Origin of the sequence: Pseudoalteromonas sp. EB27, assembly GCF_001974875.1 — a bacterium.
Classification (GTDB): domain Bacteria; phylum Pseudomonadota; class Gammaproteobacteria; order Enterobacterales; family Alteromonadaceae; genus Pseudoalteromonas.
The window spans coordinates 1-57,671 of record NZ_MTQD01000022.1 but is presented as its reverse complement, the minus strand read 5'-3'; the positions used below and the strand labels follow the sequence as shown (position 1 = coordinate 57,671).

The window sequence follows — 57,671 nt, the reverse complement described above, 5'->3', positions numbered from 1 at the left end:
CAAAAACCACCAGCCCATTGCTATCCCAAATAGTAAAAGAACGTGCGCCATAGCCGTAAAGCGATTCGTATTGTCCGTCGTTATTGGTATCGCCTTTTATTGTTGTTACTTTTAAGCGACCAATATCATCATCGTCGTTATTTAAGTAATCAAAATTAGCAGCAAGAGTTAAGTCTTCAACGCGGCTTTCATCTATATAAGCTAAGCAGCCATCGTCTTCATCGTAATCAAGTCCGCCCTTTGCTATACAGTCTGCTTCATCCGTTGTATCAAAAAAGTATTCTCTTGCGTCACCTTCGTTGGCAGTGACTATAAAGTTAGCGCCTTTCCAACTAAAGCTTGAGATAGTATCGGGCTGGTACATACCATAGAGCCCTGGGTACGATTTAAAATTAACGCCGCCATCTTTATCTGAGGCATCAAGTTGTAAGCTTGACCAATCTTTAAAGCCTAAACCCTTTAGCTCAAGACTGTTGTCTTGTAGGTTAACTATTGCAAGTGCATTGTTTTCTTGAATAGATACATAAGCATATTTGTTATCTTTAGAAATGCTAACGTACTCGGGCTCTAAATCCATAGCTACTGTGGTATTTATTAGATTACCGTTAATAGTACGACCATTTGGGTTTGCAAAAACTACCCCTTGCGCTTCTAGTTCGGTTTGTTTGTTGTTATAGGCTTTAAAATCAATATTTATTGCTGTATCGGCTATTACATTATTTGTTATATCGATAATACTAATAGAACCTTCAGGATCTACGCTGTAGTCGCCACTTGGTTCACCTTCGTTAGCAACCACTGCCTTTGCGCCATCGTGGGTGAACGTCACCATGTCTGGTAAAAATCCGACTGTAACATTTTTAATAAATACAGGTGAGTCGCCGCTTATATCGTAAAAAGCAATTTGCCCTTCATCACCCGTGCTTTCAGCAGCCATTGCAACCGCTAGTAAATTATTGTTTTCATCAATAGCAATGCTGTTTGCATCGCCTTGGGTGTGCTCGTTCAAAGGCAACGTAATGACCGAGGTTAAGTTTGTGGCGCTTATAACCCCTTCGTTATCTTTAACAAGTGCGGCAGTATCAAAGGTGTCGGCGGGTAAAATATTAACAACAGCATTATCACCTGAACTGTTAATAGCGTAAATCCATTTTTTAGATGCTTGATATGCAACTATTTCAGCCGCACCTTCTGGGCTTTGTGCATTTAATACACCTCTACCCACAAGGTTAATATTTAATGCTGAATTGGCATTTATACCATTTAACCCATTAGTTCCACCTGCGCCTTGTTCTCCCTGTAATCCTTGAGAACCGTTTTGACCATCGTCACCATCAAGTGAGCAACCAGTAAGAACAGATATAAGTGACAGCGCGATAATTGATTTTTTAAACATGTGATTTTCCTTAGTATTGTATTTGCTAAATATCAACACACCGGCATGACAAGATTATGGCAATTTTAATACAGCCTCTTAGCCTAAGTGATTAGCTTATACGCTAGCGGAGTTGTTAAAATTAAAGCGGCCGTATAGCCAATCGTTTTTACAGTCGAGGAATACTCTCGTTTAATTGCAACCCCTAGCAAAGGTCTAAATACATCAATACGTGTAATACTCCATGTTATGACACCGCAAAAAGACCAAGTCCCTGTAATAATAATGAATGGTTCAGCAACAGGCCCTAAACTTAAAGGTTGCAGTAAAAAACACAAAATAATCAATATGCTTTGATGCAATAAATAAAAGGGAAACACCCATGCATTGAGTTGCTTTAAATAGTAGGTATTAAAATTTAAAAATCGGTGAGCGAGCGCTAGTACAAAAAACACACCTACTATACGTTGAATATTGTAGCTACCGATTAAAATAAAATGAGGGAAAGTAAACGCCTTTTGATAGCTTAATATTATAAGTACTAACAAAACAGAAAAACTCAAAGCCAGTAATACCAAATTTTTATTCAAGCAGTTCCAAAAATAAGTGTTTTTAGCAAGTATGTATCCAGCGAGTAGTAGCATAAAGCCATTAGTTTCTCTGATTGAATCGCCAGTTAAGTAATGGCTTGTAAATAGTATGGTAATAGTGAGCAAGATAATTAAAAGCCCAAATGACACCCCCCCTTTAACAAAGGCTTTTAAAGGCGCAATAAAAGGCAAGCGTGCAAAAAGAGTTAAAACAATAATGATCAGCATAAATTGCCACAACGAGCGCAAATACCATAAGTGATTTACATCCACATTCGGCCACACACCAGACTGATAATTAATAAAAAGCGTATTGTTAGTCTCTATAAAAGCTAAATAAAATTGCCAATAGCTAATATCAATAACACCTTGCTGTGACATTTCTGCAAACAGCTGTAAAGGCACGATTAACCATAACCCCACCAGCAAGGGTAATAGTAAAAAAATAGAGCGGTATAAGGTGAAATGTAACCAAGACTTAAAGCTGCGTACTTTATCAATCATAAAACGCAGTGCTACGCCCGATATAAACCAAATGAGCAACATGCGCCAAGGTGAAAACACCAACATTAAATATTCAACATACTGTGATGTATAATTACTTTTAAAATGAAATCCCCAGTTTTCGCTATACAACATGCCAATGTGATAAAAAATTAGCGACGCAAATGCGATTACCCTAAGCCAGTCAAGATAATATTTACGCGAATTAATTAATGAAGGTTGTTGTACTTGAGTGCTCATGCTTTTACTACTTTATGTATGTTATGCGTTATTGATACCTAAAGATCTCGCTAAAACTATCTATAAGTGCTTATATTACAAGCAATAGTGATAAAAGGTGGTATACAGGGATAAGCGTGCCACATCAGCAATAAGCATACATTTATGAACCTACAGCACTTTCAACGTTTTCAAAGCATTTACGCATCAGTATTACTGTGTGCTTACGTATTAATTAATAATACAGTAAACGCTACAACCCAAATAATGGAAGCCCAAAGAGAAGGCGCTTTAACTTTTTTAATGTGGGAGCCATTTGTTTGGGAGTATTCAAGTGCCTTGAGTACTTTGCTTATATTTCCTATTTTAATTTGGTTTTTAAGACACTTACCTTTTAATTGGCAAAACATTACGGCCTCTTTAGGTATGTACTTTGGTGCCTCTATTATATTTAGCGTGTTACACGTTGGTATTATGGTGGGGGTTCGTAAATTCATATATTTGTTGAATGATGGGTCTTACAACTTTGGACTTAGCTGGTTTGAGCTTATTTATGAATACCAGAAAGACGCTATAAGCTTTGTGTTTTTCATCGTACTTATCAAAGTATATCAATACGTGGTGCAGCAGTTACTAGGTGAAGCCTCTTCAATTGAAGAAAGTGAGCTGCAAACAACATCGACCATAAACCGCTTATTAGTTAAAAAGCTCGGTAAGGAATTTATTATAAAAATAGAGGATGTTGATTGGCTTGAATCGTCAGGTAATTATGTAAACCTACATATAGGCTCACGCATATATCCGTTAAGGGCAACGCTTACAGCATTGAGCAAACAACTTGAAGTACAGGGGTTTTGTAGAATTCACCGCAGCCATGGCGTAAAACTAGATAAAGTGGAGTCCATTACACCACTCCCCAGTGGCGACAGTGAAATAAAACTAACAACAGGTAAAGTACTTAACTTGTCTAGACGCTATAAAGAGCAATTTAAACTTCAGCTAAAATAAAAAGGCTACCTAAGTAGCCTCTATTGTTATTTTTTAACAGGTCGTTTCCAGCCAGTTAAATTACGCTGCTTAGAGCGTGCGATTGCTAGTTGATCATCTTCAACAGTACTGGTGATCACAGAGCCTGCACCAATTGTTGCAGTTGCACCTATATTTACAGGGGCAACGAGTGATGAATTAGAGCCAATAAAGGCATTATCGCCAATAATAGTTTTTGCTTTATTAACACCATCGTAGTTACAGGTAATAGTGCCAGCGCCAATATTCACTTTTTCGCCAATTTCAGCATCACCTAAATAACTTAAGTGGTTGGCTTTAGAGCCTTTACCTAATCGGGTTTTTTTCATCTCTACAAAGTTACCAATGTGCGAGTCTTCTTCCATTACAGCGCCAGGGCGAAGGCGAGCATAAGGACCCAGCGTACATTTATCAGCAACTGTGGCATCTTCAATCAGTGTATTAGCTTTAATGACAACGTTATCGCCAATACTACAATTTTTAAGTACGCAGTTTGGACCTATTTGTACATTGTTACCAAGCGTGACCGTGCCTTCAAAAATAACGTTTATATCAATTAATACGTCTTCGCCTGTTTTAACATCGCCACGTACATCAATACGCGCCGGGTCGGCTAGGGTGGCACCATTTAACATTAACTCTTCTGCTTGCCATGCTTGATAAGCACGCTCTAAGCCTGCAAGTTGTACGCGGTTGTTTGCGCCTTCAACTTCCATTGCATGATCTGGCTGCGCTGAAGTAATCTCTACACCTTCACTGTGAGCCATAGCAACAATATCTGTAAGGTAGTATTCGCCTTGTGCATTGTTGTTAGATAGATTGCCTAACCATGTTTTTAAAAGCTTACCGTTAACCGCCATAATGCCGGTGTTTACTTCGCTAATAAGTAACTGCTCTGCACTTGCATCTTTTTGCTCAACAATACCAACAAGCTTGCCATTTTCACGCAGCATACGTCCGTAACCATTTGGGTTAACCAAATTAACTGTTAATACCGCTAAACCATTTTTAGGTGTTGTAGCTAATAAGCGCTCAAGCGTTGATTGCTTTGTAAGTGGTACATCGCCGTATAAAACAAGTACGGTGTCGTCGTCATTAATGTGTGGGTTAGCTTGAGCTACTGCGTGGCCAGTACCAAGTTGTTCTGCTTGGAGTACCCAATTTACATCGTTATCGGCAAGTTGTTTTTGTAATAGTTCGCCGCCGTGTCCGTAAACTAAGTTTGTAGTTGTTGCACCTAATGCCATCGCATTATCAATGACATGCTGCACCATTGGTTTACCTGCAACGTTGTGCAGAACTTTAGGTAGAGCAGAGCGCATACGAGTACCTTTACCCGCAGCAAGAATAACTGTTGTTAGAGCCATTAAAACAATTTCCTTTTTTCGTTGTTTTAGCTAAATAAGTTTTATGTTTGATCAGAAGATTACGTAAATCACTTCTTGTGCAAATACTCAGTAGGTTAGTTTATTAGTACTGAATCTTGACTGAAAAACACACTTAATTGAATGGCGTTATTGTAGCGAGGATTGGTTAAGGATATAAGTGTAAATGTGTAGATAACAATCTGATAAACCCATTATTTAGCATTTATAAAAAACGGCTATTAAATATCTAAATTATAGGCACAAAAAAGCCCACTCAAAGTGGGCTTTTAAAAACCGGATAGGCTTACTTGTGACGTAATTGCTGAATTACGCGTAACTGAGCAACTGCTTCTGCCAGTCGCGTAGCCGCTTGCTGATAATCAAACTCAACAGCTGACGAATTCGCCATATGTTCTTCAGCTTCACGTTTAGCTTTTTGTACAGAATCTTCATCTAAATCTTCACCACGAACCGCAGTATCTGCAAGAATCGTGATGTGATTTGGTTGAACTTCTAATGTACCGCCAGCAACATATATCACATCTTCGTGACCAAATTGCTTAACTAAACGTACCATACCAGGTTTAAGGGCAGTTAGTAGTGGAGCATGGCCTAGGTTTACACCCAGCTCGCCTTCACTACCAGATACTTGAATCGATTCAACAAGACCAGAGAACAAACTCTGCTCAGCGCTTACTACGTCAAGATGTACAGTCATAGCTGTCATACTACCCTCCTAGTTACATGCCTTTGGCTTTTTCTTGAGCTTCTTCGATAGAGCCAACCATGTAGAACGCTTGCTCTGGAAGGTCATCAAACTCGCCGTTTAAAATGCCTTTAAAGCCAGCAATTGTATCTTTTAGTGATACGTATTTACCAGACGCGCCTGTAAACACCTCTGCCACGAAGAATGGCTGAGATAGGAAACGTTGGATTTTACGTGCACGAGATACAAGTTGCTTATCTTCGTCAGAAAGCTCGTCCATACCTAGGATTGCAATGATGTCTTTAAGTTCTTTATAACGCTGAAGAACTGTTTGAACGCCACGTGCAATACCATAGTGCTCTTCACCAATTACTTGTGGATCAAGCTGACGTGAAGATGAATCAAGTGGGTCTACCGCTGGGTAGATACCAAGCGATGCGATATCACGTGAAAGTACTACTGTTGCGTCTAAGTGAGCAAAGGTAGTTGCTGGAGATGGATCTGTTAAATCATCCGCAGGTACGTATACCGCTTGGATTGAAGTAATTGAACCCGTTTTAGTAGAAGCGATACGCTCTTGAAGCACACCCATTTCTTCAGCAAGTGTAGGCTGGTAACCTACCGCTGATGGCATACGACCAAGTAGTGCAGATACTTCTGTACCAGCAAGTGTATAACGGTAGATGTTATCTACGAAGAAAAGTACATCGCGACCTTCGTCACGGAACTTTTCAGCCATAGTAAGACCAGTTAACGCTACGCGTAAACGGTTACCTGGAGGCTCGTTCATCTGACCGTATACAAGCGATACTTTATCAAGTACGTTTGAATCGTTCATCTCATGGTAGAAATCGTTACCCTCACGTGTACGCTCACCAACACCTGCGAATACTGAGTAGCCGCTGTGCTCGATTGCGATGTTACGGATAAGTTCCATCATGTTTACGGTTTTACCAACACCGGCACCACCGAATAAACCAACTTTACCACCTTTAGCAAACGGACATACAAGGTCGATAACCTTGATACCTGTTTCTAAAAGTTCAACTGAACTTGATTGCTCTTCGTAAGAAGGCGCTGCACGGTGAATAGACATACGGTCTTCTTCGCCGATTGGACCCGCTTCATCGATTGGCTCACCAAGTACGTTCATGATACGACCAAGTGTTGCAGTACCAACTGGAACTTGAATCGATTCACCTGTATTCATAACTAAAGCACTACGACGTAAACCATCAGTAGTACCCATAGCGATAGTACGCACTACACCGCCACCTAGCTGTTGTTGGACTTCTAAAGTCAAACCAGCTAAATCGCCATCTGTAACTCTTAGTGCGTGGTATACCGCTGGCACGCTATCTTGTGGAAATTCAATATCCACAACGGCGCCGATAATTTGGACGACCTTACCTAAACTCATGTCTATTCCTCTCGTTAATCTTTACCCGAAGCATTAAACTGCTGCTGAGCCAGAACAAATCTCACTAATTTCTTGTGTGATTGCTGCTTGGCGAGCCTTGTTATAAACAAGCTGTAGCTCATCCATAAGGTCACCTGCGTTATCAGTTGCAGCTTTCATTGCAACCATACGAGCAGCTTGTTCAGAGGCAGCATTTTCTACTACACCTTGGTATGCTTGAGACTCAATAAAGCGTACTAACAAAGACTCTAAAATAGCCTCTGGGTTTGGCTCGTATAAGTAATCCCATGTGTGAGCAGATACTTCTTCTTCAGCTTTTGGCAAAGGGAGTAACTGATCTATAATTGGCTCTTGCTTCATGGTATTAACGAACTTGTTATATACCAAGAATAAACGGTCTATTTTGCCTTCAGAAAATGCATCAAGCATTATTTTTACAGGACCAATAACATCTTGTACTGAAGGTTTATCTCCTAGGCCCGCTTTTTTAGCGAGTAGTTGACCACCAAAACGTTGGAAGAAACCAGCTGCTTTACTACCTAAAGTAGCAAATTCAGCATCAACACCTTTTTCTTTCCACGCTTTAACATCAAGTGCAACTTTCTTAAACTCGTTTGAGTTTAGACCGCCACACAGACCACGGTCTGTAGAGATAACAATATAACCAACTCGTTTTACTTCACGATCTTTTAAGAACGGGTGAGTAAAATCAAGATTTGCTTGAGCAACACGACCAATTACTTCACGTAATTTGTCAGCGTATGGACGGCTTGAAGCAACGCGTTCTTGCGCCCTTTTCATTTTAGACGCAGCAACCATTTCCATTGCGCTAGTGATCTTTTGAGTATTTTTAATACTCCCGATCTTGCTTTTAATCTCTTTTCCGCTGGCCATGACTCTCTCTCCGAATCAAGGTGTGCTTTAGTTTCCTAAAGCGCACCATTAATAACTAAATTACCAAGTTTGCGTAGACTTGAACTTCGTTAGAAGTTCTTTAAGCTGCGCTTCGATCTCGGCATTTAAGTTACCAGTTTCATTGATTTGAGCCACAAGCTCTGCGTATGTGCTACTTGCATAAGAAAGTAAAGCAGCTTCAAAGTCACCGATTTTCGAGATTTCGATGTCTTGAAGGAAGCCTTTTTCAGCAGCAAATAACGACAAAGACATATCAGCAACAGACATTGGCGCGTACTGTTTCTGCTTCATTAGCTCTGTTACACGCTCACCATGCTCAAGTTGAGCACGAGTTGCATCATCAAGGTCAGACGCGAACTGCGAGAACGCAGCTAATTCACGGTACTGAGCTAGGGCTAGACGGATACCGCCACCTAGTTTCTTAACGATTTTAGTTTGTGCAGCACCACCAACACGCGATACCGAGATACCAGCATTTACTGCCGGACGGATACCTGAGTTGAATAAGTCAGTTTCTAAGAAGATCTGACCATCGGTGATAGAGATAACGTTAGTCGGTACGAACGCAGAAACGTCGCCGCCTTGAGTTTCAATGATTGGCAATGCCGTCAATGAACCAGTTTTACCTTTTACTTCACCATTGGTGAACTTTTCAACGTAATCTGCGTTTACACGCGATGCACGCTCTAAAAGACGAGAGTGAAGGTAGAATACGTCACCTGGGTATGCTTCACGGCCTGGTGGACGCTTAAGTAGTAATGAAATTTGACGGTAAGCAACTGCTTGCTTAGACAAATCATCATATACGATTAATGCGTTTTCACCACGGTCACGGAAGTATTCACCCATAGTACAGCCCGCGAACGGTGCTAAGTACTGAAGTGCCGCAGATTCAGAAGCAGATGCAACAACTACGATAGTATTTGCTAGTGCACCATGCTCTTCTAATTTACGAACTACGTTTGCAATAGTAGACGCTTTTTGACCAATCGCAACGTACACACACTTAACGCCTGTGTCTTTTTGATTGATGATTGCATCGATTGCTAGTGCAGTTTTACCTGTTTGGCGGTCACCAATGATAAGCTCACGTTGACCACGACCAACTGGAATCATCGCATCAATAGATTTATAACCAGTTTGAACTGGCTCATCTACAGATTTACGCTCGATTACACCTGGTGCAATTTTTTCTACAGGTTCAAACCCGTCGTTATCTAGAGCGCCTTTACCATCGATTGGAGCACCTAGTGTGTTTACAACACGACCAAGTAGACCAGGACCAACAGGAACTTCTAAAATACGACCAGTTGTATATACTTTTACGCCTTCAGTAAGGTCAGCGTAAGGACCCATTACTACTGCACCAATTGAGTCGCGCTCAAGGTTTAGTGCGATAGCATAACGGCTGCCAGGAAGCTCAATCATTTCACCTTGCATACAGTCAGCAAGACCGTGGATGCGGATGATACCGTCAGTAACAGATACAATAGTACCTTCGTTACGAGCTTCACTTACAACTTCGAACTTCTCAATACGTTGTTTGATCAGATCTGAAATTTCAGTGGAATTAAGTTGCATGCTCTTTTTCCCAATTACGATTGTAGTGTTGTAGCTAAGCGGCTTAATTTACCGCGAATAGTACCGTCGATTACAGTGTCGCCAGACCTAATAATAAGTCCGCCAACCACTGACGCGTCTTCACTACAATTCAGCTTAACTTTGCGTGCGAAACGTTTTTCAAGTGCCGCTACCAATGACTCTTGCTGCGCAGCAACAAGAGGAGTTGCAGAAATCACATCTACTTCGATTTCTTTATCGTATTCTGCTTTAAAATCAGCAAATAACTGTGCAACTTCAGGTAGAGCTATCAAACGTCCATTTTCAGCCATCACCTTAACTAGGTTCTGACCTTGTTCGTTGAGCTGCTCAGCACAAAGTTGAATAAATAATTCAGCTTGTGCAGTAGCTGTAGGCATACTCGCTAAAACAGATGATGCTTGCTCATTGCTGGCTACGTGGCCAGCAAAGAACAACATATCGTTCCAGCTTTCAAGAGTGCCTTTCTCAACGGCAAGTTCAAAAGCCGCTTTAGCGTATGGGCGAGCGATAGTAGTCAAATTAGACATGCTCATACCCTCCTAATTACAGCTCAGCGACAAGTTTTTCAACGATGTCACTATGTGCGGCTTGATTAATTTCACGCTCTAAAATACGTTCTGCACCAATCACTGCCAGCGTTGCTACTTGCTTACGTAGCTCTTCTGTTATGCGATTACGTTCAGACTCAACTTCAGAGTGCCCTTGAGCAATGATACTTTCACGCTCTTGCTGACCACGAAGTGTTTCTTCGTCAACAATTAGCACTGCACGTTTTTTAGCTTGATCAATGATATCAGCCGCTTGAGCTTTTGCATCTTTAAGCTGTTCAGCAGCTTTCTTTTGCGCAAGTTCTAAGTCTTTTTCGGCTCTATCAGAGGCAGCTAAACCATCTTCGATTTTTTTCTGGCGAGCTTCAATTGCACCGTTTAGTGGTGGCCATACGTATTTCATACAAAATAATACGAACACCGTAAACGCAATCAATTCACCGATAAGAGTGGCGTTTAAATTCACAACCGCTCCTCCTTAAATAGTAAGCTGTTCAAAGAATAAAATTAAAGTACGAACAACAATACCATAGCGATACCAACACCAATCATTGCTACAGCATCGATTAGACCAGCAAGGATAAACATTTTAACTTGTAGCGAAGGTGCAAGCTCAGGTTGACGCGCACATGCTTCAAGGAATTTACCGCCCATGTTACCAAAACCGATTGCAGTGCCGATTGCACCAAAACCGATTAGTAAAGCTACTGCGATGTATTTTAAGCCGTTTAATAATTCTAAAGCTTCCATTTATTTCTCCAAAGTTTCAATTGTAAAGTTAAAAGTAAAAGTAAAATTGTAAATCTAAAAATTAGTGATTATCTGAACTTGCCATGCTTAGGTATACAATAGTTAGCATCATAAATAAGAATGCTTGTAATGTAATAACTAGAATATGGAATACAGCCCAAACAAAGTGCAACGGTAGTTGCATAAAACCGATAGCGCCGATCAAGATGAAAATCAACTCACCAGCATATAAGTTACCAAACAAACGTAGTGCTAATGAAAACGGTTTAGAAACGAGTGCAATCAGTTCAAGTAATAAGTTAAATGGTATCAAAATAATTTGAACAAACATGTTATTTGAGCTGAACGGATGAAGCGTTAACTCTTTAATAAACCCGCCAATACCTTTTATTTTGATTGAAAAGCCAACCATTAGTATAAATACACCCAGCGCTAGCGCTGAAGTCATATTAATATCGGTAGTAGGTACAATTTTCATGTACACATCGTGTGAATCCATACCAAATGCAGTCTCACCAACGAAACCTGCAAGTGCTGGAATGAAATCAACTGGTATTAAATCCATTAAGTTCATTAAGAACACCCAAACGAAAATCGTTAAGGCTAATGGTGCAATAAGCTTGCTTTTACCATGGAAAGTATCGCGTACGTTGTCGCCAACAAATTCTACGATTATTTCAATAAAACACTGAAATTTCCCAGGTACACCTAGTGTTGATTTTTTAGCGGCACTACGAAAGATCCATAAAAATATAAGACCTAAACCGATAGACCATGCAAGGGTATCTATATGCCATGTCCAGAATCCACTGTCCGTACATGCTTTATTGAAGGCGAGACCTGTATCGGTCGAACACATCTTAGCATTGGTCAAATGGTGCTGGATATGGCCAGATAGAGTAACTTCTTCTGCTGCCATGTTATATCCCAAAAGTTAATGTTTAAAAAAAACGGGTGCGAACAATCCAGTAAAGAGCGCCAGTATATAAGTACTAAAAAAGGGTAATAAAATTACCGGAAAATGCTTCAGTACTAGCGCAAACAATACAATTGTTAGCATAAACTTTAATCCGTTGCCGCGTTTCAACGAGGCATACGCTTGATTTGCTCGACTTGCACCCATATATCTGAATGCATAAAGTGCAAATACAAAGTGCGGAAGTACTGCTACAGCTCCACCAGCGAGTGATGAAAGCGAGGCATTGACTCCCGAACTAAAAAAAATAATTACAGCAGCAACTAATGCTACAACACCCTGAAGGCAAATTAACTTTAATACGGCAAGTCGATATGGACTCGCTAACTTATCAGTCACGTTTAGTTAACCTTTATTGCGTTCTAATTGTTAGGGTGTGAAAACTGGCGAAATTATACTTAATCCTGCCAGTTTTGCAACTTGAGTAGATGCTTTGTAACACGAAATAGCTACAAATGTCCCTTTTTAGACATGTAGAAAACTAATGGTGGGTATTGTCGTGATTGATACGATTTAAAATGCCGTCAAGTTCATCTAGGTTAGTATATGAAATAACCAGTTTACCTTTGCCTTTTTTATTATAGTTAATCTCTACTTTAGCACCTAGATTTTCAGCGAGTTGTTGTTCTAACTGCTTAACATCTGGATCTTTTTCGGTTATTTCTTTGGCAGGTAAAGGTTCTAAAATTGAACGTACGAGCTTTTCAGTTTCTCGAACTGTTAATGCTTTAGCTACAGCTAAACGAGCAGCATCTGACTGCGCTTCACCTTCAAGGGCTAACAGGCAACGAGCATGGCCCATTTCAATATCGCCATGTTCTAACAGAATTTTTACATCACTATTTAAGTTATTTAAACGCAGTAAATTAGTTACAGTCGTACGTGATTTACCCACCGCATCTGCTACTTGCTGATGTGTTAATTCAAATTCTATTAGTAAACGATTAAGTGCAACTGCTTCTTCCATGGCATTTAAATCTTCACGCTGAATATTTTCTATCAGTGCAATCGCAACGGCAGCTTCATCAGGTACATCTTTAATAATACAAGGCACTGTTTCAAGCTTAGCTATTTGCGCTGCGCGCCAGCGACGTTCACCAGCAATAATTTCAAAGCTATTATGTGCAATAGGGCGCACAACAATAGGTTGAATAATACCTTGTGAGCGAATAGAACTAGCAAGCTCTTCTAGCGCCTCTTCAGACATGTCTTTACGAGGTTGGTATTTACCAGAGTGTAAAAACTCTATTGGAAGTTTTTGTAATTCACTGTTATTTGGCCCAGCTGCATTTTTTACAGCTTCAGTCACGTTTGATGTGTCTTGTTCCTTGCTTGCGCTCGGTGCAGGCTTTGACGAACTTAAAAGTGCATCGAGTCCTCGGCCTAAACCTCGTTTTTTAGCAGACATGTTATTTTTTTACCTCAAAGTTAGGCGACAACGGACGCTGTTTTTTCTTTTCTGCGTAACATTTCACCAGCGAGTGCTAAATATGCTTTAGCGCCACTTGATGCCCGGTCATAGTACATAGCAGGAGTACCAAAACTAGGTGCTTCAGCTAAACGAACATTACGCGGGATCACCGTACGGTATACTTTATCGCCAAAATGTTGTTTTAATTGTTCTGATACATCATTTGCCAAACGGTTACGCGGGTCGTACATAGTACGAAGTATGCCTTCAATTTGTAAACTAGGATTCACTAACTTAGCAAGCTGCGTAATCGTATCCATTAATGCGGTTAACCCTTCAAGTGCATAATACTCACACTGCATTGGCACTAAAATAGAATCAGCTGCGGCCATTGCATTAACAGTTAACATATTTAGAGAGGGTGGACAGTCGATAAAAATAAATTCGTACTGGTCCTGAATTTTTTCAAGTGCGTTACGTAAACGCACTTCACGGGCAAATAATTCCATCAATTTAACTTCTGCAGCGGTTACATCACCGTTTGCAGCAATCATATGGTATTCACCAGACGTTTCTTTGATGATAACGTCTTCTATAGGTTTATCTTCAATAAGTAAGTCGTAAATAGTTGGCACGTCGCCATACTTATCTACGCCACTACCCATAGTCGCATTACCTTGCGGATCGAGATCAATTAACAGCACTTTACGTTTCGTTGCAGCCATAGACGCAGCGAGGTTAACAGCGGTTGTAGTTTTACCCACTCCACCTTTTTGATTTGCTAATGCGATGACTTTTGCCACGGTGTCTCTGATCCCTAGTCTTTAGAAAGAATAATTAAATGTCGTTGTGCATCTAACTTAGGTACTTCTAATGCAATTTTTTGCTCAAACTTAACGCCTGCAGGTAGTGACTCTAGCTCTTCGCTAGGGAACACGCCTTTAAGTGCTATAAATTTACCCGAATGATCGATTAAGTGCGAACACCAGTCAACCATATCTTGTAATGAAGCAAAAGCACGACTTAGTACGCCGTCTAATTTAACACTTGGTTGATATTCTTCAACTCTTGACTGAACCGGGGTTACATTATCAAGACCAAGCTCATGTTTAACATGCATTAAAAATCGTACACGTTTACCTAAGCTATCTAATAACACAAAATGTGTATTAGGTAATGCAATTGCTAATACGATACCCGGTAATCCAGGACCCGTTCCAACATCAATATAATGATGACCGGGTAAGTGAGGCGCAACAACTAAGCTATCCATAATATGCTTAATCATCATTTCTTCAGGTAAGCGTACTGAGGTTAAGTTATAAGCCTTATTCCACTTATTCAATAACTCGACGTAACGAACTAGCTGTTGCTGTTGTTTTTCTGTTAGCGCAATATCAGTTTGCGCTAACAATGTAGTTAATTGTTGCTGTAACACTATGTACCCTTACCGTTACGCGGATTTGCGTAATAAGCCTTGCTTCTTCAGATACACTAATAATAGCGAAATCGCCGCTGGGGTGATACCAGAAATACGCGATGCTTGACCAATAGTGTCAGGACGCGACTCAATAAGCTTGGCAACTACCTCATTTGACAAACCAGATACGGTTTTATAATCAAACTCTTTTGGTAAAATTGTTTGCTCATGACGAAGCTGTTTGTTGATCTCATCTTGTTGACGCGCAATGTAACCTGCGTACTTAGTATGGATCTCAACTTGTTCAAGTGCCGCTTTGTTTGTAAATTCAGATCCTAATCCTTCTATAGCCATAAGATCGTTATAACGAATCTCTGGGCGACGAAGTAATTCTTCTAAACTTGCTTCACGTGTAAGCGGTGTTTTCAGTAATGCATTTACTTGATCTACAACGGCGTGATCTTTATGAATCCACGTATCTTTAATGCGTTGCTTCTCTTTTTCGATTACTTCCATTTTTTCGTTAAATGCCTGCCAGCGTTCGTCATTAACTAAACCTAGTTCACGGCCTTTTTCAGTTAAACGAATATCAGCATTATCTTCACGAAGTAATAAACGGTATTCGGCACGACTGGTAAACATGCGGTATGGTTCTTTTGTACCCAATGTTGCTAAGTCGTCGATTAATACACCCACGTAAGCTTCATCACGACGTGGTGTCCAAGAATCTTTGCCTTGTACTTTTAGTGCAGCATTCATACCTGCAATTAAGCCTTGTGCACCCGCTTCTTCATAGCCGGTAGTACCGTTAATTTGACCCGCAAAAAATAAACCTTCAATAAATTTAGTTTCTAAAGATTGTTTTAAATCACGTGGATCAAAGTAATCATATTCAATTGCGTAACCAGGTCGACAAATATGTGCATTTTCAAAACCTGTAATCGATTGCACAATTTCAAGTTGTACATCAAACGGTAAACTAGTCGAAATACCATTTGGGTATAATTCGTATGATGTTAAACCTTCAGGCTCAACAAATATTTGATGTTTATCTTTATCTGCAAAACGAACAATTTTATCTTCAATTGAAGGGCAGTATCGTGGACCAATACCTTCAATAACACCTGAGTACATAGGTGAGCGATGTAAGTTTTTACGAATAACATCATGTGTTTTTTCGTTTGTGTAAGTTATGTAACACGGTATCTGTTGTGGGTGATCTGATTGTTTACCCATAAACGAAAACACAGGAGTTGGTGTATCACCTGGCTGTGCTTCCATTTTTGTAAAATCAACAGTACGTGCATCAATACGTGGAGGTGTACCTGTTTTTAAACGATCAACTCTAAATGGATGTTCACGTAAGCGATCAGCTAAAGCGATTGAAGGAGGATCGCCTGCACGACCGCCTTTATAATTTTCTAAACCAATATGAATTAAGCCGCCTAAAAAAGTACCCACGGTTAAAACAACACTTGGTGCACTAAAACGTAAACCCATTTGAGTTACTACGCCAGTAACACGATCGTTTTCAACAATAAGATCGTCGCATGATTGTTGAAAAATCTTAAGGTTATCTTGGTTTTGTAATGTTGTTTGAATAGCCGCTTTGTACAAAGCGCGATCTGCTTGTGCTCGAGTAGCACGAACAGCAGGTCCTTTTGAAGAATTTAGTGTACGAAATTGGATCCCGCCTTTATCAATGGCCTGTGCCATTGCACCACCAAGTGCGTCGATCTCTTTTACCAAATGACCTTTGCCAATCCCACCAATTGCTGGGTTGCAAGACATTTGACCAAGGGTATCCATATTGTGAGTCAGTAGCAGGGTATTCATCCCCATACGGGCAGCTGCTAATGCGGCTTCAGTGCCAGCATGTCCACCACCTACTACGATAACGTCAAAATTTTCGTGAAAAATCATTAATGGGATCCTACTTAAATCAAACCGGTAAACTTCAAAAGGGAGCGTATTCTACCTAGAAATTGGCAGAAGATAAATGATTAAACAAAGGGCAAGATCTAAGTATGTGATCTCTAATAATATAAAGGATCTTTTAAAGAGATCTTTTATTACTATTACTACTACTGATCGACTTTTCTGTTGATAAGGTTTAGATCTTCATTTAAAACATGAAATTAGATCAGATCTAAAGGTGTTAATATGATCGGATCATCCAGCAAATAAGCTCTGATCAAAAAGGCACTTTATGCACAGGGTTGAATCAGTTGGATCTTATCCAATGGATAAGCATGCTTTAAAACGCAGTTTATTCAATCTTTATCCACAAAATCTATTAAATTATTAGTAAATTGTGGGTAACTTTATATATAACTTTTTACTTGATCTATCTATTTTATGCCTGTTTGAGCTATCCAAGAGTCTAACCATGTTAATGCAGTGTCTTCTGGTAGTGCTTCATCGAGAATATTAAGCTCTAAACGTTCTGCTACTTTTATAGCGCCTTTTTGAGTTAATAAGGCATCTATATTACGTCCTGCTAGGTTGTAAGTATCATAACTAGTGTCGCCTAAAGCGATTACTGAATATTTTAATTCAGATAAATCATCTGCTTGAGTTACATCTTCAACAAAACTAATAAGATTTTCAGGGTAATCACCTGCACCATAAGTTGATGTGCAGATTAACCAAATGGTATTTTGCTGATCAATATCGCTAAATTCAGGTTGATCATGTAGTTGTGTAGTAATACCAAGGTTATTAAGCGCGTCGCTTAATTGCTCTGCAACATACTCGGCCGATCCCATTTGGCTGCCGACAATAAGATTTACTGAACTCATGAATATTATTGATCACATTGGTTTTAATTACCGCCTATGATAACTGAGTGAGGATAACAGTAAAGTTAAGAGTGCTTTTTTGTATAACTATTTTTGCGGTAATTTTACACTCAATCAAAATTGTGCCTTTAAGTTATTGATAATGCGATGTTTAACAAATTATCTTTAAATGTAATCTTCTGATCAAGTTGTTGATAACAGTGGGGAAAGCTCTGCTTAAAGTGTTTTTTTAGGTTGTTTTATATTCGCTAAGTTATTGATATTACTTATCAGTAAAAATTAAATTGTAAATATCCCAATTAAAAATACTTGTTGATCATAATGTGGATATAAAGCCTGTTGATAACCTTTAATTTAGATCGAAAATAATTTTTAAAAATGATCTAATAAAGCAGATCTAATGAAATTAATTAAAAATAAGTTCATAAATAGATAAATTTCAATTGAACATGAGGTTTTTGCGGCTGATTTACCTAATTTTGGTATTTATCTGAGTTGAAAATTAGATATTGTGGATAAGTGATCTCGGTATTTTTAATTTTATGCGAATTTAGAGCTGCTATTTTTATTAATTTTGCTAGTGGAGTTAGCAGGTCAAAAGTTTTGAATACTTAACAGTTGAGTTATTTTATTTAAAAATCACAGTGATTATCAAATTACATGTTGTCAAAAGTAAGCTTTTTAGAGTACTAATCAGTATTTTTTAGCTATTTAATTGAGCGAATAACATCATTTTTTGCGTGTATGAGATGTGTTTTAGTGCATTTTTGTGAGCTAAAGTAAGTATAAGAAAGTCATTAATAACTACTTTTTGTATCAAGTATAACGCTATTAAAGCGTACGCTTATTTGAAAATGCATCGGTTTTAGCCTTAATAATAGGTATAATTTGTGCTATTAATTCCCTCAATAAGCATTCTTATTATTGTCTAATCTATATAATCAGGCCTCTCTTAGCACGTAATAAAGGTAGCTTTTGATATGATTTTATTGACAGTAACTCGCAGTTATTAGGTGTATAAATACATATTTTAAAATGAAATATTTTACATAAAAAAAGAGCACCTAAGTGCTCTTATAATAAAAATATATCTGTAATAGTGTGTTTATTTACCAATACAAAACGAGCTAAATATTTTGCCAAGTAAGTCGTCTGAGGTAAATTCACCGGTTATTTCGTTTAAATACTGCTGTGTTAAACGCAGTTCTTCAGCGAGTATTTCACCAGCAATGTGCATTTCTAACTGTGTTTTACCCGTTTCTAAATGATACGCAGCACTTTCTAGTGCATCTAAATGACGGCGACGGGCCATAAAGCCACCTTCTGTTGCGCCTTGGAAGCCTATACAAGTTTTTAAATGCTCGCGAACGAGTTCAATGCCGTCAGCATTTTTAGCACTTAAGCTAATGACTGGGTATTGTTGCTCTTGCTCCATTCCTACTATGTCGCCAGATAAATCAGCTTTATTTCTGATGACCGTAACCCCCATACCTTCTGGTAATTTTGCCATAAATTCAGGCCAAATTTTGTGCGGGTCAGTATCTATAGTATCAGTGCCATCAAGCATAAATAAAACGCGATCGGCTTGGTTTATTTCATCCCACGCACGCTCAATACCTATTTGCTCTACTCTGTCTGGGCTTTCGCGTAGGCCTGCTGTATCTATAATATGCAGTGGCATACCATCTATATGTATATGCTCTCGTAGTACGTCCCGAGTGGTACCGGCTATTTCTGTTACGATTGCGGCTTCACGACCGGCTAGAGCGTTAAGCAGGCTTGATTTACCCGCATTAGGGCGGCCTGCAATAACAACACGCATACCTTCGCGCATTATGCTGCCTTGCTTGGCTTGATTGGTTACAGTGTTAAGCTGAGTAATAATAGCGTCTAAGTCGCCTGACACTTTACCATCTGATAAAAAATCAATTTCTTCATCAGGAAAATCTATTGCCGCTTCTACATACATACGTAAGTGAATTACTTTTTCTACGAGTGTTTCTATGTGCTTAGAAAATTCACCTTGGAGAGACTGTAGGGCGCTTTTAGCGGCTTGCTCGCTAGTGGCATTAATTAAGTCGGCGATGGCTTCTGCTTGTGTTAAATCAAGCTTATCATTCATAAATGCACGTTCAGAAAACTCACCAGGCTTTGCTAAACGAACGCCCTCTATTTTACTAATTTCTTTAAGTAACATATCCAGCACTACAGGGCCGCCATGGCCTTGTAATTCAAGTACGTCTTCACCAGTGAATGAGTTTGGGCCTGCAAAGTAAATGGCAATACCTTGATCAAGTTGCTCGCCAGCAAGGCTTTTAAATGGCACATAATCGGCGTAGCGGACTTTAGGTATTTTACCTACTACTTTTTCGGCGACACTTTTAGCAAGGCTACCTGAAACGCGAATAATACCAACACCACCACGTCCAGGTGCTGTTGCTTGTGCTGCAATTGTATCTTGATTGATCATGCTATTAATTTACCAACGGTGAGTAACTTTATGCCCGTATTGTAACCTATCGATTTATTGGTAGCGAATAGCTGTGGTGAAAAACAGGCAATAAAAAAGGCGACCGAAGTCGCCTTTATATAAGTAATATACTCAAACCATCTTGATGTGGCTTGGGTATAGGCAATTAGCCTCTTACTTTAATTCCTTTCTTTTCCATGCCACGGTAGATGATTAACATCTGGACAATAGAAATAAGGTTAGACACTAACCAGTAAAGAACTAAACCAGATGGGAACCATAAGAAGAATACAGAGAAGATAACCGGCATAAAGGTCATCATTTTTTGCTGCATTGGATCAGTAACCGTCATAGGTTGTAGCTTTTGCGTCACAAACATACTCGCACCAAATAATATCGGTAATACGTAGTACGGGTCTTGTGCAGAAAGGTCAGTTAACCAAAAAATAAATTCAGCATGGCGAAGTTCAGTAGACTCTAAGAATACGTAGAACAAGGCTAAGAAAATTGGCATTTGTAGCAAAATAGGGAAACAGCCACCCATAGGGTTAACTTTTTCTTTCTTGTACATTTCCATAGTTGCTTGGCCGAACTTTTGACGGTCATCACCAAACTTTTCTTTAAGAGCTGCCATTTTAGGCTGTAGGGCACGCATTTTTGCCATTGAAGTGTATTGCGCTTTAGTTAGCGGGTACATTAACGATTTTACGATAATAGTGATTGCAATAATTGCTACACCCCAGTTACCTAAAATGCTGTGTAACCATTTTAGCAATACAAATAAAGGTTGCGAAATAAACCATAACCAACCGTAATCTACAGTTAAGTCTAGGTCTGGGTGAATCGCTTCAAGAATATCTGATTCTTTCGGGCCCATATAATAAGTAGCAGTTAGTGTTTGCTCACTACCTGCTTGAATATTAACAGCAGGGTCTTTAGCACCAATAATAGCGGCATTACTTTTCGTAATTAAGCTATAAATAGTATTTGATTGATCCTGCATTGGAACCCAAGCACTTACAAAGTAATGCTGTATAAATGCAACGTAGCCACCTTGTGTGCTTTTATTTAGGTTTTTATCAGCCATATCAGAAAAACTATACTTTTCGTAAGGTTCTTCATCAGTACCGTATGCAGCACCTAAATAGTTTTGATCAACCATGCTGCCTTTTTCTTGTACAGTACGCTTAATTTGCGTGTATAGCTGAACTTGAAGAGGTGTGCTGGTGGTGTTGTTAATTTTGTATTCTAAGCCTACGTCATACTGACCTTTTTTGAATACATACGTTTTAGTAAAACTAACACCATTACTATCAGTAAACTGAAGTGGAACGCGAAGCACATCACCCGTTAAGGTATATGACTTTTGTTCGGTACTATAAGTAGGGCGACCATTCGCTGATCCGTCAGGGCCATTTAAACCAATTAAGCCACTTTGTGAAAAGTATTGTCTACCTTCAATAAGCTCACCAAGGAGCATATAAGGCGTTTCACTGCCTTTTGTCTCTTCGTATTGAAGAAGGTCTGTTTCAACAATGTCACCGCCTTTGGTGTCAATTTTAACTTTAAAAACGTCAGTTGTAATTTCAATAACTGAACGCTTAGCTAAAGTTGCTGAAGCAGGTAACTCTGAATCTGATGATGAAGGAATATAATCATCCGACTCTGGTGAATTTGCTTGTAGTGTTTGTGTTGTGGCACTTGGATCGACTTTAGGCTTGTTGTAATCATTATCCCATTCTTGGAACAATAAAAACGACACTAGCATTAGGCCAATTAATAAAAACGTGCGTTGCGATTCCATAACAGCTCTTATTTCTCGTGTTGGTGGTTAATATGGGTTAATTTTTCAGGAACGGGGTCGTCTCCGCCTGAATGTAAAGGATGGCATTTTAGTATGCGTTTTAAAGCTAACCAACTACCTTTTATAAACCCATGCAAATTAATTGCTTGAATTGCATAACTAGAGCAGGTTGGATTAAAACGACAATGCGGACCTAACAGCGGGCTAATCCACTTTTGATAACCGCGGATAAATAACACTAAACAAAACTTCGGTAAAGCAACAAGTGGTTTAAGTAACCTCATGATGTTTATGCCCCTACTTAAGTTTAGTGAGATAGATATCATGTGTTTAAAGACTCAATTAGAAAATTTAAATGCATGATTAAAAGGTGAGCTAAAGATACATTAATTAACCCTGCAATTCTATTGCAATTAGGTTTGTTTATTAGATTTAGCTGATTTGTTTGGGCGTTTCTTAAAAGGTGGCGGTTTAGGTGCACCTGGTTTACAGCGTTCGTTAATTTTTCGCCATAATTTAGTAAGTTGTTTGGTTATTTCTTCATTAGACTGCTCATCAATACCATTTTTGACCATAAGCACAATATCAATATTATCGATGCTGTGTTGATTTAAACGAAAACTTTCGCGAGCGAGACGTTTAATACGGTTTCGTTGGCATGCCTTTTTTACACGTTTTTTAGCAACAGTAAGACCTAACCGAGGTTTTTCTTGGTCATTTGGTTTAGCTAATAGAGTAAAGAAAGGAGTTGCAGCCCGAGCGGGTTCATTAAATATGCGAGAGTAATGCGAGGGAGTTAACAGACGTAACTCCCTGCCAAAGCTAAAGTCTTCCACTTATAAATTAAGCAGAAAGAACTTTGCGGCCTTTAGCGCGGCGACGTGCTAATACTTTACGGCCATTTACAGTTGCCATGCGAGCACGGAAGCCGTGTGCACGTTTGCGTTTTAAAACGCTAGGTTGAAAAGTTCTTTTCATAACAATCTCATCCGATCGGTTAAAGTTAAAACATCCTATACAGGTCGCGATCCTGGCATAGGTGCCATTGCGAGCGCGAGATATTATAGAGTAAGTAATGTAAAGTCAATCATAATTACGTTAAGGGTATATAACCCACCTACTACTATATGAGAGATCATGTAAGGCGATCTGTTAGGATCATCATAAATAAGAAGTTTTCCACAGCCCTTGTATAAAAAGTGAATAAAAGCAGGGGAAAAGTAAATTGGATCGTAAATTTGGTTCGCGATCTTGGTGTTATTTTGTTATGATCTCCTCTCAGGATCTAAAATAAAAACTGTTTTAAATCAGCTTGTTAATGATTTTATACATCGATATCAACAATTTTATAAAAATCAATCTTTTACTTGTGGATAAAGTGTCTTCATAATACGCGGTCTTGGGTCGCTTATTGGACCATTTGAACGTAATAAATGTATGATTTATAATCATTAATGATGTGCGGGAATAAAAATTATATCTCTGGGAGTTTAACTGTGTATCTGTCGGTTTGGCAAAGTTGTTTATATGTATTGCAAGATGAGTTGCCTTCGCAGCAATTCAGTATGTGGGTAAGACCGCTACAAGCAGAAAGTACCGAAGATACCTTGACGATTTATGCACCTAATCGCTTTGTGCTTGATTGGGTGAGAGAAAAGTACCTAAATAGAATTAACGAATTACTAGTAGAAATTTGTGGTGTTGAAGCACCAAAACTACGTTTTGATGTAGGTAGTAAACCTTTATTAAATGCACAAGCTGCACCGGTTATAGAAACTCAATCAGCACCAAGTGCACACGCTTCAGCAAAACAACAGCCTCGCGAGCAAAAGCCAGTTGTTGAACCTGCACCTAAGTCAGGTTACAAATCTAACATTAAAGAAAACTATACTTTTGATAGCTTTGTTGAAGGTAAATCAAACCAATTAGCAAAAGCTGCGGCCACACAGGTTGCCGACAATCCTGGCTCTGCTTTTAACCCTGTATTTATATATGGTGGCACTGGTTTAGGTAAAACTCACTTATTACATGCAGTAGGTAACGGCATTATGGCAAATAAGCCAGATGCTAAAATTGTTTACATGCATTCAGAACGCTTTGTTCAAGACATGGTAAAGGCACTTCAAAATAATGCGATAGAAGAATTTAAGCGTTATTACCGTAGTGTTGATGCATTGATGATTGATGATATTCAATTTTTTGCTAACAAAGAGCGTTCACAAGAAGAGTTTTTTCATACCTTTAATGCATTGCTTGAAGGTAACCAACAAATTATTTTAACTTCTGACCGTTATCCTAAAGAGATTGAAGGCGTTGAAGACAGGCTAAAATCACGTTTTGGTTGGGGATTAACAATTGCGATTGAGCCACCAGAGCTTGAAACGCGTGTTGCTATTTTGATGAAAAAAGCCCAGCAAAGTAAGATTAACTTACCACACGAAGTTGCCTTTTTTATTGCAAAAAAATTACGCTCGAATGTACGTGAATTAGAAGGTGCACTTAACCGTGTAATCGCTAATGCGAACTTTACGGGTCGTCCAATTTCTATCGACTTTGTAAAAGAAGCGCTACGCGATTTACTTGCCTTGCAAGATAAACTGGTTACCATAGACAATATTCAGCGCACTGTTGCTGAGTACTATCGAATTCGTATATCTGATCTGTTATCTAAGCGCCGCAGCCGCTCTATAGCGAGGCCGCGCCAAGTAGCTATGGCATTATCTAAAGAATTAACTAATCACAGCTTACCTGAGATTGGTGACGCATTTGGTGGACGCGATCATACGACCGTATTACATGCATGTCGTAAGATAAAATCACTACGTGACGAAAGCCACGAAATTAAAGAAGATTACCAAAATTTAATAAGAACATTGTCATCTTAGGGCTGACTTTATTATGCAAATAACAATATCAAGACAACAATTTTTAAAGCCATTGGTGCAAGTGTCTGGCGCAATAGAGCGCAAGCACACGTTGCCAATTTTATCTAACGTATTGTTAGTGGTAGAAAACGGACAACTTTCAATGACGGGTACTGACCTTGAAATTGAACTAGTTTCTGGTGTATTTGTAGGTGATGATATTGCCGATACAAAACTAACGTTACCCGCTAAAAAGTTACTCGATATTTGTAAAAGTCTACCAGATGGTTCAGACATTACTTTAAGCTTGCAAGAGCATCAATTACTTTTAACTAGTGGTAAAAGCCGTTTTTCATTAACGACTTTGTCTGCTGATGATTTTCCTAATTTAGAAGAGTGGGACGGAGAGGTTGAGTTTCAACTAACTCGTTTAGAGCTTCGTAAGTTACTCGAAAGCACGCATTTTTCAATGGCAAATCAAGACGTACGTTATTACTTAAATGGTATGTCGTTTGAAGTAGATAATACCGATATAAAAACAGTGGCGACAGATGGTCACCGTTTGGCTATAGCGCAAAAGCAATTAACGCAATCGCTTAATACTCAACGCCAACTAATTATTCCTCGCAAAGGTGTGCAAGAAATTATGCGTCTTATGGTCGCTGACGACGAATTGGTAACAATTCAGTTTGGTGCCAACCATATTCGTATCATCGATCTTGAGTTTACATTTACAAGTAAACTAGTTGATGGGCGCTTTCCTGATTACCGTCGAGTATTACCACGCGGTGGGGATAAGATAATTACAGCTAACCGCGAATGGTTACGAAATGCGTTTCAACGAGTGTCTATTTTATCTAATGAAAAGTTTCGTGGTGTACGCTTAAACTTATCAAACGGTTTATTAAAAATTACGGCTAACAACCCAGAGCAAGAACAAGCTGAAGAAGTTGTTGAAGTAAGTTACGAAGGTGCTGACCTAGAAATCGGGTTTAACGTGTCTTACGTATTAGACGTACTAAACACACTAAAAACAGAAGACGTACTATTTACATTAGCTGACTCAAATAGCAGTGCATTAATTGAAGGTGCAGGCGATGAAGAAGCAATGTATGTTGTTATGCCTATGCGTTTATAAGATTATAAATACATAATGAGCTTAAGTCATTTGAGCCTCAAATATTTTCGTAATATTGAGGCGCTGACGCTAGAACCAGTCAATGGCGTTAATATAATTTATGGTGAAAATGGCAGCGGAAAAACCAGCCTTTTAGAGGCTATTTATTACCTTTCTCACGGCAAATCTTTTCGTACTCCAAAACACAAAAGTATTATCGCGCATCAGCATGAGCAGTTTGTAATTCATGGGCGCAAAACAATTCACGACTTATCTATTCCTATTGGCATTAGCAAAACTCAAACGGGTGAAACTAATTTAAAAATCCAAGGAAAAGCGAGCCGTAAAATATCTGAACTAGCTCAACTCATGCCAGTGCAAATTATTACACCAGAGAGTTATTCCTTATTTTTTGGTGGGCCGAAAGAGCGTAGAAAGTTTTTAGATTTAGGTTTGTTCCACGTGGAACATGAGTTCTTTTTTTTGTGGCAATCGTTTAATAAAGTACTTAAACAGCGTAATGCATTGTTAAAAACTAAGCCAAAGAATTATTTTGACCAAATTAAGTTTTGGGACAAAGAATTTGTTAGACTGGCTGAAGAAATAAATAAATTAAGATTGGCGTATATAAGTAGGTTTAAGCAGCAGTTTTTTGATAAAATGTGTGCAGAATTAACGCTTGTACGTGATTTAGAAATGACCTTTAACGCAGGCTGGAAAGAGACCGAATCTCTTGCAGATGCGTTAGAGCAAAACTTTGAGCGAGATGCTCGCCAAGGGTTTACAAGTAAAGGCCCTCATAAGGCCGATTTTAGTTTTAGTGTCGCTGGCAACAGCGTGGAGAATACATTCTCACGCGGTCAATTGAAGCTATTATTGTATGCGTTAAAAGTTACGCAAAATAGCTTAATTGAGTCAGAGACAGATAAGCAATCTATATTGCTAATAGATGATCTACCTTCAGAGTTAGGCGAAGATACAAAAGAGAAAGTGGGACAATTACTTGCTCACTGCAGTTCTCAAATTTTTATCTCTTCAATTTTGTCTGAAAGTATTTCTGCTGTGGTGGAACCCATGCAACGAGAACTACAAATGTTCCACGTGAAACATGGCAACCTAATAACAAGATAAGTGGGATTAACCATGTCTGAGAATTATGACTCGTCGAGTATTAAAGTACTTAAAGGATTAGACGCAGTAAGAAAGCGTCCTGGAATGTATATTGGGGACACCGATGATGGCACAGGCTTACACCACATGGTGTTTGAGGTCGTTGATAACTCGATCGATGAAGCCTTAGCAGGTCATTGTGATGATATTTATGTAACGATTCACTTAGACGGTTCTGTCTCAGTACGAGATAACGGTCGTGGTATTCCAACTTCTATCCATGAAGAAGAAGGCGTATCAGCAGCCGAAGTTATTATGACGGTACTTCATGCCGGTGGTAAGTTTGATGATAACTCTTATAAAGTATCTGGTGGGTTACACGGTGTTGGTGTTTCTGTTGTAAATGCACTTTCAGAAAAGCTAAAACTTACAGTTCGCCGTGAAGGTAAACTTCATGAGCAGTTTTACACTATGGGCGTTCCAGATGCACCTCTAGCCGTTATTGGTGACTCTGAAACTACGGGCACTGAATTACGTTTTTGGCCAAGTGGTGAAACATTCACAAACTTAGATTTTCATTACGAAATTTTAGCTAAGCGTTTACGCGAGCTTTCATTCCTAAATTCAGGTGTGAGCATCATTTTAAATGATGAACGTGAAGAAAATAAATCTGATCACTTTAAATACGAAGGCGGTATTCAAGCTTTTGTAGAATACTTAAACCGTAATAAAACACCTATACACAAAGGTGTATTCCATTTTACTCACGAACGTGAGGAAGATGGTATTAGCGTTGAAGTATCAATGCAGTGGAATGATGCATACCAAGAAAACATTTACTGTTTCACAAATAATATTCCACAACGTGATGGTGGTACTCACTTAGCCGGTTTTAGATCAGCGCTAACACGTACACTTAATAACTACATGGAAAAGGAAGGCTTTAACAAAAAAGCTAAAACAACCAGTAATGCTACCGGTGATGATGCCCGTGAAGGCTTAACTGCTGTTGTTAGTGTTAAAGTTCCTGATCCTAAGTTCTCATCACAAACTAAAGACAAGCTAGTTTCAAGTGAAGTTAAGTCTGCAGTTGAACAAGCAATGGCTGAAAAATTCACTGAGTTTTTATTAGAAAACCCAACTGATGCCAAAATTGTTGTAGGTAAGATTATTGATGCCTCACGTGCTCGTGAAGCGGCGCGTAAAGCCCGTGAAATGACTCGTCGTAAAGGTGCAATGGACTTAGCTGGTTTACCAGGTAAGCTGGCTGATTGCCAAGAAAAAGATCCTGCCCAATCTGAACTATATATAGTGGAAGGGGACTCTGCTGGCGGATCAGCCAAGCAGGGACGTAACCGTAAAAACCAAGCTATTCTTCCACTTAAAGGTAAAATCTTAAACGTAGAAAAAGCACGTTTTGATAAAATGTTATCTTCGCAAGAAGTAGCAACACTAATTACTGCATTAGGGTGTGGTATTGGTCGTGACGAATATAATCCTGAGAAATTACGCTATCACCGTATCATCATCATGACCGATGCGGACGTGGATGGTTCTCATATTCGTACGTTACTATTAACATTCTTCTATCGTCAAATGCCTGAAATTGTAGAACGCGGCTATATTTATATTGCTCAACCACCACTTTATAAAGTGAAAAAAGGTAAGCAAGAGCGTTATATTAAAGATGACCCTGCATTAGTTGAATACCTAACATCGCTAGCTCTTAATGGTGCTGCGTTGTATGCAAGTACAGATGCACCAGCTCTTGAAGGTGAAGCACTAGAAGAAATCGTTCACGATTATCAAAACACAGTTAAAGTAATTGAGCGTTTAAAACGTAAATACCCTAACACGGTAATGGAACGCTTAATCTATCAAACAGAGTTAAAAACGGATGACCTTTCTGACGAAGCGAAAGTAATTGCTTGGACAAAAGAGTTAGTTGATGACCTAGTTGAACGTGATGAAGATGCGACTATTTTCCATGCAGGTACAGAGCATGACACTGAGCGTAATATGTATTACCCGGTTGTGAATATTCGTCAGCACGGTGTTGATAAAGCGCACGTACTTCATTATGACTTTATTGCGTCACGTGACTACCAACGCATTGCTGTGACTGGTACTCACATCGCAAACATCCTTAGTGAAGGTGCATATATTCAACGTGGTGAGAAAACAAAACCTGTTGATAACTTTGTGGATGCTTTGGAATGGTTGATCACAGAATCTAAGCGTGGGATCTATATTCAACGCTATAAAGGACTAGGCGAAATGAACCCTAGCCAGCTGTGGGAAACAACAATGGATCCTAGTGCTCGTCGTATGTTGCAAGTAACTATTGAAGATGCTGTTGGCGCGGATCAATTGTTTGCAACCTTAATGGGCGATCAAGTTGAGCCTCGTCGTGAGTTTATTGAAAATAACGCACTACGTGTAGTTAACCTAGACGTGTAAAAATATTACTTACATTGAAAAAGGAGCCTAATGGCTCCTTTTTTATTTTCTACACAAACTGCTTAAAACCTGAGTGTACACACGGTATACTAAGGGTAATTTTCACGCTACTTCTTAGATAGTAAAAAGCCAAATATGCAAAAATATGACGTAAAAACCTTTCAAGGTTTGATCCTGGCTTTACAGGATTATTGGGCGCAGCAAGGCTGTGTCATTATTCAACCACTTGATATGGAAGTGGGCGCAGGGACATTTCACCCGCAAACATTTTTAAAGTCTATTGGTCCAGAGCCAATGGCAAGTGCATACGTGCAACCGTGTCGTCGTCCTACTGATGGTCGTTACGGTGAAAACCCAAATCGCTTACAACACTACTACCAATTCCAAGTTGTTTTAAAGCCATCGCCAGATAACATCCAAGAGCTTTACTTAGGCTCTTTAGCGGCTATGGGTATCGATACACTAACTCACGAAGTTCGCTTTGTAGAAGACAACTGGGAATCACCTACGTTAGGTGCGTGGGGCCTAGGTTGGGAAATTTGGTTAAACGGCATGGAAGTAACGCAGTTTACCTACTTTCAACAAGTTGGCGGTATTGAGTGTTCACCAGTAACAGGTGAGATTACTTACGGCCTAGAGCGTTTAGCAATGTACATTCAAGGCGTAGATAGTATTTACGACCTAGTATGGGCAGACGGGCCGTTAGGGCGTGTAACCTACGGCGACGTATTCCATCAAAATGAAGTAGAGCAGTCTACTTACAATTTTGAACACGCAAACGTAGAAGACTTATTTGCTCAGTTTGATAAATGTGAAGCAGAGAGCCAAAAGTTAATTGAAGCAAACTTACCACTACCGGCTTACGAGCAAGTAATGAAAGCATCGCATGCCTTTAACTTACTAGACGCACGACACGCTATTTCGGTAACAGAACGTCAACGTTATATTTTACGCGTTCGTGCGTTATCAAAAGCGTGTGCACAAAGTTACTATGACAAACGCGAAGCGCTTGGTTTCCCGCTGTGTAAGGATAAGTAAGCATGTCAGCACAAAATTTATTAGTAGAAATTGGCACCGAAGAGTTGCCACCAAAAGCACTGCGTAAATTAGCAGAAGCTTTTGCTGCAAACTTAACTGCAGAGCTAGAAACACTCGAATTAGCACACCAAGGCGTAAGCTGGTATGCATCGCCTCGTCGTTTAGGTTTACAAGTAAAAGCGCTTGAAGCTAAGCAACAAGACAAAGAAGTTGAAAAACGTGGTCCAGCGGCTAAAGCCGCATTTGACGGTGACGGTAACCCAACAAAAGCAGCAATGGGTTGGGCGCGTGGTTGTGGTATTGAAGTAAAAGACGCACAAACACTCGAAACAGACAAAGGCGCATGGTTATTGCACATTGCTAAAGTAGCAGGGCAAGAAACCAAATCGCTAATGACAGGTGCAATTACTAAAGCGTTAGCTAAATTACCAATTCCTAAACCAATGCGTTGGGGCGCGAATAAAACACAATTTATTCGTCCTGTGCATACGGTAACTATTTTGTTTGGTGATGAGCTACTTGAAGGCGAGATCCTTGGTAAGAAAATAACTAATCAGCTTCAGGGTCATCGTTTTCATCACCCAGAAAAAATTAGCATAAACCATGCGGATGACGTTTTTGACGTACTTAAATCTGCTTACGTTATTGCCGATTACGAACAACGTAAAGCGCAAATTCGTACGCAAATAGAAGAGGCCGCAAAGGCAGTTAATGCTGTTGTTGCAATGGATGAAGATTTACTAGAAGAAGTAACATCACTTGTAGAGTGGCCAGTTACTTTAACGGCAACATTTGAAGAAGCATTTTTAGATGTACCAGCCGAAGCGTTAATCTATACCATGAAAGACGATCAAAAATATTTCCCGTTATTAGATCAAAACGGCAAACTTTTGAATAAGTTTTTGTTTGTATCTAACATAGAAAGTAAAGATCCAAGTGTAGTTATTTCTGGTAACGAAAAAGTAGTGCGCCCGCGTTTAGCGGATGCACAGTTCTTCTTTGAAACAGATAAAAAGAAAACACTAGAAAGCCGATTAGAATCGCTTGATAGCGTATTGTTCCAAAAACAACTTGGTACGCTTAAAGATAAGTCTCAGCGTATTAGTGAGCTTGCAGGTTATATTGCTGAGCAATTAGGTGCTGATAAAGTGCTAGCACAGCGTGCAGGCTTATTAAGTAAAACTGACTTAATGACAGAAATGGTAATGGAATTTACCGACGTACAAGGTGTAATGGGAATGCATTACGCTCGCCACGACGGTGAAGCCGAAGATGTAGCCATAGCGCAAAACGAGCAGTACATGCCACGCTTTGCAGGCGACAACTTACCTACAAACTTAATTAGCTGCGCAGTAGCGATTGCTGATAAGTTTGACACGCTGGTGGGTATTTTTGGTATAGGCCAAGCACCTAAAGGTGACAAAGACCCATTTGCGCTTCGTCGTGCTGCTATTGGTGCACTTCGCATTATGGTAGAAAAAGAACTACCACTTGATATTTTAGACCTAGTAGCTAAATCGCAAACATTATTTGGCGACAAGTTAACTAACTTAAATGTATCAGCTGATGTATTTGAATTTATGCTAGGGCGCTTCCGTGCTTGGTATCAAGACGAAGGGATTGAAGTAGACGTAATTCAAGCTGTGCTTGCACGTCGTCCGACTAAACCTGTTGATTTTGATCGCCGTGTTAAGGCCGTAAGTCACTTCCGCACATTAGACGCAGCAGAAGCGCTTGCAGCCGCTAATAAGCGTGTAGGTAACATTCTGGCTAAAAACGACATTACCAGCCAAGGTAGTGTTGATGAGAGCTTATTAAGCGACGACGCTGAAAAAGTATTGGCATCACAAGTAGCAAAATTTGCCACTGACCTTGCACCACTTTATGCAGACGGTAACTATCAAGAAGCATTAAGCCAATTGGCCGGTATTCGACAAAGTGTTGATAACTTTTTTGACAACGTAATGGTTATGGCCGACGATGAAGCAGTTAAGCAAAATCGTCTTGCGCTATTAAGCCAGTTAAGCGGATTGTTTTTAGGTATTGCAGATATTTCTGTTTTACAAAAATAACACCGATTAGCAATTTTAAAAGCCAGCGTTTTGCTGGCTTTTTAGTTTTCACTGTATGCAAAGGAAACCCCATTGATGATTTCTATGAAACGAATTTTAACCTTAGCAATTGCTGGTTTACTTACTGCTTGTACAAGCCAAATTTCGATTAACGATGTATTGCCACAGCAAGAGCTAGATAAAACAATTTATCTAAGAGGCGACTTTACGCTTTGGGACGCTGAACCTCAGTATCAGTTTTCGCCAGTTGGTCCTGCGCTTTATCAAGCAGAAGTTAAATTTTCTAGCCCTGGTAAAGTGTACGAATTTAAAATAGCAGATGCCGATTTTAGCGAAGGTTATAACTGTGGTTATAGCGACGCACAACCAGAGGAGCAAAGCCTAACACTCGGCCAGCCAGCTATCGCAGACTGTAATACTATTTATAACTACTTTAGTTTCACACCAGCAATAAAAGGCACGTACATAGTAAGTATTGATTACAGTGACTACGATAAGCCACAAGTAACGATAACGAAGAAGTGATAGCTATATTTTTAAAGCTGCCCGAGTGAATTAATGGATTTGTGACAAGGACGTTTTATAAAACTAAAGAATGGGACAAAGAAATAAATTTTACGTAGGACGAGAGTACAAATATATAGAGGGTTTATGAAAAAGGAAATTTGGTTTAATTACTCTGTTGCTGCTGGAGCGAGTTTCGCTTATTTTCTAATGCTACCGAGCTTAGGTAGCGCTAAATTAGATAGGATATTACTTCTTGTAGCTAGCAATTTATTTGGCATTAGTCTGATATTAAACACAATGTTTACTATGGCATTAAGGAAAAGTAATCAATTTTCTACATTGGCACATAAAAATTTAAGTACAAGAATGTATAAAGCAATATTTATAGCGCCGTTACTTTTATTCGCTGTAGCAGTAGTTCTTTTTTTCGCTTCTATTTCTGCTAGTTTAGCTTTAATTAGTTCCAGCTCAGCCTTTATCTTCTTAAGCTTATATAAGTATTTAGAAATTAAAAATAAATCAGAAATAGATTTGTTCTATAAAACCAATGATGAAGTGGTACTTAAAGTTCTAATTTTTATTTCAGTAGCTCTGGTTGTTACTGGTTTTATATATATGCTCTAGTTCAAATTCCTTTCTTAACCACATATCTATACGGTGCTTCTTCTGCATCTTTAGCCACCAGCGTGTGATCCATGAACGTACAAAAGCTCGGAATATCGCGGGTGGTTGATGGGTCATCAGCAGTTATTAATAACGTTTCACCGTCATTCATTTTACGAATAGCAGCACGTACCATCATTACTGGCTCTGGGCAGCGAAGGCCTATGGCATCTAATTGGTGATCGGGATTATCAAAGCTCATAATAAATTGGCCTGTTTAATTAAAGTGATTGCTGCGTACGTGAGTGCTTAGGTATAGCAATTAATAAGTTTGGCAGTTTAACGCAATTTTAAGTGTAATTTAACTATTTTACTTAATGCTTTTAGCAGTTTCAAAATGCTTTATTTAATAATACGCCCGATCACATAATTACGCTGTTACATACTTACTTCATAAAGGGTCGTTTTCATAAATTGAAGTTAATAAAAAAGGCGAACTGAATAAAATCAGTTCGCCTTTTTAATCACCAAGATGGTTTTACATGTTTAAACTAATTAGTCTTGAACACGTTCAAATACAGTGGCAATGCCTTGGCCTAAACCAATACACATAGTTGCTAAACCGTATCGTACATTTTTGTCTTCCATTAAGTGAATAAGCGATGTGCTAATACGCGAACCCGAACAACCCAGTGGGTGACCAAGTGCGATTGCGCCGCCATTTAAATTCACTTTTTCGTCAACAACATCCATTAACCCTAAATCTTTCATTACAGGTAATGATTGTGCTGCAAAGGCTTCGTTAAGTTCTACTACGCCTAGGTCATCAATTGTAATACCGGCTTGTGCAAGTGCTTTTTTACTTGCTGGTACTGGGCCGTAACCCATAATTGATGGATCGCAACCAGCGACTGCCATTGCTTTAATACGCGCACGAATTGGTAAACCAAGTTCTTTTGCTTTTTCTTCGCTCATTACTAACATTGCAGATGCGCCGTCAGAAAGTGCAGAAGAAGTACCGGCTGTTACCGTACCCGATGCAGGATTAAATACAGGGCGAAGCTTTGATAGACCTTCTACTGTTGTTTCTGGGCGAATTACTTCGTCGTCTTCAACTAAGATAAGCGAACCATCTGCATCGTGACCTTCCATTGCTAAAATTTCGCGACGGAAGCGGCCTTCAACAGTTGCAGCTTGTGCACGTTGATGTGAACGGTAAGCAAATTCATCTTGTTGCTCACGGCTAATGCCATGAAGCGTTGCAAGGTATTCTGCTGTTAAGCCCATAGAGCCAGACGCTTGTGCAATTGATGTTGCTAAGCCTGGGTGAAAGTCGTTGCCGTGAGTCATAGGTACGTGACCCATGTGCTCAACACCACCAATTAGGTAAGTGTCGCCAGCGCCTGTCATTATTGCGCGTGCTGCGTCATGCAATGCTTGCATAGAAGAGCCACATAAACGGTTAACCGTAACAGCAGGAACGCTGTGCGGAATACCGGCAAGCAATGATGCGTTACGTGCTACGTTAAAGCCTTGCTCTAATGTTTGCTGTACACAACCCCAATAAATATCGTCAATTGATGCAGGATCAACTGCAGGGTTGCGATCTAGTAAGCCTTTCATTAAATGTGCGCTTAAGTCTTCTGCACGTTTATGTTTGAATACACCACTTTTAGAGCGACCCATTGGTGTGCGGATACAATCTACAATTACTGGATTATTCATGATATTAACCTTCCACCTTATAGAAAACACGACCTTCTTCGGCCCACTTGCGAGTTTGTTCAGATACTTGGTAAATCGCACCTAGGTGAGCGTATTTGTCTGCTGCTGCAACAAAGTTAGCTAAACCAGTTTGATCTAAGTAACGGAACGCGCCGCCTCTAAATGGAGGGAAACCAACACCGTAAACTAATGCCATATCTGCTTCTTGCGGCGAGGCAACAATGCCTTCTTGCAAACACAGTAGCACTTCGTTAATCATTGGAATCATACAACGGTCGATGATTTCTTGTTTATCAAATTCTTTTGGTGCGTCTGTAATTGGGCTTAATAGCTCAATTGCTGTCTCGTCATGAGACTTTTTAAGACGACCGCGACGATCTGTTTCGTATTTATAAAAACCGGCTTTGTTCTTTTGACCAAAACGTTTTTCGTTGGCAAAAATAGTCACTGGGTCTTTATCAGCACGCGCCATACGCTCAGGGAAACCGTCAGCCATTACGCCAGTACAATGGAACGCTGTATCAATACCTACAACATCAAGTAGGTAAGCCGGACCCATAGGCCAGCCAAATACGTTTTCCATTACTTTATCTACTTTTGCAAAGTTAGCGCCTTCAACCACTAATTTGCTAAAACCTGCAAAGTAAGGGAATAAAACACGGTTTACAAAAAAGCCTGGGCAATCGTTAACAACAATTGGTGATTTACCTAATTTAAGCGCGTAATCAACTACTGCATTAATTGTTTTATCTGAGGTTTTTGCACCACGGATAATTTCTACTAATGGCATTTTTGGCACTGGATTGAAAAAGTGCATACCACAGAAATTTTCTGGCTTATTTAGTGCTTGTGCTAGTAAATCAATACAAATAGTCGATGTATTTGAAGTAAGTACAGTGCCTTCTGGCATGTTCTTTTCAAGATCAGCGAGTACTGCTTGCTTAACTTTAGGGTTTTCTACAACGGCTTCAACAATGATGTTGGCACTTTGTAGGTCTGACTCGTTAAGTGTTGGCTTAATTTTGCTAAGTGTTGCCAACATTTTTTCCATTGGCATGTGACCACGCTTAACTTTTGCACCTAATAACTTAGATGCTTCACCCATACCTAAATCAAGCGCATCTTGTTGGATGTCTTTCATTATAATAGGTGTGCCTTTATAAGCAGACTGGTATGCAATACCGCCACCCATAATACCAGCACCTAATACAGCGGCTTGTTTGATTTCTACATCGCTGTGCTTAGCAAATTTACGTGCTTTACCTTTAATGTATTGATCAGCTAGGAATATACCAGTTTGTGCTGCTGCTTCTGGTGTACGTGCTAATTTAGCAAAGTTAGCGTTTTCGATTGCCATTGCTTCATCGCGAGTACAGTTTGCCGCTGCTTTAATAGTACGTACAGCCATAACCGGTGCAGGATAGTGGCCTTTGGTTTTACCCATTACCATACCTTCTGCCATAGCAAAGCTCATGCCTTGCTCAACACGGTTTAATTTAAGTGGCTGTAGTTTTACGTTGCGTTTTGCTTGCCAATCTAGCTTGCCAGCAATCGCCAGTTCAAGTGTTGATACACTTGACTCTAAAAGTTTGTCAGCACTAACTACCGCGTCAAACGCACCTACTTTAAGGGCATCTGCTGCGCGGTTTTCTGCGCCTGAGGTAATCCACATCATCGCGTTATCGGCGCCAATGATACGTGGTAAACGCACTGTGCCACCAAAACCTGGCATTATGCCAAGTTTAACTTCTGGTAGGCCCATTTTAGCTGTTTCGCTTGCCACACGATAATCGGTAGCAAGTGCCCACTCACAACCACCGCCAAGTGCCATACCGTTTATAGCGCTTAGAGTTGGGAATGGTAAATCTTCAATTGCATCAAAAACGTCGGTTGCGTTTTTGATCCATACTACTAATTCTTCTTCAGGTTTAGTAAATGTAGGTAAAAATTCGAAGATATCGGCACCAATAATAAAGTGGTCTTTATCACTGGTAAAAATCATGCCTTTGATATCAGTATTGGCGGCTAATTCTTTTAATGCTGCTGCGCAATCTGAAAGAGTTTTTTGAGATAGTGTGTTTACAGAACCTGCAACACAAAACTTAAACTCGGCGATGTTTTCCTTTAGGAAGCTAACTTCAAAGGAATCGCTTTTATATAACATTATTATTCTCCCTAGTTGACGAACTAAGACTGGTACGATGAGTTTGCATTTCAATCAGTGTGCTTGCTTTAAATTAAAAATGCAACGAAAAATTTAACTCGGTTACAATCGACTGGTTAAAATATAGCTGGTTTGGTGCTAAGGTGGTTGAAAAGTTTTTATTCACTACTTTAATTTTTTATTAAAGGACATTATGAAAAAATATTTATTAAGCATTGCGGCAGCTGCATTCATTTTCCCTCTTCATTCTGCCGAGGCAAGTATTGATAACGATGCATTTTTAGATGCCGAAAAAAAAGTAAGGTACGGCAGTTACCAAGACTTTAAACAAGCGGTTAGTAACCTAAATCATCCGTTAAAACCTTATGTTGAAAAAACGTATTGGCAACGCCATCCGAGCATTAAACATCAGGCAGAAATAGAAGAATATTTAAATATATACCAGCATACGCCGCTTGAGTGGCCGGTCCGTAAAGCGTGGTTAGAGTATTTAAAAGATAACAACGAAAAGGCGGCGTATATCCGCAACTATCGTGAAACGTCTAATACGGAGCTTACTTGTACTTATTTAGACTTTCAGCTTGATTTAGGTGCGCCCGAAAAGGCAATTCTAAATCAGGTGACCGACTTATGGGCTGTAGGTAAATCGCAACCTAATGGTTGTGATAGTTTATTTTCTACGTGGCGTAAAAAAGGCTACATGAAAGAAGAAACGGTTTGGAAGCGTGTAACACTTGCTGCACAAGGCGGAACGCAAAGCTTATTACCTTACTTAAAAACTTTATTACCAAGTAAGGAGCGTTACTTAGCTGACTTATATTTAAAAGTGCGAAAAGATCCAAGCGCAGCCGCTGGATTATATAGATATAAAAACAAGTCGGCTAAAGAAGGGCAAATAGCTATTTATGGTGTTAAGCGTTTGGTTTGGCGCGATAAAGAGCTAGCTTTAAAAGCATGGGAAAAGCTAGAAAAAATATTTAAGTACAGCGACGAGGAAAAAGCGGATGTGTATTACACTTTTGCATTGTCACTTGCCTCTAGCGGGCATAAACAAGCGAGCTTTTGGCTAAATAAAGTGCCAAAAGAGCGACTAGACAGCAAGCTTATTCAGTGGCAACTGGGCAATATGCTCAAAACCCAAGATTGGGAAGGGATTGCTGCATTTTTTACAGGTAAAGAAAATTTAAGTCTTGGTCAGCAATATTGGTTAGCTTATAGCTATGCACAACGTGGCGAGCAACAAAAAGCAGACGACATCTGGAAAAAAGTAGCGGCTAATCGTGATTATTACGGCTTTTTAGCCGCAGCACGTTTGGGGTTGCCCGTTGATTTAAATAATCAGCCTTTAGCAGTCGATAAGGTACTTGTAGATAAAGTGAGTAATGCACCAGGCTTTAAGCGTGCAAAAGCACTTTATGATATTGAGCGCTTTACGTCGGCGCGCCGTGAATGGAATTACTTAACGGATACCTCTAGCGATGAAGAAAAGCTGGCAGCATCACAGTTATCTACCGACTTAGGTTGGCACGACAGTACTATTTTTACTTTAGCAAAAATTAAAGCATGGGATAATGTAGAGCAACGTTTTCCGTTTGCGTTTCAAGATATTTTTGAGCGCTACAGTAAACGTAGCAAGATAGATGTTGCTTGGAGTATTGCTATTGCAAGGCGCGAAAGCTCTTTTGCGCCAGATGCGCGCTCGCATGCTAATGCGCGTGGTTTAATGCAGTTATTACCAAGTACTGCTGAGTATGTAAATAAAGGCAGTGTGACAAGTAGTCGTTTATATCAACCTAAAACAAATATTAGGTTAGGTACGAGTTACTTACAGTACTTAAAAAAGAAAAACCATGGCAATGAAGTACTGGCTACGGCTTCTTATAATGCGGGTTATCACCGTATAAAGCGTTGGTTACCTGATGACGCTATTCCGGCTGAGTTATGGGTAGAGCTTATTCCGTATCGCGAAACCCGCGATTACGTAAAAAATGTATTTGCGTACAGGCAGGTTTACCATACAAGAATGGGCCGAGAAGGTAATGTATTAGCGCCGCTACTCGAAATGAAAATGGGCGGTTAGTAAACATAAGTTTAAAGTAGGGGGATATCTAATGCGTTTAGATATCCCCTTTTTTGAGCGCTGAGGGTAATACCAATTTTATTAAAAACGTGATCATTCTAGCGTATTAAATAATTCAATAACTGCGTTAAAAATTATTTATATAGAACAACTATGTATCATAATTTTAGCCTTGTTATTAAGCTATTTTCTTATCGCTATAATAGATCATTAATTTAATGCAATTGGTATAAGTGATAGACTCATAGCAAGTTAAATTTAACAGATGGATTAACAATGGATAAATTAGCCGTTTTATACGCCGAACATATTGCAACACTGCAACAGCGTACTCGTACAATTTGTAATAGCGAAGGGTTAGAAGGATTAGTAATTCATTCAGGCCAAGCTAAGCGCCAGTTTTTAGATGATATGTATTATCCATTTAAAGTTAATCCACAGTTTAAAGCGTGGTTACCGGTTATTGATAATCCTCATTGCTGGATTGTGGTAAATGGTAGCGACAAGCCAAAACTAATATTTTATCGCCCGGTAGATTTTTGGCATAAAGTGCCAGATGAGCCTCGCGACTTTTGGGCTGAGTACTTTGATATAGAGCTATTACTGCAACCTGATCAAGTTGAAAAGTTATTACCATACGATAAAGCTAAGTACGCTTATATGGGTGAGTACATTGAAGTAGCACAAGCACTTGGTTTTAGTATTATGAATCCAGAGCCTGTACTTAACTATTTTCATTACCACCGCGCTTATAAAACGCAGTACGAGCTTGAGTGTTTACGCAACGCTAACCGCATTGCAGTAGATGGACATAAAGCTGCACGCGATACATTTTTTAATGGCGGCAGTGAGTTCGATATTCAGCAAGCGTACTTAATGGCTACACGTCAAAGCGAAAATGAAATGCCGTATGGCAATATTGTTGCACTTAACGAAAACTGCGCTATTTTGCACTACACGCACTTTGATCCAAAAGCGCCACAAACACATAACTCATTTTTAATAGATGCCGGTGCAAACTTTAACGGTTATGCCGCTGATATTACTCGTACGTATGATTTTAAAAAGCAGGGTGAGTTTGCCGAGCTTGTACAAGCGATGACGGTTCAACAAATCGAACTAGGTAAAGGTTTGAAGCCGGGTATGCTTTATGGTGATTTACACGTTGAATGCCATAACCGTATTGCACAAATACTTAGTGACTTTAAAATTGTTAACCTACCCGCTGAGGAAATTGTAGAGCGTAAAATTACCTCTACTTTCTTCCCGCATGGACTAGGGCATCACCTAGGTTTACAAGTGCATGATATGGGCGGTTTTATGAGTGACGAAAAGGGCACGCATCAGCCATCGCCTGAAGGGCATCCGTTCTTGCGTTGTACTCGCCTGATCGAAAAAAACCAAGTGTTTACTATTGAACCCGGTTTATACTTTATTGACTCACTGCTTAGTGATTTAGCGCAAACCGATAATAAACAGTTTATTAATTGGGAAAAGGTTGAGTCATTCAAGCCATTTGGCGGTATTCGTATTGAAGATAACATTATTGTTCACGAAGATAGCCTAGAGAATATGACGCGTAATTTAGAACTCGATTAATTCTAGTTAACACTAATTAATTTATACACGTTAAAATACGTACATTACTTAAAGGGGCCTTTTGGCCCCCTTTTTACAAGTTTAAAATATGTCTGAATATAAATATCCTGCTGCTGACGTTTTTCACCAAGAAGAAATTAAAAAAAGTACGTTTATAGTCCACATTGCACATACCCCCGATTTAAATTCAGCCAAAGCATTTATTAAAAGCATTGAAGAAAAGTATAGCGATGCGCGTCATAACTGCTGGGCACATGTAGCAGGCAACCCCGGTGGTAGTCATGTTTATGGTTTTTCGGACGATGGTGAACCAAACGGCACTGCAGGAAAGCCTATGTTAAATGTACTGGTGGGTTCAGGCTTTGGCGAAATCACAGCTGTGGTCACACGTTACTTTGGCGGTATAAAATTAGGCACAGGCGGATTAGTACGTGCTTATGGTGGCTCATTAAATAATGCATTAGTAAAATTGCAAACAGTGCTTAAAGTTCCCAGTGTTGAAATTACAGGGAGTAGCGAGTACAGCATGCAAGGTGCGATTGAGCAGTTATTAAAAACAAAGTATCAAGTGCTTAATACTGATAAGCAATTTACTGCTAATATTGAATGGGTGATTACAATAGATAGCCGCGAAGCTCAGCAAGCAATCAAAGATATTTTTGATTTAAGTCACGGCGCAGTTGAGTTAACTATTAAAGAGTAATAACCTAGACAAATTGCATGTAATGCATACTGACCCTATTTAATTTGGTTGATACTACTCAGCCTGAATTTACTAATAATAAAAGCGACAAGCTAAATGCAATTTCGTACCATCATAAAAATTCTTGGCCAACTTGTTGCGCTGTTTAGTATTACCATGGTGCCGCCGGCACTGGTGTCTTTAATATATAAAGACGGTGGTGGTGTTCCTTTTGTTTTAGCATTTATCTTTAGTGTTGTTATTGGCATGATGGCTTATTACCCAAACCGCCATGAAAACGGTGACTTAAAAGCGCGTGAAGGCTTTTTAATTGTTGTCCTGTTTTGGCTGGTACTTGGGGCGTTTGCGTCCTTGCCGCTTATATTTTTACAAGAACCTAATTTATCGCTCGCCGATGCGGTGTTTGAAGCATTCTCTGGCTTAACCACCACCGGCGCTACAGTACTTACCGGTATTGAGTACCTACCCAAGTCGGTGTTGTTTTATCGCCAGCAACTCCAGTGGTTTGGCGGTATGGGTATAATCGTACTCGCTGTTGCTATACTCCCCATGCTAGGTGTTGGTGGTATGCAGTTGTACCGAGCCGAAATACCAGGGCCTGTAAAAGATTCTAAAATGACCCCGCGAATTGCCGATACAGCAAAGCATCTTTGGTATATATATGTGTCGCTTACGATTGCTTGTATGCTGGCTTATTGGGCTGCGGGAATGGAGTGGTTTGATGCGATATGTCATGCATTTTCAACGGTCGCGATAGGTGGTTTTTCTACTTATGATGCATCCATGGGGCACTTTGATAGCCCTGTAATTAACTTTATTTGTGTGTTCTTTTTAATTATTGCCGCCGTTAACTTCTCCCTGCACTACGCCGCAGTGGCTAGTCGTAACATACAAGTTTATATTCGAGACCCTGAGTTTAAGGTGTTTTTGTGTATTCAATTAGCGCTGGTGGTTATTTGTTTTACTGTGCTTTCCTCTAATGAAATATTTGCTAATGGCGATGAAACCCTCGATCAGGCGCTATTTCAAGCTGTTTCAATGAGTACAACAGCAGGCTTTGCTACTGATAACTTTTCAACATGGCCTTTGTTTTTACCTATTTTACTTATATTTTCGAGCTTTATTGGTGGCTGTGCAGGCTCTACCGGTGGTGGTATGAAAGTAGTGCGTGTGTTCCTACTTTACTTGCAGGGTGTACGTGAGCTTAATCGTTTGGTGCATCCTCGTGCTATATATTCAATCAAGCTGGGTCGAAAGGCATTGCCAGATAAAGTAGTAGAGGCTGTGTGGGGCTTTTTCTCTGCGTATGCATTGGTATTTATTATTATTATGTTAGCGCTTATGGGCACGGGTATGGATAACATAACTGCATTCTCAGCCACTGCGGCTTGTTTAAATAACTTAGGCCCAGGTTTGGGTGATGTAGCCTCGCATTATGGGGCTATAACCGATGGTGCTAAATGGTTGCTTACCATTGCAATGGTGTTTGGCCGTTTAGAAATATTTACTTTATTAGTGCTATTTACGCCTACATTTTGGCGTGGGTAAAAAGCCAATAAATTCATCATTGGGAAAGGGATATGCCAACAAATTTAGAAAAGCTAAAGCATATAGGTGTAGGCAGCTTAGTCGACCTAGAAATATTAACACCTACAAGCAGTAAGCGTGTTAAAACTGAATTAGTTGGTTTACTCGATAAACAGTTCATTATTTTAAACTATCCTAATGCCAAGCGTTTGCCGGCCGCGACTGACTATTTACGAGATGGCGTAATGGTTGTTGTAAGAGCGCTTATTGAAGGCAGTGGTGGGCAAGTTATAGCGTTTCGCCAACAAATTATGTCGGTAGCTTCTCACCCGGCTAAGCTCGTGTTTATTAACTACCCTAAGCAAGTGCAGTTATTTTCACTACGCTCGCAAACGCGAATACCTACCTTGCTACCTGCAAAACTAAAACTAAGTGACGACAGGGTACTTGAAGGCCTTATTAAAGATATTTCACTTACCGGTGTAATGTTTGATATTAGAGGCGATCAGCAAGTTGAAAGCATTAAAGATATGCAATGCACTGTCATACTTAATAGCAGCGATAAAGACTTTGAAGGTGAAGTTTGCAGTGTTAAAGAGCATGCCGAAGGTGTGCACTGTGGGATTAAGCTACTAGCAAGCGAAGATGAAATGAAAACCTTTATGAAAGAGCATTTTATAGACCCTTCTGCACTCGAACCTACCGTCGAATAAATAGCTTTCGCTTATTTGCAACAAAAAGGCGTTTTATGTCAGTGCTTATAAAATATTTTTTATTATTTTCATAATTAAAAATATTATTAATATAAAACAATACATTAAGTGTTGTTTTTGGCAGCTTATTTTGTGTTATTAAATCTACCTCGTTAAAATTTATCTCAATTACTCTTTAAAACCACTCATTTTAAAACCATGCATTTAAAAATGTATCTTTTTATATAAACATAACTATATGTTTTTAATCGTTTTAATATATCCACTATAAAGTGCGTTGCTAAAAGGCAACAGTAATTACTTTAAAAACCCCTTCTTTTTATGCCTTTTACATTTAACTATCTGAAATTTAATAGCTTTTAAATATTGGCATCTAAGTTGTAATAGTCTAGGTGTACTGAACGAAATCGTGATTCAAAGTGAAATACTTAATCGCACACACATAAATTTGAAGGATACATATTATGAAAAGCATTAATAAAACTTTAGCACTTATCGCATTAGCATCATCTTCAGCCGTTTTTGCTGCAACAGACTTTGACACACTTGATGTTGATGGCAGTGGCACAATCAGCCAAGCAGAAGCATCAGTAGATGCGAAGTTAATGAGCATGTTCTCAGAGCTTGATACTAACCAAAATGGTGAGTTATCAAAAGAAGAATTTTCAGAAGCATAATTTAAAAGTATTTGTCCTGAGTTGCCAAAGACAACCTAAGTAGGCAAGGGAGCTTACGAAAGAGGATAACAAGGAAGTGAAAATTACGTTTTAAGTTAAACGAAGCAATTTTTTTGATAGAACATTGAAGGATTAAGTTATGAAACATTTAAATAAAGCATTAGCACTTATCGCACTAGCGTCTTCTTCAGCTGCATTTGCAGCATCAGATTTTGACAGTCTTGATATCGATGGTAGCGGCACAATTAGCCCAAGCGAAGCTGCAGTAGATACAGACTTAATGGCTGAATTTATTGAGCTAGATACCGACGGTAGCGGTGAGCTTTCTAAAGAAGAGTTCGCTAATTACTAATTAATCTTTTTCAGGTTAAACATTTTTTCACAGTCAGGGATCTTTGAAAAGGACTTCCCATCTTACTAGGAATATTATTATGAAAACATTAAATACAACACTTGCAGTTATCGTTTTAGCATCTTCATCAGCAGCATACGCAGCAGTCGATTTTTCTTCTTTTGATGCAGATGGCGATGGCGTAATCTCAATGGAAGAAGCAAAGGTTAACCCTCAGCTTGTAAAAATCTTTGATGATTTAGATACCGATGGAAATGGTGAGATTTCTAAAGAAGAGTTTTCAAAAGTACAGTAAGCAAACGCTTCATACTCCACTAAAGCCGCCTTAGTCAGCGGCTTTTTTGCGTTTAAGAACAATGATTATAGGAATATAGCGCTTACTTGGAAGAGCTTTTCTACAACGGTAATATGTTTTTTGTCGATTAAAAACATGATGACATGATCGCCCGACATAATAATTGTATCGTCGTGGGCTATCAGCACATCGTCATTACGTACTATTGCCCCAATAGTTGTTCCTGCAGGAAGTTTTATATCGGCAATCGCACGACCAACCACTTTAGATGTGTTTTCATCACCATGAGCAACGGCTTCAATGGCTTCTGCTGCGCCTTTACGCAGTGAATACACGTTAACAATATCACCACGGCGTACGTGCGTTAATAGCGCAGATATAGTGGCTTGTTGTGGTGATATGGCAATGTCTATTTCGCCGCCTTGGACTAAATCTACGTAGGCACCACGCTGAATAAGCACCATGGTTTTTTGTGCGCCCATACGTTTAGCAAGCATGGCTGACATAATGTTAGCTTCATCGTCGTTGGTTACGGCAATAAATACATCGACTTGTTCAATATGTTCTTCTGAAAGAAGTTCTTGATCAGATGCGTCACCACAAAAAACGACCGTGTTATCGAGCATTTCTGAGAGTTGCTCAGCACGTTCTTTACTGCGCTCAATTAATTTAACGGTGTGGTTTTTCTCAAGTGAGCGGGCAAGGCCAGCGCCAATGTTACCGCCACCAGCTATCATAATTTTTTTGTAAGAGCGTTCAAGCTTTTGCAGCTCGTTCATTACTGCGCGTATATGTTTTGTAGCGGCAATAAAGAATACTTCATCATCTGCTTCAATAACGGTTGTACCTAATGGTTTTATTGCTTTACCTTGACGATAAATAGCGGCAACACGAGTTTCTACATTAGGGATGTGTTCTTTAAGTGCAGATAACGCATAACCCACAAGTAAACCGCCATAGTAAGCTTTCACTGCTACTAATGAGAGCATGCCATCAGCAAACTGCAACACTTGCAGAGCACCAGGGTAGTCAATTAAACGGCGGATATACTTAGTGACCAGTGCTTCGGGAGCAATATAATGATCGATTGGTAAATCATCATTTTGAAAAAGCTTTTCGCGGTACTTTAAATATTGCTCCGAGCGAATACGGGCAATCTTAGTGGGAGTATTAAAAATACTGTACGCCACTTGGCATGCAACCATGTTCACTTCATCTGAACTGGTTACGGCTATAATCATATCGGCATCTTCAGCGCCAGCACGGCGTAATACATCAGGATGCGCGCTGTGGCCCATAACCCCTTGTAAGTCGTACTTATCTTGAAGTTCACGTAATCGGTTACCGTCAATATCAACAACAGTAATTTCGTTTTGTTCGCCAACTAAGTTTTCAGCAAGCGTAGCGCCAACTTGCCCGGCACCGAGTATAATTATTTTCATTATTTACCCGTGGTATTGACCATAATTTAATTAAAAAAATAGCCATTTAATGTTTCATAAATGGCTAACTATTCAGTGTACGGCTATTAGGCTTTTTTAACTAGTTTAGCGTAATAAAATCCATCACTTTCACCGGGTAATAACTGCAAACCAGGAGTTGTTAAGGTATCGTTTTCGTGTAGCGGTATATGTTCTACATCATCGTTATTAGCTAAAAACTTAGCAACTTGCTGCTGGTTTTCTTGTGGAAGAACCGAACACGTAGCATATACTAATGTGCCGCCTGGTTTTAATAGTGGCCAAATGCTATCAAGAATATCGCTTTGTAATTTAGATAAGTCTTCGATGTCAGATGCGCGACGTAACCATTTTATATCAGGGTGGCGGCGGATTACGCCAGTAGCCGAACAAGGCACATCAAGCAAAATACGATCAAATAATTTTTCGTCCCACCAAGTATGTGGTTGTGATGCATCGCCACATTGAAGATCTGCGCCTAAGCCAATACGCGTTAAGTTTTGCTTAACACGTTCAAGGCGAGTTGCATCGCTATCAAGTGCAAGTACTTCTGCATCAGCAAGCTCTAATATATGACACGTCTTACCGCCAGGTGCTGCACAGGCATCTAAAATGTAGTCATCTGCTTTAGGTTCTAAAAAGCGTGCTGCAAGTTGTGCTGCGGCATCTTGTACTGAACATGCACCCGTATCAAACTCAGGCAATGAAAATACATCGCGTGGCTTAGCAAGCTTAATCCCATCTACAAAATCTGGGTTTAAGGTGTGTTCAATGTCGTTAGCGCTAAGCATATCGCTGTATTCTTGCGTACTAAATTGCGACTGATTTACACGTAACCACATAGGTGCTTGTTGTTGGTTTTCTGCAAGTAGATCTTCCCAGCTATCTGGATAGGCTTCTTTAACTTGTTTGATAAACCAATTTGGGTGGTTGTATAAGCACACAGGGATCAGCTTTGCTTTTTCTTCAAGCTCTACTTGTTGGCGCTGAAAACTACGTAAAATTGCATTTATTAATCCTTTCAATCCTAAAGCGCGTAGTTGAGCCAGTGCGTTTACCGTTTCTGAAATTGCAGCATGCGGTGGTACGCGCATATGTTGCAGCTGATAAATACCTACGTACAATAAAAACTGGAATATTCTACGTTTACCTTTTAATGGCTGCTCTACTAAGTGTTGGCAGTAATTTTCAAGGCTCGGTAAATAGCGTAAAACGCCATAACAAATTTGCTGTAGTAACGCTTTATCTTTAGGCGGCAAGCCTTGGCTGGCAAATGGAAGTTCTTGATTAAGCGATGCGCCTTTATCAACGACGTTATATAAAGTTTCAGCGGCAAGCGCTCTTACGTTTGGAACATTACTCATTGTTTTCGCCTAATATTGTGCCAGGGGTAACCCAGTCACTACGACCATTTAAAAAGTCGTTAATTGCCATTGGTTTTTTACCTTGCGGCTGTAATTGCGTAATACATAAAGCGTGTTCGCCACACGCCACTACTACGCCATTTTTGTCGCTTGATAAAATTTGCCCAGGATCACCTAATTGCTGCACAACCTGCGCTTGATAAATCTTTACTGTTTGCCCACCCATTTGGGTAAAGCACACTGGCCATGGATTAAAAGAGCGAATGTTGCGCTCAATTTGCAGCGCGCTCATAGACCAGTCGATATTAGCTTCCTCTTTAGAAAGCTTTTTAGCGTAGTTAGCAAGTTCATCATTTTGAGGTTCAGGGGTGATCTCGCCATTAGCTAATTTATTAATGGTTTCAATTAATGCGTCTGGTCCTAGCTCAGCAAGTTTTGTGTATAAGCTTGCGCTAGTTTCTGTCGTGCTAATAGGGCAGCGACTTATATGTAGCATATCGCCGGTATCTAGCCCTTCATCCATTTGCATTATTGTTACGCCGGTTTGTTCATCATCAGCCCAAATTGCGCGTTGAATAGGTGCAGCACCGCGCCAGCGCGGTAATATAGAACCATGTACATTTAAACAACCTAAACGCGGGGCTTCTAATATAGCTTTAGGTAAAATTAAGCCATACGCTACAACAATCATAATATCGGCATTTAAGCTTGTTAGCTCTGCTAGTGCTTCATCATTTTTTAATGACTGTGGCTGAAAAACCGGTAAGTTGTGCTCAAGCGCTAGCTCTTTCACTTCACTGGCTTTTAATTTTTTACCACGACCAGCAGGGCGGTCTGGCTGGCTATATACACCCACTATTTGGTGTTCGCTTTGTATCAGCGCTTGTAAATGACGTGCTGCAAAGTCCGGCGTACCGGCAAATATAATGCGTAATGGTTGAGTCACTGAGTTTTCCTAAGGTGCTTATTACTGATCTGCAAATTTGGCTTCTTTTTCAAGCTTTTTACGAATACGTTGACGCTTTAATGGAGATAAGTAATCAATGAACAGCTTACCTTGAAGGTGATCTAGTTCATGCTGAATACAAATAGCCAGTAATTCATCTGTATCTAGTACAAATTCTTCACCGTTTTCGTTAAGTGCAGCGACTGTTACTGTTTCTGCGCGATCTACTTTTGCATACGAGTTGGGTACTGATAAACAGCCTTCTTCGCTAACGGTAGAGCCGTCTTTTTTAATTATTTGTGGATTAATTAACACCAGTGGCTCATCACGCTCTTCTGATACATCAATAACAACGATTCGTTGATGAATATCTACTTGCGTGGCCGCAAGTCCAATGCCATTTTCATCGTACATTGTCTCTAGCATGTCTTTTACAATTTGGCGTACTGTGTCGTCAACTTGTGCAACATCTTTTGCTATAGTACGTAAACGCTCATCTGGAAATCTTAAAACTTCTAACCTAGCCATAGTTACCTTTTTCACTTGTGCTTAATTTAGGGTATTGTATGCTCTTATTTTAGCCATTCGCGTTCACCTTTAACAGGTTTTGGGCAATAATAATGAAAAAACAATACAAGGAAGCTCAATGAAATCTCCATTACTTGCAATCATGCTTACGTTAAGTGCCGCATTCCCCGCAGTTGCTGACGTACTTAAAATAAAAAAAGATGCACCAAAACAGTATGTTGTAAAAAAAGGCGATACACTTTGGGATATTTCTGGCATCTATTTAGATGAGCCTTGGCTATGGCCTGAACTTTGGCAAATGAATCCACAAATTGACAACCCGCACCTAATTTACCCCGGCGATGCATTAGCGCTGATATACGATGCAGATGGAAACCCACGTTTAGTGATCAATAAAGGATATAGAAAGTTATCTCCTCAGGGGCGTATTACACCAAAAGGGCGTAATGCTATTACTACCTTGCCGCTTGAAATGATTAAACCTTATATCAGTTACGAGCAAGCAATGAACAGTGATGATATTAAAGGCAAACCTTATATTTTAGGTGCTAACGAAAACACTAAAACACAAACGTTAGGTCATATTTTATATGCTAAAGGCGACTTACAAGTACATAAAGCGTATGCCATTTACCACAAGGGCGATGCTTACACCGACTTAACTGGTGAGGTGTTAGCAACGCGTGCATCTTACGTGGGTATCGCACGTGCGTTTAGAGCAGGTGATGAACACAATGGCGTGCCTTCGTCATTACGTGTTGAATCTGTTAAACGAGAAATTCAGCAAGGTGACTTTTTAATGCCGGCAATGGAAGGTCAAATGCTTCCTGCGTACTTTAATATACACCGTCCTTCTGAGCCTGTAACAGGGAATATTATCGCTTCCCCGCGCCACGTTAGAGAATTCAGCACAATGGATGTTGTAGTGCTAAACTTAGGCAGTGAACAAAATATAGAAGAAGGTCATGTATTAGATCTAGAGCGTCAATCGCCAACGGTTATTGATGGTCCTCGTGGCCCTCGTTACCCAGAAGACTCTAGTAAATACGAGAAGCTTTTATCTGATGTGAGCCAATTATTTGGTGATGAGTCTGACGAAGAAAATACAACGTGGACTATGCCTAAAGAAAAAGTTGGCGAGCTAATTGTCTTTAAAGTGTATGACAAAATAAGTTATGCATTAATAACTAAAAACCAGCACCCAATTCGCATTGGAGATATTGCAGTTATTCATTAAGAAGTAGCGAGTCGGTGCTCTAGGAGAGAGCATGGATCAGTCATCTGGCAAGCTAGCCCACTGGCTTGCCTTTTATATGTGTAAAGGGTTGGGTATAAAAACCCTTTTAGCACTATCTACAAACTATTCCCTTGGGTCGTTATTCGACTTACCTCATGACAAGCTTTTACAGCTAGGATTAACCGCTAATCAAGCGAGTAATTTACTCAACACTAATTGGCAACAAATCAGCCATTATGAGCAATTAATTGCGCAGCAGGGCATTACCGTAGTCTGTATTTTTGATGCGCTTTATCCAGAAGATCTCCGGCAGATTGCCAGTGCCCCTTTATTACTATTTTGTAGGGGTGATGTCTCGTTACTATCTACCCCACAAATTGCAATTGTAGGGAGTCGTAATGCCACACCTACCGGGCTTGAAATAGCATCAGAATTTGCATACGAGTTAACTTTGGCGGGGATTACAGTTACCTCAGGTATGGCGCGGGGAATAGATGGAGCAGCACATAAGGGCTCTCTTGCTGGTACGGGTAAAACCATAGCTGTGCTTGGTACTGGGGTTGATATTTACTATCCTAAACGCCATAAACTATTAACAGACCAAGTGTTAGAAAGCGGCCTGCTGGTGAGTGAGTTTTTACCAGGGGCAGCTGCTCATGCTCATAACTTTCCGCGCCGTAACCGTATTATTTCTGGGTTATCTTTGGGGGTGCTCATTGTTGAGGCTGAAATCAAAAGCGGTTCGTTAATTACAGTACGTTATGCGCTTGAACAAAATAAAGAGGTATTTGCAGTACCAGGTTCTATTAAAAACCCGCTAGCACAGGCAAGTCACTTTTTAATAAAGCAAGGCGCTAAGTTAGTAGAAAACGTGGCTGACATTCTTGATGAGGTGAGTTTTACTTACGACAATAGCGTATGTAATAAAGAACAGCCAATTCAGGCAAATTCTCAATGTGAGGTTTTAAATAGTATTGGCTTTGAAGTAACCAGCGTAGACGACATTGTGCGTCGCGCTCGGTGGCCAATAGACAAAGTACTCGCTAGATTGCTCGATTTAGAATTAGACGATCAGATTGAGCGCGTCCTAGATGGTTATATTAAGTTAAGCGCAGGAAGGTAATATGTTTGATATTCTTTTATATCTTTTTGAAAATTACATTCATAGCGAAGCAGATATATTTGCAGAGCAAAATGAGTTAACCGACGAGCTACTGCGCGCGGGTTTTAATAAGCCTGAGATATTTAAAGCACTCGATTGGTTAGAGCAACTCGCCGATTTACAACACAGCGATGAGTCTCCTTATCTTATTACTAACCCTAAAGATGCAGTTCGTATATTTACCGATAGCGAATGCCAAAGGCTCAGTGCTGAGTGTCGTGGCTTTTTAATGTTTATTGAGCAAATAGGCGTAATTAACAATGTAACTCGTGAGATGGTAATGGACTGTTTAGCCTCTCTGGATAAACCAACCATAAGCCTAGAAGATTTAAAATGGATTGTACTTATGATTTTGTTTAATGTTCCTGGCTCTGAGGAGGCGTATGAGCAAATGGAAGATTTGATTTTTGATGAACCCAGCGAACTTCTCCATTAGAGATAATTATCTTAATTGTACTCAAATTACTTAAACGGATAAGCACAGCATTGCTTGTATCTTTAAGTGGTTTGGGTATATTAGGCGAAAATTCACCAACCTATTAGGATCACCATGAGTAAAATCGACCATTCGCTTTTCTCGGCGAACAAGCACGCCCTCGAAAAAGAATACGAGATATGCCCACAGTGTGGTTCAGAGTTAGTGATCCGCAATAGTAAATCAGGCCCTTTTTTAGGATGCGCAAGTTATCCTAAATGCGACTTTATTAGGCCGTTGGCACATCACGATAGTAACGAAATCAAAATATTAGAAGATTCAGCATGCCCTGAGTGTAGCAAACCGCTGGTGGTTAAAAATGGCCGCTACGGTATGTTTATTGGGTGTACGGGATATCCAGAATGTCATTACATTGCTAACGAAAATGAAGAAAAACAAAGCGAAGACACTTTGCCAAGTTGCCCTAAATGCAAAAAGGGTCATTTAGTCGCGCGCAGTAATAAATTTGGTAAAGTATTTTATTCTTGTGATTGCTACCCAAGTTGTAAATACACGCTTAATAATAAACCGGTCGAACACCCGTGTCCTGAATGTGGCTGGCCCATCGTCATAGAGAGAAATATGGCAAATGGCACATTATTGCAATGCCCACAAAAAAGTTGCATGCATAAGCTGACCCCAACTGAATAACGTTTAATTATATCTGGAGACTACTTTGTCAGACCTTTCAAATACGCCCACTGCAATAACGTGCTTAACGCAAGGCGAAGTTATTTTATACCCAACAGAAGCTGTATATGGTTTAGGTTGTGATCCAGATAATCAACAAGCCGTTGAGGCACTATTAGCTATTAAGCAACGCCCGGTTGAAAAAGGGCTTATTTTAATTGCTGATAACTACGGACAATTATTAAAATACGTAGATGATGCAAAAATACCTATGGATAAACGCGCTGATATATTTTCGAGTTGGCCTGCTGCAATTACGTGGGTTATGCCTGCATCTAAAAATACACCCAAGTGGTTAACTGGGCAGTTTGATACTATCGCAGTAAGAGTAACTAACCATCCAACAGTAAAACGTTTATGCCAAGAGTTTGGCAAACCGCTTGTATCAACGAGTGCAAACTTAACAGGGCAAGAAACGGTCATTAGTATTGAGCAAGCTAAAACGCAATTTGCAGAGCAAGTTGGCTTTTACGTTGATGAGCCATTAGGTGGCAATACTCAACCAAGCACGATAAAAGACGCCATGACTGGCAAAATATTTAGAGGTTAATATGCAAAGCGAATTATTAGATCAAGTAAAAGCATACTTTATGGCTTTGCAAGACACTATTTGCCAAGGTTTGGAGGCTGCAGATGGCAGTGCTAAATTTATAGAAGATAACTGGCAAAGAGCAGAGGGCGGTGGTGGCCGCACACGTGTAACCACTAATGGCACAGTGATAGAGCAAGGTGGGGTAAATTACTCACATGTATTTGGCGCTTCAATGCCAGGTTCGGCAACAGCGCATAGACCAGAGCTTGCAGGACGCAGCTTTCATGCATGTGGTGTGTCGTTAGTTATTCATCCAAAAAACCCTCATGTACCAACAAGTCATGCCAATGTGCGCTTTTTTATTGCTGAAAAAGAAGGCGAAGAGCCAATATGGTGGTTTGGTGGCGGGTTTGATCTCACTCCTTTTTATCCAGTATTAGAAGACGTACAGCATTGGCATCAAGTTGCTCATGATATTTGTGCACCATTTGGTAGTGAAGTTTATCCAAAATACAAAACATGGTGCGACGAGTATTTTTATTTAAAGCACAGAGACGAGACGCGCGGAGTCGGCGGTTTATTTTTTGACGACTTAAACGAACTTGGTTTTGAAAAGAGCTTTGCGTTTATGCAATCGGTTGGTAATGGCTTTTTAGATGCCTATTTACCTATTATTGAACGCCGTAAAAATGATGAATACACAGAGCAACAACGTGATTTTCAGCTTTATCGTCGCGGACGCTACGTTGAGTTTAATCTAGTGTGGGATAGAGGTACGTTGTTTGGGCTACAAAGTGGCGGGCGCACTGAGTCTATATTAATGTCTATGCCACCACTTGCACGCTGGGAATATAATTATAAACCAGAACCAAGTAGCCCAGAAGCTAACCTATATCAGTATTACTTACGCCCGCAAGAGTGGTTAACGAGTCAACCAAGTGAGTTGATAGCCAGAGAATGGCAATTATAACAATTACACAGTAATCAAAAAGGCGCTAATCAGCGCCTTTTTGCATTGTGGCTAAATACAAATTTAATGTTGATTGATCATGTGCGTTGCTAGTTGAGAGAATGATTGCTTTAAGCCTTCACGTAACAACGGGTTGTCTATTTCTATATCCAGCGTTTTATTCATGCAGTACATCCATTGATCGCGCAATGCTTTATCTACAGTAAAAGGCATATGTCTTTTACGTAGCATTGGCTGGCCATGTTTTTCAGTAAATAGGTTCGGCCCGCCTAACCAACCAGATAAAAATTCAAAAAATACTTGGCGAATTCGATCTAATGGCAGAGGATGCATATCATATAACGGTTTAGCGTATTCATCTGACTCCATTATGTCGTAGAATCGATTGGAGATAGCACGCGCCCCTTTCTCTCCACCTATTATTTCATACGGTGTTTTTTCAGGAGTAGGAGCCTGTTGCTCGGGAGCTGGCTTAGATTTAGAGAAAAGTCGTTTAATCATATAATTTATCATCGTTAATAGGCAGTTTATGCTGCAAAGAGGTTGCTTTAAAATGGACAAATATGCGGTTTTTGGAAATCCAATTAAACATTCAAAATCCCCCGCGATACATAAACAATTTGCTGTATCACTGGGTGAGCAAATCGACTATCGCGCAATATTAGCACCTATCGATAACTTTGAAAAAACAGTATTGTCTTTTTTTGGGCAAGGTGGTGTTGGTGCTAACGTTACGATGCCATTTAAAGAGCAAGCCTATGCAATGGCTGATGAGCTTACGCCATTAGCTAAAATTGTAGGGGCTGTTAATACACTAAAAAAACGAGATGATGGCACATTACTCGGTGATAACACCGATGGTGTGGGCTTTGTAAATGATTTACTCGCTAATAAAGTAGCCATAACTAATAAACGCATTTTAATCATAGGTGCGGGCGGTGCTGCTCGAGGGGTTATTTTACCTTTGTTAGAGCATAACCCTCAGGAAATAATAATAGTTAATCGCACAGCACAAAAAGCCAAAGAACTCGCAGAGCTGTTTACTCAATATGGACCAGTATCTGGCTTCGGCTTTAGTGATTTACCAGTAAGCGATTACTCACTAATTATAAACTCTACATCTAGCAGTATGAATGATGAGCTTCCAGCTCTTGATGAAAAACACATAACTAACTGTGAAGTAGCTTATGACATGTTTTATTCACTGCAAAATACCATTTTTATGAATTGGGTTGCACAGCATAATATTAACGCTAAGCTTTTAGATGGCAGTGGAATGTTAGTTGGTCAAGCTGCTCAAGCATATTATGTATGGCGTAATAAAATGCCAAAAATACTTCCCGTAGTGGATGCGCTTAAACAAGGGGTGCTTAAATGAATCAGGCAATACAATTTATAGATAGGCTAGAATTTAGAGAGCCTGATCATCAGTTAGTATTTTTTGCACAAGTTAGTGGCATGCTGGTGGAGTGTGTAATACAAGTAAATACACTTAAATTAACAGACGAAAGCCATGCAACAGAGTATTTTGAAAAGTACCGTTTTGATTATGAGGAGCGTGCCGAGGAACTCATCGAAGAGGAGAGCTATAACTCGGCAGGCCAAATTGAAGTAAGCTTATTAACTTAAGTTAGCGATTTCAGCTAAGTATTCATCTTTAAGTGATACATAGTTATCGGCAGATATTTTTAAAAAGGTAAGTTCTTGCTCTGTAAGAAGGCGGGCTTGCTTAGCTGGGCTTCCTACATATAAGTAACCAGACTCTAAACGTTTGTTTGGTGGCACTAAAGAGCCGCCGCCAATAATTACATCATCTTCAACAACCACGTTATCCATAATAATAGCGCCCATACCTACAAGTATACGGTTCCCTAATACACATCCGTGCAGCATTACCTTATGACCAACAGTTACATCGTCACCTATAATAAGTGGGTAACCATCAGGATTGCTTTTAGTTGCGCGAGACAAATGCAATACACTGCCATCTTGTATATTTGTACGCTCACCAATACGTATATAGTTAACATCACCACGTGCAGCTACTAACGGCCACACACTACTATTGTCACCTAAAGTAATGTTACCAACCAAAACCGATGAATCATCAACATAAACAGACGTATTAAATGAAGGAGTAACACCTTTATAAGAACGAATTGCCATAGTTAGTACCTTTTAGATCATGATTATTAGTATTTGAGTGTATCAGCAAGGTGATTTTTGTACCATACAGTGCACTGTTTGGTTACAAAACTATCAGTTTCAGGGTGTTTAGTTCAGATACTAACCGAACAGCATCTTTTTTTACTTTTTCTTTAAAAAAGTGCTTGCGTAAAAATATGATCTCCCTATAATGCGACCCCACTGAGACGGGAAACGCCAACGCATAGCGAGGCAGGAACAACTCAGAGAGTTAAATAAAACTTCGGTTTTAAATCTTCTAAAAAGAAAGTTTAAAACAAAGTGTTGACTCGAAAAATAAAGGGTGTATTATTCGCATCCCTTGAGTCGCTAAAGCGACTCAAAACGTTCTTTAACAATATAAAGCAATCATCTGTGTGGGCACTCGTACAGATTGAGTTCTAACAGCCAAGCTACTTAGGTAGCGAGGCAAACAAATTAGAGTCTCAATTGAAAACTGAGTGACCAACAGAATAGTTATTTCGGTAATTATTCGGCACAGTCAATTCAATATCGAAAGATATTAAAATAAATTCAGAATTCATTGAGCTGTCGAAAGACATAAAACTTTTTAATTGAAGAGTTTGATCATGGCTCAGATTGAACGCTGGCG

The 57,671-nt window shown here is 39.7% G+C and carries 56 protein-coding genes (1 of these 56 running past the window's edge); 25 read left to right on the top strand and 31 right to left on the bottom strand.

Annotated elements, in window-relative coordinates:
- Positions 1 to 1,396: the 5' portion of a choice-of-anchor I family protein gene (locus BW142_RS19650; RefSeq protein WP_076926047.1), read on the bottom strand. 398 nt of this gene lie to the left of the window's left edge; the window shows 1,396 of its 1,794 coding nt (coding positions 1–1,396); the start codon lies at positions 1,394 to 1,396; its stop codon lies beyond the left edge, outside the window.
- Positions 1,397 to 1,479: 83 nt separating this feature from the next.
- Positions 1,480 to 2,709 (bottom strand): acyltransferase family protein, encoded by a 1,230-nt coding sequence (locus BW142_RS19645; RefSeq protein ID WP_076926046.1) that lies wholly within the window; start codon positions 2,707 to 2,709, stop codon positions 1,480 to 1,482.
- Between the two features lie 144 nt (positions 2,710 to 2,853).
- Here BW142_RS19645 and BW142_RS19640 point away from each other — a divergent pair, with 144 nt between their 5' ends.
- Complete coding sequence (locus BW142_RS19640) at positions 2,854 to 3,696, top strand: LytTR family DNA-binding domain-containing protein (RefSeq protein WP_076926045.1); 843 nt, start codon at positions 2,854 to 2,856, stop codon at positions 3,694 to 3,696.
- 26 nt (positions 3,697 to 3,722) lie between these two features.
- Here the strand turns inward: BW142_RS19640 and glmU are convergent, their stop codons facing one another.
- The 20 genes from glmU to rpmH all read right to left on the bottom strand — a co-directional run bounded on the left by glmU (position 3,723) and on the right by rpmH (position 22,882).
- On the bottom strand, positions 3,723 to 5,081 hold the full coding sequence (glmU, locus tag BW142_RS19635) for a bifunctional UDP-N-acetylglucosamine diphosphorylase/glucosamine-1-phosphate N-acetyltransferase GlmU (protein WP_076926044.1): 1,359 nt from the start codon (positions 5,079 to 5,081) through the stop codon (positions 3,723 to 3,725).
- A 304-nt stretch (positions 5,082 to 5,385) separates the two neighbouring features.
- Complete coding sequence (locus BW142_RS19630; protein ID WP_007377666.1) at positions 5,386 to 5,808, bottom strand: F0F1 ATP synthase subunit epsilon; 423 nt, start codon at positions 5,806 to 5,808, stop codon at positions 5,386 to 5,388.
- A 13-nt stretch (positions 5,809 to 5,821) separates the two neighbouring features.
- Positions 5,822 to 7,207: a F0F1 ATP synthase subunit beta gene (gene atpD, locus BW142_RS19625; RefSeq protein WP_024599969.1), complete on the bottom strand. Its 1,386-nt coding sequence runs from the start codon at positions 7,205 to 7,207 to the stop codon at positions 5,822 to 5,824.
- A gap of 33 nt (positions 7,208 to 7,240) precedes the next feature.
- A complete protein-coding gene (gene atpG, locus BW142_RS19620) occupies positions 7,241 to 8,101 on the bottom strand; it encodes a F0F1 ATP synthase subunit gamma (RefSeq protein ID WP_008172041.1) in 861 nt (286 codons plus the stop codon).
- A gap of 60 nt (positions 8,102 to 8,161) precedes the next feature.
- Positions 8,162 to 9,703 (bottom strand): F0F1 ATP synthase subunit alpha, encoded by a 1,542-nt coding sequence (gene atpA, locus BW142_RS19615; protein ID WP_024599968.1) that lies wholly within the window; start codon positions 9,701 to 9,703, stop codon positions 8,162 to 8,164.
- Positions 9,704 to 9,717: 14 nt separating this feature from the next.
- Positions 9,718 to 10,251 carry a F0F1 ATP synthase subunit delta gene (atpH, locus tag BW142_RS19610; protein ID WP_024599967.1) on the bottom strand — a complete coding sequence of 178 codons (534 nt, stop codon included), beginning with the start codon at positions 10,249 to 10,251 and terminating at the stop codon, positions 9,718 to 9,720.
- A gap of 16 nt (positions 10,252 to 10,267) precedes the next feature.
- A complete protein-coding gene (gene atpF / locus BW142_RS19605; protein ID WP_004335264.1) occupies positions 10,268 to 10,738 on the bottom strand; it encodes a F0F1 ATP synthase subunit B in 471 nt (156 codons plus the stop codon).
- Positions 10,739 to 10,779: 41 nt separating this feature from the next.
- Complete coding sequence (atpE, locus tag BW142_RS19600) at positions 10,780 to 11,022, bottom strand: F0F1 ATP synthase subunit C (RefSeq protein ID WP_008112128.1); 243 nt, start codon at positions 11,020 to 11,022, stop codon at positions 10,780 to 10,782.
- 61 nt (positions 11,023 to 11,083) lie between these two features.
- Positions 11,084 to 11,941: a F0F1 ATP synthase subunit A gene (gene atpB, locus BW142_RS19595; RefSeq protein WP_010555143.1), complete on the bottom strand. Its 858-nt coding sequence runs from the start codon at positions 11,939 to 11,941 to the stop codon at positions 11,084 to 11,086.
- A 15-nt stretch (positions 11,942 to 11,956) separates the two neighbouring features.
- On the bottom strand, positions 11,957 to 12,337 hold the full coding sequence (locus BW142_RS19590) for an ATP synthase subunit I (RefSeq protein ID WP_007585983.1): 381 nt from the start codon (positions 12,335 to 12,337) through the stop codon (positions 11,957 to 11,959).
- 142 nt (positions 12,338 to 12,479) lie between these two features.
- Complete coding sequence (locus tag BW142_RS19585) at positions 12,480 to 13,406, bottom strand: ParB/RepB/Spo0J family partition protein (RefSeq protein ID WP_076926043.1); 927 nt, start codon at positions 13,404 to 13,406, stop codon at positions 12,480 to 12,482.
- Between the two features lie 20 nt (positions 13,407 to 13,426).
- Positions 13,427 to 14,212: a ParA family protein gene (locus BW142_RS19580; protein WP_004335235.1), complete on the bottom strand. Its 786-nt coding sequence runs from the start codon at positions 14,210 to 14,212 to the stop codon at positions 13,427 to 13,429.
- A gap of 14 nt (positions 14,213 to 14,226) precedes the next feature.
- Complete coding sequence (gene rsmG / locus BW142_RS19575; RefSeq protein ID WP_007377658.1) at positions 14,227 to 14,847, bottom strand: 16S rRNA (guanine(527)-N(7))-methyltransferase RsmG; 621 nt, start codon at positions 14,845 to 14,847, stop codon at positions 14,227 to 14,229.
- 15 nt (positions 14,848 to 14,862) lie between these two features.
- Positions 14,863 to 16,752: a tRNA uridine-5-carboxymethylaminomethyl(34) synthesis enzyme MnmG gene (mnmG, locus tag BW142_RS19570; RefSeq protein WP_007585991.1), complete on the bottom strand. Its 1,890-nt coding sequence runs from the start codon at positions 16,750 to 16,752 to the stop codon at positions 14,863 to 14,865.
- A gap of 428 nt (positions 16,753 to 17,180) precedes the next feature.
- Positions 17,181 to 17,630 (bottom strand): FMN-binding protein MioC, encoded by a 450-nt coding sequence (gene mioC / locus BW142_RS19565; protein ID WP_024591277.1) that lies wholly within the window; start codon positions 17,628 to 17,630, stop codon positions 17,181 to 17,183.
- Between the two features lie 1,105 nt (positions 17,631 to 18,735).
- Positions 18,736 to 20,100 (bottom strand): tRNA uridine-5-carboxymethylaminomethyl(34) synthesis GTPase MnmE, encoded by a 1,365-nt coding sequence (gene mnmE, locus BW142_RS19560; protein ID WP_076926042.1) that lies wholly within the window; start codon positions 20,098 to 20,100, stop codon positions 18,736 to 18,738.
- A gap of 166 nt (positions 20,101 to 20,266) precedes the next feature.
- Positions 20,267 to 21,904 carry a membrane protein insertase YidC gene (gene yidC, locus BW142_RS19555; RefSeq protein ID WP_076926041.1) on the bottom strand — a complete coding sequence of 546 codons (1,638 nt, stop codon included), beginning with the start codon at positions 21,902 to 21,904 and terminating at the stop codon, positions 20,267 to 20,269.
- Between the two features lie 8 nt (positions 21,905 to 21,912).
- The gene (gene yidD, locus BW142_RS19550; RefSeq protein ID WP_024599961.1) at positions 21,913 to 22,188 is read right to left on the bottom strand and encodes a membrane protein insertion efficiency factor YidD; all 276 of its coding nucleotides are present in this window, start codon (positions 22,186 to 22,188) and stop codon (positions 21,913 to 21,915) included.
- Between the two features lie 129 nt (positions 22,189 to 22,317).
- On the bottom strand, positions 22,318 to 22,740 hold the full coding sequence (rnpA, locus tag BW142_RS19545; RefSeq protein ID WP_007584204.1) for a ribonuclease P protein component: 423 nt from the start codon (positions 22,738 to 22,740) through the stop codon (positions 22,318 to 22,320).
- 7 nt (positions 22,741 to 22,747) lie between these two features.
- On the bottom strand, positions 22,748 to 22,882 hold the full coding sequence (gene rpmH, locus BW142_RS19540) for a 50S ribosomal protein L34 (protein ID WP_004335215.1): 135 nt from the start codon (positions 22,880 to 22,882) through the stop codon (positions 22,748 to 22,750).
- A gap of 518 nt (positions 22,883 to 23,400) precedes the next feature.
- Here rpmH and dnaA point away from each other — a divergent pair.
- The 8 genes from dnaA to BW142_RS19500 all read left to right on the top strand — a co-directional run bounded on the left by dnaA (position 23,401) and on the right by BW142_RS19500 (position 33,696).
- On the top strand, positions 23,401 to 24,789 hold the full coding sequence (dnaA, locus tag BW142_RS19535) for a chromosomal replication initiator protein DnaA (protein WP_010555148.1): 1,389 nt from the start codon (positions 23,401 to 23,403) through the stop codon (positions 24,787 to 24,789).
- Between the two features lie 13 nt (positions 24,790 to 24,802).
- Complete coding sequence (dnaN, locus tag BW142_RS19530; RefSeq protein WP_076926040.1) at positions 24,803 to 25,906, top strand: DNA polymerase III subunit beta; 1,104 nt, start codon at positions 24,803 to 24,805, stop codon at positions 25,904 to 25,906.
- 15 nt (positions 25,907 to 25,921) lie between these two features.
- Entirely contained in the window at positions 25,922 to 27,016 is a 1,095-nt protein-coding gene (gene recF, locus BW142_RS19525) for a DNA replication/repair protein RecF (protein ID WP_024604765.1), read from the top strand.
- Positions 27,017 to 27,028: 12 nt separating this feature from the next.
- Positions 27,029 to 29,455: a DNA topoisomerase (ATP-hydrolyzing) subunit B gene (gene gyrB / locus BW142_RS19520; RefSeq protein WP_024599958.1), complete on the top strand. Its 2,427-nt coding sequence runs from the start codon at positions 27,029 to 27,031 to the stop codon at positions 29,453 to 29,455.
- A 135-nt stretch (positions 29,456 to 29,590) separates the two neighbouring features.
- Positions 29,591 to 30,493 carry a glycine--tRNA ligase subunit alpha gene (gene glyQ, locus BW142_RS19515; protein ID WP_007584197.1) on the top strand — a complete coding sequence of 301 codons (903 nt, stop codon included), beginning with the start codon at positions 29,591 to 29,593 and terminating at the stop codon, positions 30,491 to 30,493.
- A gap of 2 nt (positions 30,494 to 30,495) precedes the next feature.
- The gene (gene glyS, locus BW142_RS19510) at positions 30,496 to 32,565 is read left to right on the top strand and encodes a glycine--tRNA ligase subunit beta (RefSeq protein WP_076926039.1); all 2,070 of its coding nucleotides are present in this window, start codon (positions 30,496 to 30,498) and stop codon (positions 32,563 to 32,565) included.
- Positions 32,566 to 32,640: 75 nt separating this feature from the next.
- On the top strand, positions 32,641 to 33,090 hold the full coding sequence (locus BW142_RS19505) for a hypothetical protein (protein ID WP_076926038.1): 450 nt from the start codon (positions 32,641 to 32,643) through the stop codon (positions 33,088 to 33,090).
- A gap of 126 nt (positions 33,091 to 33,216) precedes the next feature.
- A complete protein-coding gene (locus tag BW142_RS19500) occupies positions 33,217 to 33,696 on the top strand; it encodes a hypothetical protein (RefSeq protein WP_076926037.1) in 480 nt (159 codons plus the stop codon).
- A 1-nt stretch (position 33,697) separates the two neighbouring features.
- Here BW142_RS19500 and tusA read toward each other — a convergent pair whose 3' ends face one another.
- The 3 genes from tusA to fadB form a co-directional block, all read right to left on the bottom strand.
- Positions 33,698 to 33,937 carry a sulfurtransferase TusA gene (gene tusA, locus BW142_RS19495; RefSeq protein WP_008138040.1) on the bottom strand — a complete coding sequence of 80 codons (240 nt, stop codon included), beginning with the start codon at positions 33,935 to 33,937 and terminating at the stop codon, positions 33,698 to 33,700.
- Positions 33,938 to 34,230: 293 nt separating this feature from the next.
- The gene (gene fadA, locus BW142_RS19490) at positions 34,231 to 35,400 is read right to left on the bottom strand and encodes an acetyl-CoA C-acyltransferase FadA (protein ID WP_024597185.1); all 1,170 of its coding nucleotides are present in this window, start codon (positions 35,398 to 35,400) and stop codon (positions 34,231 to 34,233) included.
- Between the two features lie 4 nt (positions 35,401 to 35,404).
- Positions 35,405 to 37,564 carry a fatty acid oxidation complex subunit alpha FadB gene (gene fadB / locus BW142_RS19485; protein WP_076926036.1) on the bottom strand — a complete coding sequence of 720 codons (2,160 nt, stop codon included), beginning with the start codon at positions 37,562 to 37,564 and terminating at the stop codon, positions 35,405 to 35,407.
- Between the two features lie 193 nt (positions 37,565 to 37,757).
- On the opposite strand from fadB, the gene BW142_RS19480 reads away from it, so the two are divergent.
- The 8 genes from BW142_RS19480 to BW142_RS19445 all read left to right on the top strand — a co-directional run bounded on the left by BW142_RS19480 (position 37,758) and on the right by BW142_RS19445 (position 45,510).
- Entirely contained in the window at positions 37,758 to 39,644 is a 1,887-nt protein-coding gene (locus BW142_RS19480; RefSeq protein WP_076926035.1) for a transglycosylase SLT domain-containing protein, read from the top strand.
- A gap of 276 nt (positions 39,645 to 39,920) precedes the next feature.
- Positions 39,921 to 41,243: a Xaa-Pro dipeptidase gene (gene pepQ / locus BW142_RS19475; protein WP_024599951.1), complete on the top strand. Its 1,323-nt coding sequence runs from the start codon at positions 39,921 to 39,923 to the stop codon at positions 41,241 to 41,243.
- Between the two features lie 88 nt (positions 41,244 to 41,331).
- On the top strand, positions 41,332 to 41,946 hold the full coding sequence (locus BW142_RS19470; protein ID WP_076926034.1) for a YigZ family protein: 615 nt from the start codon (positions 41,332 to 41,334) through the stop codon (positions 41,944 to 41,946).
- A gap of 96 nt (positions 41,947 to 42,042) precedes the next feature.
- Positions 42,043 to 43,494, top strand: a complete 1,452-nt coding sequence (locus BW142_RS19465) for a TrkH family potassium uptake protein (RefSeq protein ID WP_007584186.1) — start codon at positions 42,043 to 42,045, stop codon at positions 43,492 to 43,494.
- 32 nt (positions 43,495 to 43,526) lie between these two features.
- Positions 43,527 to 44,186 carry a flagellar brake protein gene (locus BW142_RS19460; RefSeq protein ID WP_024599949.1) on the top strand — a complete coding sequence of 220 codons (660 nt, stop codon included), beginning with the start codon at positions 43,527 to 43,529 and terminating at the stop codon, positions 44,184 to 44,186.
- Positions 44,187 to 44,650: 464 nt separating this feature from the next.
- Positions 44,651 to 44,863, top strand: a complete 213-nt coding sequence (locus BW142_RS19455) for an EF-hand domain-containing protein (RefSeq protein ID WP_076926033.1) — start codon at positions 44,651 to 44,653, stop codon at positions 44,861 to 44,863.
- Positions 44,864 to 45,002: 139 nt separating this feature from the next.
- The gene (locus BW142_RS19450; RefSeq protein WP_024599947.1) at positions 45,003 to 45,215 is read left to right on the top strand and encodes a calmodulin; all 213 of its coding nucleotides are present in this window, start codon (positions 45,003 to 45,005) and stop codon (positions 45,213 to 45,215) included.
- A 79-nt stretch (positions 45,216 to 45,294) separates the two neighbouring features.
- Positions 45,295 to 45,510: an EF-hand domain-containing protein gene (locus tag BW142_RS19445; protein ID WP_024599946.1), complete on the top strand. Its 216-nt coding sequence runs from the start codon at positions 45,295 to 45,297 to the stop codon at positions 45,508 to 45,510.
- Between the two features lie 65 nt (positions 45,511 to 45,575).
- On the opposite strand, the gene trkA is transcribed toward BW142_RS19445, so the two are convergent.
- The 4 genes from trkA to def all read right to left on the bottom strand — a co-directional run bounded on the left by trkA (position 45,576) and on the right by def (position 49,808).
- Positions 45,576 to 46,952 (bottom strand): Trk system potassium transporter TrkA, encoded by a 1,377-nt coding sequence (trkA, locus tag BW142_RS19440; protein WP_024599945.1) that lies wholly within the window; start codon positions 46,950 to 46,952, stop codon positions 45,576 to 45,578.
- An 86-nt stretch (positions 46,953 to 47,038) separates the two neighbouring features.
- Positions 47,039 to 48,334 carry a 16S rRNA (cytosine(967)-C(5))-methyltransferase RsmB gene (gene rsmB / locus BW142_RS19435; protein WP_076926032.1) on the bottom strand — a complete coding sequence of 432 codons (1,296 nt, stop codon included), beginning with the start codon at positions 48,332 to 48,334 and terminating at the stop codon, positions 47,039 to 47,041.
- Positions 48,327 to 49,280 (bottom strand): methionyl-tRNA formyltransferase, encoded by a 954-nt coding sequence (gene fmt, locus BW142_RS19430; protein WP_076926031.1) that lies wholly within the window; start codon positions 49,278 to 49,280, stop codon positions 48,327 to 48,329. Before fmt ends, rsmB begins: the two co-directional genes overlap by 8 nt.
- A 21-nt stretch (positions 49,281 to 49,301) precedes the next feature.
- The gene (def, locus tag BW142_RS19425) at positions 49,302 to 49,808 is read right to left on the bottom strand and encodes a peptide deformylase (protein ID WP_076926030.1); all 507 of its coding nucleotides are present in this window, start codon (positions 49,806 to 49,808) and stop codon (positions 49,302 to 49,304) included.
- A gap of 118 nt (positions 49,809 to 49,926) precedes the next feature.
- On the opposite strand from def, the gene BW142_RS19420 reads away from it, so the two are divergent.
- The 6 genes from BW142_RS19420 (at position 49,927) to hemF (ending at position 54,874) form a co-directional block, all read left to right on the top strand.
- Positions 49,927 to 51,045 carry a LysM peptidoglycan-binding domain-containing protein gene (locus BW142_RS19420; RefSeq protein ID WP_024599941.1) on the top strand — a complete coding sequence of 373 codons (1,119 nt, stop codon included), beginning with the start codon at positions 49,927 to 49,929 and terminating at the stop codon, positions 51,043 to 51,045.
- 31 nt (positions 51,046 to 51,076) lie between these two features.
- Positions 51,077 to 52,168 carry a DNA-processing protein DprA gene (gene dprA, locus BW142_RS19415; RefSeq protein WP_076926029.1) on the top strand — a complete coding sequence of 364 codons (1,092 nt, stop codon included), beginning with the start codon at positions 51,077 to 51,079 and terminating at the stop codon, positions 52,166 to 52,168.
- A gap of 1 nt (position 52,169) precedes the next feature.
- Positions 52,170 to 52,643 carry a DUF494 family protein gene (locus tag BW142_RS19410; RefSeq protein ID WP_010555161.1) on the top strand — a complete coding sequence of 158 codons (474 nt, stop codon included), beginning with the start codon at positions 52,170 to 52,172 and terminating at the stop codon, positions 52,641 to 52,643.
- A gap of 114 nt (positions 52,644 to 52,757) precedes the next feature.
- The gene (locus BW142_RS19405; protein ID WP_076926028.1) at positions 52,758 to 53,333 is read left to right on the top strand and encodes a topoisomerase DNA-binding C4 zinc finger domain-containing protein; all 576 of its coding nucleotides are present in this window, start codon (positions 52,758 to 52,760) and stop codon (positions 53,331 to 53,333) included.
- Positions 53,334 to 53,358: 25 nt separating this feature from the next.
- The gene (locus BW142_RS19400; RefSeq protein ID WP_024599938.1) at positions 53,359 to 53,922 is read left to right on the top strand and encodes an L-threonylcarbamoyladenylate synthase; all 564 of its coding nucleotides are present in this window, start codon (positions 53,359 to 53,361) and stop codon (positions 53,920 to 53,922) included.
- A gap of 1 nt (position 53,923) precedes the next feature.
- Positions 53,924 to 54,874 carry an oxygen-dependent coproporphyrinogen oxidase gene (gene hemF / locus BW142_RS19395; RefSeq protein WP_024591292.1) on the top strand — a complete coding sequence of 317 codons (951 nt, stop codon included), beginning with the start codon at positions 53,924 to 53,926 and terminating at the stop codon, positions 54,872 to 54,874.
- A 63-nt stretch (positions 54,875 to 54,937) separates the two neighbouring features.
- Here hemF and BW142_RS19390 read toward each other — a convergent pair whose 3' ends face one another.
- Entirely contained in the window at positions 54,938 to 55,375 is a 438-nt protein-coding gene (locus tag BW142_RS19390) for a group II truncated hemoglobin (RefSeq protein ID WP_004335148.1), read from the bottom strand.
- Positions 55,376 to 55,427: 52 nt separating this feature from the next.
- Here BW142_RS19390 and aroE point away from each other — a divergent pair, with 52 nt between their 5' ends.
- Both aroE and BW142_RS19380 read left to right on the top strand, forming a co-directional pair.
- A complete protein-coding gene (gene aroE / locus BW142_RS19385; protein WP_024599936.1) occupies positions 55,428 to 56,252 on the top strand; it encodes a shikimate dehydrogenase in 825 nt (274 codons plus the stop codon).
- Entirely contained in the window at positions 56,249 to 56,503 is a 255-nt protein-coding gene (locus BW142_RS19380; protein ID WP_024599935.1) for a DUF1488 family protein, read from the top strand. The genes aroE and BW142_RS19380 overlap by 4 nt, the downstream gene beginning before the upstream one ends.
- On the opposite strand, the gene BW142_RS19375 is transcribed toward BW142_RS19380, so the two are convergent.
- Positions 56,495 to 57,040, bottom strand: coding sequence for a gamma carbonic anhydrase family protein (locus tag BW142_RS19375; protein WP_076926027.1), 546 nt, complete (start codon positions 57,038 to 57,040; stop codon positions 56,495 to 56,497). The genes BW142_RS19380 and BW142_RS19375 overlap by 9 nt on opposite strands.
- Between the last annotated feature and the right edge of the window lie 631 nt (positions 57,041 to 57,671).

Coding starts and splice junctions, on each gene's coding strand:
- trkA (WP_024599945.1), bottom strand. CDS start 46,952: ATGAAAATAATTATACTCGGTGCCGGGCAAGTTGGCGCTACGCTTGCT.
- BW142_RS19460 (WP_024599949.1), top strand. CDS start 43,527: ATGCCAACAAATTTAGAAAAGCTAAAGCATATAGGTGTAGGCAGCTTA.
- def (WP_076926030.1), bottom strand. CDS start 49,808: ATGGCTAGGTTAGAAGTTTTAAGATTTCCAGATGAGCGTTTACGTACT.
- BW142_RS19470 (WP_076926034.1), top strand. CDS start 41,332: ATGTCTGAATATAAATATCCTGCTGCTGACGTTTTTCACCAAGAAGAA.
- BW142_RS19480 (WP_076926035.1), top strand. CDS start 37,758: ATGAAAAAATATTTATTAAGCATTGCGGCAGCTGCATTCATTTTCCCT.
- BW142_RS19645 (WP_076926046.1), bottom strand. CDS start 2,709: ATGAGCACTCAAGTACAACAACCTTCATTAATTAATTCGCGTAAATAT.
- atpH (WP_024599967.1), bottom strand. CDS start 10,251: ATGTCTAATTTGACTACTATCGCTCGCCCATACGCTAAAGCGGCTTTT.
- pepQ (WP_024599951.1), top strand. CDS start 39,921: ATGGATAAATTAGCCGTTTTATACGCCGAACATATTGCAACACTGCAA.
- BW142_RS19640 (WP_076926045.1), top strand. CDS start 2,854: ATGAACCTACAGCACTTTCAACGTTTTCAAAGCATTTACGCATCAGTA.
- BW142_RS19445 (WP_024599946.1), top strand. CDS start 45,295: ATGAAAACATTAAATACAACACTTGCAGTTATCGTTTTAGCATCTTCA.
- yidC (WP_076926041.1), bottom strand. CDS start 21,904: ATGGAATCGCAACGCACGTTTTTATTAATTGGCCTAATGCTAGTGTCG.
- atpG (WP_008172041.1), bottom strand. CDS start 8,101: ATGGCCAGCGGAAAAGAGATTAAAAGCAAGATCGGGAGTATTAAAAAT.
- BW142_RS19465 (WP_007584186.1), top strand. CDS start 42,043: ATGCAATTTCGTACCATCATAAAAATTCTTGGCCAACTTGTTGCGCTG.
- recF (WP_024604765.1), top strand. CDS start 25,922: ATGAGCTTAAGTCATTTGAGCCTCAAATATTTTCGTAATATTGAGGCG.
- BW142_RS19585 (WP_076926043.1), bottom strand. CDS start 13,406: ATGTCTGCTAAAAAACGAGGTTTAGGCCGAGGACTCGATGCACTTTTA.
- atpB (WP_010555143.1), bottom strand. CDS start 11,941: ATGGCAGCAGAAGAAGTTACTCTATCTGGCCATATCCAGCACCATTTG.
- aroE (WP_024599936.1), top strand. CDS start 55,428: ATGGACAAATATGCGGTTTTTGGAAATCCAATTAAACATTCAAAATCC.
- glyS (WP_076926039.1), top strand. CDS start 30,496: ATGTCAGCACAAAATTTATTAGTAGAAATTGGCACCGAAGAGTTGCCA.
- BW142_RS19500 (WP_076926037.1), top strand. CDS start 33,217: ATGAAAAAGGAAATTTGGTTTAATTACTCTGTTGCTGCTGGAGCGAGT.
- rpmH (WP_004335215.1), bottom strand. CDS start 22,882: ATGAAAAGAACTTTTCAACCTAGCGTTTTAAAACGCAAACGTGCACAC.
- tusA (WP_008138040.1), bottom strand. CDS start 33,937: ATGAGCTTTGATAATCCCGATCACCAATTAGATGCCATAGGCCTTCGC.
- BW142_RS19455 (WP_076926033.1), top strand. CDS start 44,651: ATGAAAAGCATTAATAAAACTTTAGCACTTATCGCATTAGCATCATCT.
- BW142_RS19420 (WP_024599941.1), top strand. CDS start 49,927: ATGAAATCTCCATTACTTGCAATCATGCTTACGTTAAGTGCCGCATTC.
- mioC (WP_024591277.1), bottom strand. CDS start 17,630: ATGAGTTCAGTAAATCTTATTGTCGGCAGCCAAATGGGATCGGCCGAG.
- hemF (WP_024591292.1), top strand. CDS start 53,924: ATGCAAAGCGAATTATTAGATCAAGTAAAAGCATACTTTATGGCTTTG.
- gyrB (WP_024599958.1), top strand. CDS start 27,029: ATGTCTGAGAATTATGACTCGTCGAGTATTAAAGTACTTAAAGGATTA.
- BW142_RS19410 (WP_010555161.1), top strand. CDS start 52,170: ATGTTTGATATTCTTTTATATCTTTTTGAAAATTACATTCATAGCGAA.
- fadA (WP_024597185.1), bottom strand. CDS start 35,400: ATGAATAATCCAGTAATTGTAGATTGTATCCGCACACCAATGGGTCGC.
- atpE (WP_008112128.1), bottom strand. CDS start 11,022: ATGGAAGCTTTAGAATTATTAAACGGCTTAAAATACATCGCAGTAGCT.
- mnmG (WP_007585991.1), bottom strand. CDS start 16,752: ATGATTTTTCACGAAAATTTTGACGTTATCGTAGTAGGTGGTGGACAT.
- BW142_RS19380 (WP_024599935.1), top strand. CDS start 56,249: ATGAATCAGGCAATACAATTTATAGATAGGCTAGAATTTAGAGAGCCT.
- atpA (WP_024599968.1), bottom strand. CDS start 9,703: ATGCAACTTAATTCCACTGAAATTTCAGATCTGATCAAACAACGTATT.
- BW142_RS19405 (WP_076926028.1), top strand. CDS start 52,758: ATGAGTAAAATCGACCATTCGCTTTTCTCGGCGAACAAGCACGCCCTC.
- dprA (WP_076926029.1), top strand. CDS start 51,077: ATGGATCAGTCATCTGGCAAGCTAGCCCACTGGCTTGCCTTTTATATG.
- glmU (WP_076926044.1), bottom strand. CDS start 5,081: ATGGCTCTAACAACAGTTATTCTTGCTGCGGGTAAAGGTACTCGTATG.
- rsmB (WP_076926032.1), bottom strand. CDS start 48,334: ATGAGTAATGTTCCAAACGTAAGAGCGCTTGCCGCTGAAACTTTATAT.
- BW142_RS19390 (WP_004335148.1), bottom strand. CDS start 55,375: ATGATTAAACGACTTTTCTCTAAATCTAAGCCAGCTCCCGAGCAACAG.
- atpD (WP_024599969.1), bottom strand. CDS start 7,207: ATGAGTTTAGGTAAGGTCGTCCAAATTATCGGCGCCGTTGTGGATATT.
- mnmE (WP_076926042.1), bottom strand. CDS start 20,100: ATGATCAATCAAGATACAATTGCAGCACAAGCAACAGCACCTGGACGT.
- yidD (WP_024599961.1), bottom strand. CDS start 22,188: ATGAGGTTACTTAAACCACTTGTTGCTTTACCGAAGTTTTGTTTAGTG.
- glyQ (WP_007584197.1), top strand. CDS start 29,591: ATGCAAAAATATGACGTAAAAACCTTTCAAGGTTTGATCCTGGCTTTA.
- BW142_RS19630 (WP_007377666.1), bottom strand. CDS start 5,808: ATGACAGCTATGACTGTACATCTTGACGTAGTAAGCGCTGAGCAGAGT.
- BW142_RS19505 (WP_076926038.1), top strand. CDS start 32,641: ATGATTTCTATGAAACGAATTTTAACCTTAGCAATTGCTGGTTTACTT.
- BW142_RS19450 (WP_024599947.1), top strand. CDS start 45,003: ATGAAACATTTAAATAAAGCATTAGCACTTATCGCACTAGCGTCTTCT.
- dnaN (WP_076926040.1), top strand. CDS start 24,803: ATGCAAATAACAATATCAAGACAACAATTTTTAAAGCCATTGGTGCAA.
- BW142_RS19375 (WP_076926027.1), bottom strand. CDS start 57,040: ATGGCAATTCGTTCTTATAAAGGTGTTACTCCTTCATTTAATACGTCT.
- fadB (WP_076926036.1), bottom strand. CDS start 37,564: ATGTTATATAAAAGCGATTCCTTTGAAGTTAGCTTCCTAAAGGAAAAC.